Consider the following 57,671-nt stretch of genomic DNA (forward strand, 5'->3'; position numbering starts at 1 on the left):
ATTTTTATACATAGCAAAAATATAAGAATGAAAAAAGGGCGACAAGATAGAATCGCGGAGACGCTTACTTTCACGTTTTTTCTTTTTCAAACTGTACCTTTCCACAATAAAAGCACTACCTTTGTCAATTATGTATGTAATATACAATATAAAATGAACGACAATAAATTAAAAAACAAAACAGTCCCTTTCAACTACGCCCGCTGCTACAACGAGCAATGTCCGAAAGCTTGTAACTGCCTGCGTCGGGTGGCTGCACTTCTCACTACCGCTGACACGTCCTACATCAGCATCGTAAACCCAATGTGTATTCCGGCCACCGGCATTGACTGTCCTCACTTCCAAAACGCAGAAAAGATACATGTGGCATGGGGTATCAGCCACCTGCTGGACAACGTACCTTATAAGGACGGAACAAACATCAAGCAACAACTGATCGGGCATTTCGGAAAAACTCTTTACTATCGCTTTTATCGCGAAGAACGCTTCCTAAGCCCCGCAGATCAAAACTATATCCGCCAACTTTTTCACCGGAAAGGTATCACCGAAGAACCGGTCTTGGACAGTTACACGGATGAGTATAATTGGTAAAGCTGCGTTCTAACTAGTTTCCAGCCTGCTGAAACTTTTTGTTTCAAGCGCTAGAAACCATTCGTTTCAAGGTATGAAACAAAAAATGGAACTAGTTGAAAACAAAAGAAACCCTGATGAAAAGGCAGGTGAAGCTTAGGCCTTCACCCGCTATCACCGATGAACAAAGCGATGCAGAAGATGTTGAAGAGGTGAGAGGAATTTGAAGAGAAAAAGATAAGATATTTATTTCAACCACCTTACCTTCATTAGAGTTAGAACGCACCTTTATTAATTACAGTTTCTTCAGGTATAATTTCTATTTCATCAGGAAACAGCCATTATATTATTCGCTTGTTTCTATCTTTTTGATGATTCGTGCCGGATTGCCGGCTACGATTGTCATCGCCGGAACATCTTTAGTTACCACGCTACCGGCTCCCACTATCGCTCCATAGCCAATCCTTACACCTGGAAGTATGGTCGAATTTATGCCAATCCACACCTTGTCTTCAATCACAATCGGACGTCCGTATGTGGCACTGCGGTTATCCGGATCCGGATCATGATTAATAGTTATCAAGTTGACTTTCGGCCCGATAAACACATCATTACCAATCGTAATACCACCTCGTCCGAAAAACGTGCAGCATTGCTGGATGAAACATCGCTTACCAATTTTGACAGGTTTACCATAATCAATGTAGAGTGGCGGCAGGACAGTGGTGGTTGCATCCAGTTCTTTGTCAAGAATACGTTCCATATATTCATGCACCTCTTCAGGCGTACGATACCCCGTGTTCATCTCGGTTGCAGTCTTTATGGTAGCGAAAATATCCGCAATCAGTTCATCATAACCCGGTTCATCAGGTGAGACCATCTCACCGCTCAAGTCTTTTGCAAAAATATCGTTCATCATTTAATTGTTTTAATTGTATATAGCTATTACTACTGTTTACTCATAATTTATTATTTCAGGTTCTTTCTGAAGAAGTCCTCCAATTTGTCGAAAGGAATCGTACGGTCGTAGAGATCAGTATGGTTCGCTCCAGGGATAATCATCAATTCTTTATTATCACCTGTCAACTTTTTGAAAGCATCCTCACTGAAATAACGCGAATGGGCATTTTCACCATGAATAAGAAGTACGGGGCGGGAAATCTCATGAATATAAGCTAATAGCGGCATATTGATAAAAGACAGCGTCATCGTAGGACTCCATGCACCATTGGAATTGATAGAGCGAACGTGGAAACCACGGTTAGTCTTGTAATAATCGAAATAATCCTTGACGAATTGTGGCTCTTCACCGGTGATGCTGTCAGGCAACCCAGGGACACCGGGAGTGATTGTACCACTCTGCGCGTCACGGGTACGGATAACATTCATCATCTCCCTTTTTTTGTTGCGGTCGTCGGCACTATCCTCTGCGTCGAAATAACCATTAGCATTCACACGGCTCATATCGTACATCGTCGAAGCCACTGTAGCCTTAATACGTGTATCCATAGCAGCAGCATTTAGTCCCATCCCACCGAAACCACAGATACCAATAATCCCGATGCGCTCTGCATCCACATCAGGCAATGCTGTGAGAAAATCGACTGCTGCGCTGAAATCTTCGGTATTGATGTCCGGTGAAGCTACATTACGAGGTTCACCGCCACTCTCACCGGTATATGAGGGGTCAAGAGTAAGGAACCCACGTTCCGCCATTGTCTGTGCATAAAGACCGGATGCCTGTTCCTTTACAGCTCCGAAAGGACCGCTCACAGCTATGGCAGCGAGTTTGCCTTCAACATTCTTGGGTTCGTAGAGGTCGGCAGCAAGTATGATGCCGTAACGGTTCTTAAACGTCACCTTGCGGTGGTTTACCTTGTCACTTTGCGGGAATTTCTTATCCCATTCTTGAGTAAGATTCAATGTTTCCATATTATCACTTGTTTCTTGATTTGTTTTACTATTTGTGCAACCTGCGCCCGCAAGCATGACGGTTCCTAACAAGGCTGCGATTGCCACGGATGTAAGATTCGTTGTTTTCATTCTGCTATTACTTAAATGGTTGTTGAATTATTCTTTCTTATTTTACAGCGCAAAGGTAAAGCAAAAGCCCCACAGCGGCATTGCTGTGAGGCTCAAATAGTATTGCTCAAAAGCTCAATATAAAACTATCCCGATTTACACAAATAAGAATTCTATGCAAATATGGCGGTCGGTGATATACCATATTGTTTCTTGAATGCGGTTGAAAAATGGGAAGGATTCTTAAACCCTACTTCTGCGTAGACGTCCACAACCTTTTTACCGCCTTCCTTCATCTTGTTGTAAGCCACCTCAAGACGCTTGCGAATAAGCCACTTTTCAGGTGTCAGGTCACTTATCTTCTTGAAGTCCCGCTTGAACGTGGCAAGGCTGCGCCCGGTATAATGAGCCATTTCCTCCATTGTGAACTCATACATGTAGTTCTCGCTCATAAATTCCAGAATATCTATTTTCCACGGCTCGTTGAAATCGAAAAGCGTCGGGGCAAACCGTTCATCTATATCCAACAAAGCGAGCAGACCTTCCTGTATCTTCAGATTCATAAAATCATCTTTCGGTTTTACTTCAGGATTGAAATAAGGTGTCATTGAAGCGAAAAGGCTTGCGAGTTCCACCGTTTGGGGCAGTTTTATCACATCCGAATCAAGTTTTGGAGTATTGACGGGTACTCTCCGCTGTCCCAATTTGCGATACATCTCACGTAAAAAACGACGTGTAAACATCAGGAAAATACCACAATACCGCTCACCGTTGTACGTTCTCTTATACATTGTTATATGATGATCGCGGGGGATAAAGACACATTCGCCTTTTCTGACATGAATTTGTTCTTTTCCATTATCGAGAATCATCTCACCTGAATACACATAGTTGATAGCATATTCACGAGAACGGTGTATACAACCGCCAAGGTCATCATAATAGAAGCTGTAAAATACATTGTTATAATTGAATATAAGCTTCATTGGTTCTACTTGTTCCGCATCGCCTTTAGTCATAACATTGAGTGTTTTTTTAATTTCCAATCGCAAATGTAACAAAAGAATTCTGTTTCTTAACGGCTCATTATCCTTTTATTTGTGTGAGTAGAAACATTAGTTACATGATAACTAATCGAAAACACTCAATATTTATCGGTCATCACAAAAACCAACTCCCCTCCCTTCATAATTTCCGAATGATGTATCCTGAAATTCTCAACGGGTTCGCCATTCCACGTTACCGACTTCACATACTTATTCTCATTCGACAATCCTTTTGCTTGCATCGTGAACGTTTTATCATTCGGTAATGAAATAGTAACTTCTTCCACCTGTGGTGCTCCCAATATATATTCTCCCCCAATCGGATTCACCGGATAGAACCCCATTGCAGAGAAGATATACCATGCTGACATTTGTCCACAATCATCATTTCCACACAATCCATCCGGTTTGGGGAGGTAAAAACGGTCAAAGATTTCACGAATGAGCTGTTGGGTTTTATAAGGTTGTCCGGCATAGTTATACAAATAAGCTACATGATGACTGGGTTCATTGCCATGTGCATATTGTCCGATAAGTCCGGTTACGTCTTGCGTGAACCCTGTATTTTCTGCGGATGATTCTAAAAAGAATAAAGAATCCAGTTTGTTAACGAACTTCTCTTTGCCTCCGAGTAAATCGATTAATCCCTCCACGTCATGTTGCACGTGCCAAGTATATTGCCAGGCATTTCCTTCTGTATAATCTCCGCCGGAAGTAGCAGCATGAGACAATAAGAATGTATTAAAAGGTGTACGCCATTTTCCTTTCGAATCCTTTCCCCGCATCATAGTCGTAGAGGGATCCAACAGATTCTTGTAGTAGGAAGCCCGGCGGGAGAAATAAGCATAATCTTTCTCTTTTCCTAAAGATTTCGCCATGCGGGCTACACAATAATCATCATAGGCGGACTCTAATGTACGGGAAACCGACTCTTTGGGGATGATGTCGAAAGGATAATATCCATAACGATCATAAACCTCCCAGTCCGAATGTTGATGGCTTACGGTAGAACTTCCACGGATAGCGGCATACGCCTCTTCCACGTCAAATCCCCGGAAACCTTTCAGATAGGCGTCCACGATGACAGGGATAGCATGATTGCCTATCATGCAATGTGCCTCTTTTCCCCACAATGCCCAGATAGGAAGATACCCCATCGTGCGATAGTGTTCGAGCATACTCTGTATCATTCCGTCCACCCGCTCCGGGGAGAGAATGGTGTACAAGGGATGAGCTGCACGATAGGTGTCCCAAAGGGAAAGCGTGGAATAATAAGAGCCCGTCTTTGACGGTATACACTTTATCGTCAGCACCCCGATAACGTCCGTCCGTGTCCGCCATGTCGTTGGGCTGGATAAACAGGTGATAAAGCGAAGTATAAAAATTCTTTTTCTGTTCGTCGCTACCCGTCACCTTTACCCGATCAAACAAGTTGTTCCATTGTCGGCGGGCCTCCATACGAATCTTATCGAAGTCCCATCCCGGATTCTCTTTCGCTAACGCCGCTTTCGCGCCTTCCAAGCAAACGGAAGAGAGCGCTATTTTCACTTGCAGCGTATCACCTTCAGCAAGGTCGAAATCAAGAATAAGTCGTTTCGCCTTCTCCCCTCCTGCCGACGGAAGCACTTCACGTACAACATACGGTTTGTCAAAAGAGAGCACATAATAGTATTGTCGCTTTACCCAATTTTCTACCACTTGATGACCTGTGATGGTATGATTATCGGGCATATCCATTTCAGCAGACAAGACATGCGTCTTCAGCCGTTCTTTATCCCAAACGATCCCGTTCTGGAGGTCTACCAGTAAACGGGCAGGAGCAGCAGAATGATAAACGTAACGATGGAAAGCGGTACGCTGCGTGGAGGTCAATTCCACGTCCACAGCAGCATCCGTCAGTCGGACGGAATAGTATCCGGGAGACGCCTTTTCGGATTTTTTATCAAACTTGCTTCTATAGACTCCGTCTTTCACTTCCCCACTGAAAGGCAATAGAAGAACGTCTCCCAAATCGGGACACCCCGTCCCACTCAAATGTGTCTGGGCGAAACCGATAAGGGAATCATCCGCAAAGTTATATCCGCTACAATACTTCCATTCGTCATTGCCCGTTTCGGAGCTTGCTTGAATGAAACCGAAAGGTACACAGGCTCCGGGAAAGGTATGTCCGTTGTCGGAGGTACCAACGAATGGATCAGCATATCGAATATAATCATCATCCATGTCCGTCCGGAAGAACAATGTTCCATAGCCGGGGCCATCACACCATTTGGAAGCGCCCTCTGCTGACATCTTGGAGAGAACCCGGCGAGTATACGGCATATCCAATCCCTTGCGGGTGACGTAATGATTGTATACGATCTCATAGATTGGCCGAAACACTCCCCGTAATTTGTCCGAGATAGTTTGCCAGTTGCAATATCGGCCCGAAATATCAGTCCACGTAATAAAGGGAACGGATTCTCCCAAGTTATATTTCGCTGTATATTCGTAACCGGTCAACAAACGGTTGTCAAGAGCGGCGTACATCTTCTCATCCCCCTGATTGTAAGCGGTTTCGCAGGCTTCCGCCAAATTACCTAAGCCGAACATCACGTGGTCTTGATCGCGACCGCTCTCCTGACACTGTCCGTTCTCGCCGATATAATTCTTAATCGTTCCGTTGTCGTGCCCGTTGTAATAGAAGTGAACTGCCTGATTGTAGAGAGCCTCATCTTCGAGGAAAATGCCGAAAGCCATGTATGCTTTGGTAGCAGCAGCCCCCCAGTTGCCGTTTGTATATGGTTTCGCCTTGAAGAAAGTGTCTAATACAGGAATGAATACCGTTCGCAACATCTTCTCCCAACCGGCAATCTCCGCCGGAGTGACTTTGGAATAAGTATGTTTAATTAGTTCTGCCGCGTTCGCCAACATACTGCCTTGTAGAGAGGCGCATAGTGGGTCGTCATTGTCGTTCTGACCTATCAGTTTCAGCGTGGTGCTGTAAGCATTCAATATCTCTATCGACTTGCGGGCGTGGGCTTCATCTCCGGTAAGGGTCCACATCAAGGCGTTGAGATAAGCTGCCTTATGATCGTCTTCACTAGGGCGTTTGGTATGTTTGTTCACTCCCAAGCGGGCTATCACCTCAAAAGGGCCTTGCATCTGATAAGTGGACGAAGCACAAGAATCAGCTTCGAGCAATCGGTAAGAACTGTAAGCCGGCTCTATCCGGTGATCTACGTAATATTTCATCCTCTCCAGGCTCTCTTTCGTATGGAGAATACCCGGATGCATGAACTTGTTCGCTTCGGACAAAGATTGTCCGGCACGTATCTTCTTCCATCTCATGAGTGCTTCAATGTAATAATAATCAGCATAGATAATAGAGGCATCTATCTCATCGTCGGCTGGATAGTGTCCGGTAGAGTGCAGCAGAAGAGCAGGATTCTTATCACGGCTTTGATACTTCTTCGTAGAAAGGTTGCGGAGCATCTTCTCCGCCAATTTATAATATTTATCTGCCCGCTCCTTATCGTCTTCCAGCGTCGACAGTTCCAATAAAGCTGAAGCAACAACTGCCGCTACCGAAGCATCTCTGGGAGCGGTTGGGATATCGGGAGCATCGAAGTCCCAATAAGGGATCAAGTCGGCAGGCAGGCGACGGATGTAGAGGTCTGCCACTTTTTCGGCAAAGCGAAGATATTCTTTGTCACGTGTTTCACGATAGACCATCGTATATCCGTAGATAGCCCATGCCTGTCCGCGCGCCCACATCGAAGCATCGCTATATCCTTGATGGGTGATTCCTTTGATGAGTTTTCCGGAAATGGTATCGTAGATAGCTACATGGTAACAAGAACCGTCTGTACGGAAATGGTTAGCTTTCGTCACACGAGCATGAGACAAAGCGATATCATAGAGCCTCTTCCCTCCTCCATTCTTGGCAGCCCAGAAAAGAAGTTCCAGATTCATCATGTTGTCGATAATCGTGTTATGAGGCCAATTGCTTTCTTTCACTTTCCAAGGCCATGATAAGATAGTACCTACACGGGGATTGTAAAGTTTTGCCAGTTCGTCCGCACTTTTCAACAGGATATCTTTGTAATAGTCATCTTTCGTTAGACGATAAGCATGACCGTAGCTACAAAACATTTGAAATCCCATATCGTGACTGGTAACTTTGCCCGACAGAGACTCCAGCAATTTTGTAAAATGAATAGCTTTTTCCTTTATCTCCGGCTCATGACTGTATTCGTAATCATACCACAGGACTCCCGGAAAAAATCCGCTTGTCCAGTCGTGGGGACTCACCATATCCCACGATGACTTACCGGCTTCAATAGCTCTCGGAAGTTTCGAAGAAGTTCCTATCGCTTTCAATGTTTTATGTATTTGCCGGTTACAGTAAGCCAGTTCTTTTTCTTGGGCACCGGCTATACAGATAACGCATAAACTTATCCACAAAGAGAGTATTCTTTTCTTTATCATTTACCTATATTTTAATGATGTATATAATAACAAGAGGGTGTATCAAAAGTCTACAGTAACTCAAGACACACCCTCCCTTTATCCTCTTTTTACCTATTTTTTTACCTTATAATTGGAAGGTGATTAGTTTTCTTTCAAATATTTAATCAGTTCTGCCTCGTTTCTAAAGGATTTCGTCCATTTAATAGTATAAGGTGTCACAGTACCCGAATAAACCATATCTGCAAGTTTTATTTTAACAGTCATATCAAATGATTTATCAGTAGGTATTGGATTTCCGGTGAAGGTACCTTTAGTCAGATCCCAATAATAAACGGTACCATAATCTTTTTCAATAATTGAATGTGAGTTAAGTCCGTATTGATTACTTTTATCATTCACAAAAGACCCATAACCATTAGTAGGAGAATCGAATGTTATCGCTTTCTTCTCCGGCAATCCTTCTATTACAATTGCAATAACCGGATAATTACCTACATGCAATGTCAAATCGTTCTGTATATCTCCTCTGTATTTTTCACCAGATTTAGCCGGCGTCACAACCAAATTATCTCCATCATTTTTTTCTGTTGCACCACTCGTTATTACCGACCATTCGCTTCCTTTCGCATCAATAGCTCCTTCACTCGGCGGCATACCCGATTCTGTACGGAACAGTAGTGTCCCATATCCCGGATGGTCACACCACATTGCATCCCCTTCCGGAGAGATTCTGGATATCACCTGTTGCGTATACGGCATTTCCAGACCTTTGCGAGTTACGTAATGATTGTAAGCAATCTCAAATACCGGTCGGAATTTTCCTCTATCGTCATCAGAGATATTATTCCATCTCACTCCTGTCACATCCGTGAAAGGCTCAAAAGGCACATCGTATCCAAGATTATACTTAGCTGTATACTCATACCCTTTCATTAGTCTGTTTTCCGATGCGCTCCAAAGCGTCTCGTTGCCCTGATTATAAGCAATTTCGCAGGCTTCTGCCAGATGGCCTATTCCCAGCATCGTGTGATTTTGGTCACGTCCACTTTCCTGACACTGTCCGCTCTCCATAATATAGTTCGTCAAACTTCCGTTGTCGTGCCCCTCATAGAAAAACGTCACCGCTTCGTTATAGAAACTTTCGTCATCCAAAAAGATACCGAATGCCATAAAAGCCTTGATAGCAGCGGTTCCCCAGTTGCCGTTTGCATAAGGAGATTTGGCAAAGAAGTTTCTCAATACCGGAATAAATACGTTACGAAACATATTCTCCCAGGACTTGACATCCGTATCTGATACCGAAGGATAAGTATGTCTCATCAGTTCAGCGGCATTAGCAAGAAGAAATCCCTGCAAAGCAGCGCACAGGGGAGCGTCATTATCACTCATGTCAATCTCACGCAATGTGCCGGCATAAGCGTTCAATATCTCAATCGACTTTTGAGCGTGCGCCGGATTCTGGGTAATACACCACATAATAGCGTTCAGATAAGCAGCTTCGTGATCTTCTTCGCTCGGAGTCTTGGTCGCCGAAGTGTTCTGTCCGAAACGTGAAATAACCGTGAAAGGGCCTTGAATCTCATAAGTAGACGAAGGCAAAGGACTCTGTTGCAACAGTCTGTAACAATCTATTGCAGGAGAAACATTCCCATTCACAAAGTTCTGCATCCGGGTAATGGAAGCTGTCGTGTGTAGAATACCGGGATGAACGAACTCCATAGAAGGTCCCACTTCCGTATAGTTGGGATTCGGATTGGGCGGCGGAGGCGTATTATCTTCCTGACACGAAACAAACGTAAACAACAAGCATAATATCGGTAGTATATATTTCATTTTCATATGAATATCATTTTAAAGGTTCAACATTCGATTACCAACCCGGATTATTACCCAATTCGTGACCGTTGGACAAAGAGTTCAGCCACTGCAAAGGAATCGGACGCAATTTAAACTTACTCTCAAACGACTCTTGCGTCAAGGTAGTCTTGATTGTCCCACCATAGATGTTGGAAACATCCCAGTTGTACTTCAACACACGTTCAGCCAGTTTGCCGGTGCGTTGCAAGTCGTTCCAGCGTGATCCTTCACCAAGGAGTTCCTTTGCTCTTTCGTCCAAAATATTATCTATCGTGACATTGGAATAACGAGAAAGCCCACCCTGCGGAGAATGTTTTTCAGCACGGGAAACAACGTAGTTAATATATTTTTCGGCATTAGCCTGATCGTTGTTATTCATCACTGCCGCTTCCGCTGCAATCAGACAAGTTTCCGCCAAACGGAAGAGATAGATATCACGCGTCCCCGAACCGGATTCGTCTTCCCTATACTCCGCGTTTCCATCTTTGAATTTCCAGATAGGAAGACAGGTACGAGAAGTTGAATTCGTCGTCTGATAAGCGTGTTTGTAGTAATCATCATTCGCCCAATTTGTCTCCTCTCCCATCGGATAGTTGAACACTTTGTATCTTACTCCATTCTTGTCCGTTTCAGCCCAATACTTATATTCAGGATCGGTAGGTACCGGGAAATAGATAATCTTATCGCCTTTGGCGAACACTCCATCTACAGGAGTAGTACACTGGAACCAGTTCTTGCCTGCATCCTTTCCGTCTGTGGAAGTACTCGCATTACCATTCAAAGGACTCATAAAGGTCACAGAAGGACGTCTGTCTTTCTGCCAGTCATACATCATATAAGCAAATTTAGTAGGAATCGCCTCCACATGCATACTCGCATTACCATAATAACTGTCTTTGCCCAATCCCAGCCATCCGCCAATAGCATAAGGCATCATATACCATTGATTCCAGATATTGGTGTTGTAGTTAGCTCCGTCAGCAAAACCAATAGGGAAAATAATTTCATCGTTTATCTCATTCGACTGACGATGAACCATCGCATAGCCATCCAACAGCTTATGTCCGGAATTAAGATACACATCTTCCGCATCCTTGAATGCGTTTTCAAAATCCTTCGGATCGGCATACTCTTCATAACCACGTGTCAGATAAGCCAACGCCCGGATATGCTTCGCAGCAGCTTTGGACATGCGTCCGTAGTTGGAACCCGTTTGACGCCAGGGAAGAACACTAATGGCTTCTTCCAAATCTGTAAAAATCTGCTGGTAGAAAGCGGCGCCATTCGAATACTCGACAGTATAGCTCGGCTCTTTAGACTCGTTGATTTTCAACGGTCCCTGTCCCCAATTCCTCACAATCTCAAACAAATACCAGGCTCTCAACGCTTTGGCTTCAGCCACAAGCTGCGTCAACGCACTGGGTTCTATTCCATCAGGGTCGTCTGTCTTCAAAATGACACTCTTCGAACGATCGATAGCAGCATTTACATTGTTCAACGCATTGAAATAAGAACTCCACATCGCATAAATCGTACCGTTATTTGACTGATAAGTAGTGGTATACTGATTCATTGCCGCTACTTCCGTCGGATAATTCTGTGTGAAGACATCCGTACCTTGTTGTGTAAATATCTGATAAGTAGTCGTATTATAGATATTTTTCAAGTTTGAGTAGCAACCTACAATCAGACTCTCATATCCACCCTTTGTCTGATAGTATTTGTCCGCTGACTGGCTGGAATGGTTCACTTCGTCCAGAAAATCAGAACAAGCAGTCATTCCAAAAGTAAATAACAGAAGCGTATACTTCAAATATCTTTTGTTTATCATAGATCTGTTTTTTTAAAATGAAATATTAACACCAAGTAAAGCATTCATAGTCATACCGTCCGTATCTCCAATGTTAGTAAGATCAGGCTGTTCGGGATCAAGACCTCTGAACTTCGTAAGAATGAAAGGATTCTGTACAGTCACATAGATGCGGGCGTTATCCAGTCCCCATTTTGACATCAGTCTCTTGTTTAAAGTATATCCCAACGTGATATAGGAAACTTTCAGGAAGTCTGTTCTTTCATAGGCGATATTACCTCTGGAACCCATTTGTGAGGGACGTCCCATGGTATTCGAAGGATTCTCCGGCGTCCAATAATTAGTCCGCAGATTGTTGAAGTTCTGGCTATTCCATTCTAATGCGAAGTTCTCAAAGAAACGGTCGTACTGTGTGGCTCCCGCCTGGAAATACATGTGGAATGAAAAGTCGAAATCATAGATCTTGAACATATTTGTCATACCTCCTGTCCAGTCCGGTGTTCTCTTGCCGTCGATGATATAGTCATCGTCCGTCAGCTTGCCGTCATTGTTATAGTCTTTAATCTTGAAGTTACCCGGTACACAACCATATTTTGCAGCCTCTTCTTCTTCTCCCAACTGCCATACGCCAATTGTATTTTGAGTCCAGTTCGTATCTACCGGCTTACCGATGAAACGCTTGTCAGAATAGCGTCCTCTCATGCCTTGCAGATGAATGGAATAATTGCTAAGATCTTCTTCGTCAGCCAGACTTACGATTTCGTTTTTGTTGTAAGCCAGGTTGATGGTCGTATTCCAGGCAAAGTTCTTGGTCATGATATTCGCGGTATTCAACTGCAACTCAAATCCGCTGTTTCTTACGGAACCTACATTCGAAGTAACCGACGAATAACCCAAATGAACAGGAATATTACGTTTCATCAACAGGTCATTGGTAGTACGATTGTAGTACTCAATGTTACCCGAAATCCGTTGGTTTAAGAAACCGAAATCAAGACCTACGTTATATTCTGAAGTACGCTCCCAAGTCAGCATCGGATTGGCAATGTTGGCAGGAAGATTTCCTACGGAAGTAGACGTTCCGAACGGATAATATACAGACCCCGAAATGGTACCTTCGGATGCATAAGGAGACACAGAGTTGGTATTTCCCGCCTGACCATAGCTGAAACGCAGTTTCAGGTTGGACAACCAATCCAGATTCTTGGCAAAGTCTTCTTCAGTGATTCTCCACGCAATAGCTGCGGAAGGGAAAAGCGCCCATTTATTTCCTTCGGACAAACGTGAAGAACCATCATAGCGCAAGCTGGCTGTAAGCAAATATCTATCCATCAGCCCATAGTTGATTCTACCTACATAAGACATCATCGTCCACTGGCTGAAATTGGAGCTCAAACTCTCGATAGCTCCCCCATTCAGGTTATACCAAAGTGAATTAAAAGACAAGTCCTTGCTTGCACCATACAATCTGTCGTACTGATACTTTTGAGCGGAGAACACTCCGGTCGCAGTAATAGAATGAACGGACTTCTTCCAAGTATAGTTCACAATATTATCCCAAATCCAACTCAATGAATTATCTTTCGTCGCATTCGCCTTAGCACCTTTGGCAGTTCCCTGCTGTGCTTTTGTCCACACTCCGATATAATCCCCCATGGAAGTCTGTGTAAAATAGGGAGAAAATGAAGAAGTAAGCTCCAAATTCTCAATAGGTGTTATTTTAAGATAAATATTGCTTTGCAGGTTGAGGCTCTTCACTTGTGAGCGTTGGTTTTGAGAAGTAACCAACGGATTGAAAAGATTATTGCCGGAATATTTCCATATCTCCTCACCTGTCACCAAGCTATTCGGATGTTGAGTAGGACGCATACGGAACACATCACGCAACAAGTCCCAGTTACCTTTTTCACGAATACTGTGAACCGCATACATACTTCCTCCGAAAGAAATATGCTTATTAATAGTGATGTCTATTACCGAACGCAAGTTGTAGCGTGTATATTCTTGCGGCTGAATCATACCATCTTCGAAATAATAGCCGCCAGAGAAACCGTATTTCACAGCTTCCGTGCCACCAATTGCCGACAAGCTATGGTTTGTCATAAAGGCAGGACTGGATACAGCGTCCAACCAATCGAAATATTTACCTTCTTTCACCGCCTGCAATTCGGACGGGTCGGTAAAAATTTGTTCGTCTCTCTTATAAATATAGTTGGGAGCTCCGCCACGGGTAGCCTCTCTCGCCAGCTGCACATATTCGTCACCGGACATCATATCGGGCAAGTTTGTATAAGATCTCACACCAACATAACCGTTATAGGAAATTTTCGGCTTACCAGTCTGTCCTCTTTTGGTCATTACGATGATTACACCGTTTGCGCCACTGGAACCATAAATAGCCGTTGCCGAAGCATCCTTCAGGACGTCAATCTTTTCAATATCGTCCGGATTGACAAAATCCAGATTACCACCGGGAACCCCGTCAATGACAATCAAAGGAGACGAAGAGGCGGTGATAGAGTTGATACCACGAATCTTTATATCGTAGCCTCCACCCGGTTTGTTATTCGAACGTGTGATGGTCACACCGGACAACTCTCCTTGCAACGCACCTGCGGAGTTCGTTTTCCCACCTCTAAGCAGAGTTGTATTGGAGACAGAAGCAACAGAACCAGTCAGGTCGGACTTTTTTACAGAGCCGTAACCTACCACCACTACTTCGTTCAATGACTTCGCATCTTCACGCAATACAACATTCAGAAAGTTTTGAGCGGATATTTTTATTTTTTGTGTCGTGTAACCAAGATAAGAGATTTCAACTTCATCCCCTGCTGCTACTTCCAAAGAGAAATTACCGTTCATATCCGTTATCACTCCCTTTTTTGTTCGGGGAACGATCACATTAGCCCCCACCACAGGAAGGTCTGCTTCATCTTTTACGATACCTGTTATCTTCTTTTCCGAACCGCTTGCGCGTCCGTCTTTGTTTGTAGAAGAGACGTTGGGCTTTTTAGCCAAAATGATATGACGTCCTTTAATGGTATATGACAAGTTGGTCTTACTTGCAACCGCATCCAGGACATCTTTCAAGGAACTGTTCGTTTGATTAATTGTGATTCGTTGTTGCTTGTTGATTTCGTCCGAATCATAGAAAAACAAATAGTTGGTCTGCTTTTCTACCATTCGTAACACAGTCTCGAGTTTTTCATTTTTTACTGATATCGATATTTTCTTTTCCTGCGCATACACGTTACCAACTATGCCCTGCAGAATAAATAACAACAAAACAGCAAAGGTTATTTTTGTATTTTTTATGCTTCTTTTTAGGGCAAACCCATAGACAATAGGCTGTTTATTCATACATTTGTAAGTTTTAAGATTAAATACTATTCCGTTCGAAGGAAGTTTAATTTAGGAGATGCGTGCATCTCTCGGAGAGAAGAGGATTCGCCAAAATCTTCTTCTCTTTTTTTAAGGCTAACTACTGTTCATAATAATGTTTTATTAGATTATACGGCTCAATTAATTATCACTTGCCGATTATTAATACTATATCGAATCGGGATTGAAATATTAATTATATCCAAAATGTCTTTGATGTTTTGGCCCCGATAGAAAGTCCCGGTAAACCGGCGTTCTTTCAACTTATCAGACTGTATCCGGAAACTGACACCGTATATATTTCCCAATCGGGCTAATATACCTTCAAGATTCTCTTCGTGGAAATAGTAATAACCGGAAATCCATGAGGTGTAAAGGGCAGCATCTACTTGAGCCACTTTATAAGTACCTTTGTTTTTGTGATATATATATTGTTGATTCGGAGTTAAAACGGTTGAAGAACTGATCCTCTCACTAACCAAACGAATGGAACCTTCCAATAATGTGGTGGTTACCACGGAATCAGACGGATAAGCGTCAACATTAAATTTCGTCCCTAAAGCTTCTATTTCCTGCCCGTTCACAACTACGATAAAAGGCTTGTCTTTCTGCTTGGCTACATTAAAGAAGGCTTCTCCTTCCAGATAAACAACACGCTTTTCTTTTCCATATTGCGGATCATAGCGGAAGTTAGTCTGACTACCCATGCTGATTTCTGTGCCGTCTGGCAAAACAACTTTATCGGCTACGATCCCATCGCCACCAACATATCGGGCAACAGGTACGGAAGAAGCATCACCCAACCACCAAAAGAGAACGGAAGTAAAAGCAACAGCTATCACCGCCACCGCTGCATAAGCCTGAACTTTCCGGAAGAGAGTGTATGTTTTCCTCGAAGCCTGTTTCTGTTTCTTTTCCAGTAGCCGCTGCCAGCTCTTATCCATATCGATATCACTTCCTTTAGACAAGCAAGCATCATAGACCATCTTTGCCTCAAAAAAGATCTTTTTATTTTCAGGCGTTTCATTCACCCAATCATAAAACTGATTGATCTCTTTCTCATTCAATGAGCCTTTCAAAAATCCTATTATTAAATCTGAAGTCATGCTTTCCATATATAAATAGATACTATTTTCCTGTTTTTATATATGTAACGAGCAATCAGCAGGAATTACTCACCGACTTCTTTATTTTTTTGAATTTTATTTTCCGGGACTGCGAAGAATGGCAACAAATCAGCACTAAACGAACATGAATAGATAAACGAAAGCAGTCTGAAGCTCTTTCCGTAAGAAAAGTAAGGTTCTGTATAATTGGTTTTCCACTGTCCGGGTAGATAAGTTTAACCTCTCGGCAATTTCCGCCGCTTTAAGCCCTTCCATATAAGATAAGAGGAAGATTTCACGTCTCTTTTCGGGCAGTTCATTTATTTTTGCCATCACATGTGCCATTAAGTCTTTCCTCATAAACAATTCATCAGCACCGTCATAAAAACTCAACTCATCTAATTTGAGCTGAATAGCACGCTTGTCGGCAAACTCCTGTTCCAAACTAATACGACGCAAATGATCTATACAAGCATTTCGGACAGCAACAAACAATATATTTTTAACCTCTGATTCTGATAACAGAAATACTTGTTTGTCCCATATTCTAAGAAATACATCATGGACAATATCTTCCGCAAAGAAAGGAGAAATAAACTTCACCGCAAAACGCAACAACATAGGTGCATATTGCATATACAGTTTCTGATAATTATTTATATCATTCACATGTTCATCTTTCATTTTAGTATTCTACAAGGCCAAAGTCTATTAATAATCCATTATCAGAGAAAATAGGATTCATCTTATTGTTGGCGACAAAAATAGATATATTCTTGTTATAAACAAAAAAAGATGAGAATCGTTTTTCTTTTCCCCTGACTATATATTCATAGAATATGCAATAAACTCAAAACGTTGCAAATTTCCGTCCTCATTTGCCCTGTTTACATAAATAAAAACTATCTTTGCGTTTCAGAATCCCGAAAGACGAAAAGAAATGGAGCAAATAGACAACCTAAAAGAGCTTATCAATCAGGGGGATGTGGACACAGCGATTAAGCAATTGGACCAGCTTCTCCAGGACAGTTCTGTCGAAAAAGAGAAAGATACTCTTTACTATTTACGGGGAAATGCCTACCGAAAGAAAGGAGATTGGAAGCAGGCACTGGACAACTACCAGTATGCCATCGAGATCAATCCGGACAGTCCTGCCGTTCAGGCCAGGAAGATGGCAATAGATATCCTCAACTTCTACCACAAGGATATGTTCAATCAATAAAAGAGATGTATAATCAATAACCGTACTCAAAGATAACGTAATAAAATAAAGATTATGGCAAAAATCAAAGGAGCAATCGTAGTCGACACGGAGCGTTGCAAAGGATGCAACCTGTGTGTAGTGGCGTGTCCGCTCGATGTAATCGCCCTCAATAAAGAGGTAAACATGAAAGGCTATAACTATGCCTGGCAAGTGAAGGAAGATACCTGTAACGGATGCAGCTCGTGTGCAACGGTTTGTCCGGACGGATGTATTTCAGTGTATAAAGTAAAAGTAGAATAAAAGAAAAGAATATGGCAGAAGAAGTTGTATTAATGAAAGGAAACGAAGCCATCGCCCACGCAGCTATCCGTTGCGGTGCCGACGGTTACTTCGGTTATCCTATTACTCCCCAATCGGAAGTGTTGGAAACGCTTGCCGAACTGAAACCGTGGGAAACAACCGGCATGGTAGTACTCCAGGCGGAAAGTGAAGTGGCAGCTATCAATATGGTATATGGAGGTGCAGGTAGCGGAAAGAAGGTAATGACCTCATCTTCAAGTCCGGGTGTGAGCTTGAAACAAGAAGGAATCTCTTATTTGGCCGGTGCCGAACTTCCTTGTCTGATTGTGAATGTAATGCGTGGCGGTCCCGGACTGGGAACTATCCAACCTAGTCAGGCTGACTACTTCCAGACAGTAAAAGGTGGTGGTCATGGAGACTACAAACTGATTGCCCTCGCTCCGGCATCCGTACAGGAAATGGCGGATTTCGTAGCATTAGGATTCGAACTGGCTTTCAAATACCGTAATCCGGCTATTATCCTTGCCGACGGTGTGATCGGTCAGATGATGGAAAAGGTTGTTCTTCCTGCACAAAAGCCACGCCGCACGGAAGCAGAAATAATTGAACAATGTCCATGGGCTGCTACCGGAAAAGCAAAAGACCGCAAACCGAATATTATCACTTCCCTTGAATTGAAACCGGAAGCCATGGAAATCAACAACCTCCGTTTTCAAGCTAAATATCGTGAAATTGAAGAAAATGAAGTACGCTTCGAAGAGATCAACTGCGAAGATGCAGAGTATTTGATTATCGCATTCGGTTCAATGGCACGTATTGGCCAGAAAGCAATGGAACTAGCCCGTGAAAAAGGAATTAAAGTAGGTATCCTTCGCCCGATTACACTGTGGCCGTTCCCAACCAAAGCAATTGCTGCATACACTGATAAAGTAAAAGGTATGCTCGTTACGGAACTAAATGCCGGACAGATGATTGAAGATGTCCGTCTCGCTGTTAACGGTAAAGTAAAGGTAGAACATTTCGGACGTCTAGGTGGCATCGTTCCCGATCCGGATGAGATTGTAACTGCCTTGAAAGAAAAAATAATCAAATAACGAAACAATGAATCCCGATAAAATAAGAAACGTACTGAACATCCTATTTATGATATTGGCTGTTGCAGCCATCATCACCTACTTTGTAGCAAAAGATGATTTCAAAATGTTTATCTACGTATGCGGCGCGGCAATCTTTGTCAAGCTGATGGAGTTTTTTATACGGTTCACCAACAGATAAGGAGATGAAGTTATGACTAAAGAAGAAATAATCAAACCCGAGAATCTGGTTTACAAAAAACCGACTCTGATGAACGATAACGCCATGCACTACTGCCCGGGTTGCAGTCACGGTGTGGTACACAAACTCATTGCCGAAGTCATTGAGGAAATGGGTATGGAAGATAAAACTGTAGGAATCTCTCCGGTGGGATGTGCAGTGTTTGCTTACAACTATCTCGATATTGACTGGCAGGAAGCAGCACACGGACGTGCTCCTGCTGTGGCAACTGCTGTGAAACGCCTGTGGCCGGACCGCCTTGTTTTCACTTATCAGGGCGACGGTGACTTGGCTTGCATCGGTACAGCCGAAACAATCCACGCTTTGAACCGTGGTGAAAATATCACGATCATCTTTATCAATAATGCAATCTATGGTATGACAGGCGGCCAGATGGCTCCGACTACACTGGTAGGCATGAAGAGTTCGACTTGTCCTTACGGACGTGACGTTGAACTTCACGGCTATCCATTGAAGATTACTGAAATCGCAGCCCAACTGGAAGGAACTGCTTACGTAACCCGTCAGTCCGTACAATCCGTACCGGCTATCCGTAAGGCTAAGAAGGCAATCCGCAAGGCTTTTGAGAACTCCATGAACGGTAAAGGTTCCAACCTGGTAGAAATCGTTTCCACTTGTAGTTCAGGCTGGAAGATGACTCCGGAGAAGGCGAACAAATGGATGGAAGAACACATGTTCCCATTCTATCCGCTGGGTGATTTAAAAGATAAAGAATAACGCTAAAAGTCAACAGAACAATGAAAGAAGAAATAATTATAGCAGGATTCGGTGGACAAGGCGTATTGTCTATGGGTAAGATTCTGGCATATTCCGGTTTGATGGAAGGCAAAGAAGTGACTTGGATGCCCGCTTATGGTCCCGAACAACGAGGTGGAACAGCCAACGTTACAGTTATTGTAAGCGATGACAAAATATCCTCACCGATTCTTAGTAAATACGACGCTGCCATCATTCTGAATCAGCCTTCACTCGAAAAGTTTGAAAGCAAAGTGAAACCCGGCGGTATCCTGATTTATGACGGTTACGGAATTATCAACCCTCCTACCCGTAAGGATATTAAGGTATATCGTATCGACGCAATGGATGCAGCCAACGAGATGAACAATGCCAAAGCATTCAACATGATCGTACTTGGCGGATTATTGAAGCTTCGCCCCATCGTAACGTTGGAGAATGTTATCAAAGGATTGAAGAAAACCCTGCCGGAACGCCACCATCACTTGATTCCTATGAACGAGGAAGCTATCAAGAAAGGGATGGAGTTAATCCGTGAGGTTTAATAAATTAAAAATTGAGAATTGAGAATTAAGAAATAATTGCTCGCCAAGTAAAGGATGCAACATATTTTTCAATTCTCAATTCTCAATTCTCAATTAAAGTAAGTATCTTTGCCTCCAATTATGAGACGAATCTTACTATTATATATATTACTTTCCGTTATAGGTTTGACGACTGTTCACGCACAGTTCGATAATGGTCGCCAGAGAGTAGACGAAAACGGATACGACCAATACGGAAATCAGGTAGACCCTGCCATGATTCCGGACAGATTGGATAGTGCAAATGTCGAAGTACAGGGATTGCCTCCAAAGTTGTATATGTGGCGTATCAAGAACCAGTTGGGCGACCGGACTATCATCCCGGCAGATACAGCCTTTCATCATTTCCAGAATTCAAACCTGACTGAAGGACTTACCGGACATTATAATTATCTGGCCAATATGGGTTCTCCCCGTATGTCACGCATCTTCTTTGACCGCCGTGACCCGGAGCCGACTATTTTCATGGAGCCTTTCTCCAGTTTCTTCATTCGTCCTACGGAATTTAATTTCACTAACAGTAACGTACCTTATACGAATCTGACGTATCACAAAGCCGGTAATAAAGTGAATGGGGAAGAGCGTTTCAAATCTTACTTCTCTGTCAATGTAAACAAGAAACTGGCTTTCGGATTTAATGTAGACTACCTATACGGACGAGGATATTACAATAATCAGAATACGGCGTACTTTAATGCAGCAGTTTTCGGTAGCTATATCGGCGACAAATATCAGATGCAGGCTATATACAGCAATAATTACCTGAAAACAAATGAAAACGGAGGTATTGAGGACGACCGCTATATCACTGCACCGGAAGAAATGGCGCAAGGTCAAAGAGAATATGAATCAACCAATATTCCTACCGTACTAAGTGCAACGACCAACCGCAACCATGACTTTTATGTCTTCCTGACCCAACGATATAATCTCGGATTCAGTCGTGACATACCACAGGCTGAAAATGACACCACTCCCGTCAAACAGGAGTTTGTCCCCGTTACCAGTTTTATACACACCATCCAAGTGGAACGGGCACGGCATAGCTTTAATTCTAATGACGACATGCGTGAAAAAAATTATTATCAGAATACTTACTTTGATACGGATAATCCTAATGTCAGAGACAGTACCACCTACGTCGGAATCAAAAACACCATAGGTATTGCGTTACTTGAGGGATTCAATAAATATGCCAAAGCCGGATTGACTGCATTTGCTTCCTATAAAATCAGCAAGTATACACTGATGAATATGGAAGGAAATCCGTTGCCTGATAAATACAACGAAAATGAAATATTTGTTGGAGGCGAATTATCCAAACGTGAAGGGAATGTGCTTCATTACCACGCTATCGGTGAAGTGGGATTGGCAGGAAAAGCAATCGGACAATTCAATGTAAAAGGAGATATTGACCTGAACTTCCCGTTGTGGAAAGACACCGTCAGTCTTATAGCCCGTGGTGAAGTCAGCAATAAACTTGCTCCTTTCTATATGCGCCATTATCATTCCAAGCATTTCATGTGGGATGACGATATGGACAAGGAATTCCGTACCCGTATTGAGGGGGAATTGAGCATTGCACGTTGGAGGACACGCCTGAAAGCAGGAGTTGAAAATATCAAGAACTATACTTACTTCAACCAGGAAGCAAAACCGGAACAGAATGGTGGAAGCATACAGGTATTATCTGCAAGTCTTAATCAGGATTTCAAGTTAGGCATCTTCCATCTGGACAATGAGGTGACCTGGCAGAAATCCAGTGACCAGACTGTACTTCCTTTACCTGATCTCTCGCTATATCATAACTTCTATATGCAGTTCAAACTGGCGAAGAAAGTACTTAGTGTGCAATTAGGTGCCGACGTACGTTATTTCAGCAAATACAATGCACCTGCCTATATGCCGGCCATTCAGAATTTCCACCTGCAACCGACAGACGATCAGGTACAGATAGGAGGTTATCCGATTGTGAATGTATATGCAAACTTACATTTAAAGCGTACACGTTTCTATGTAATGATGTATCACGTGAACCAGGGCATGAGCAGTCCGAATTACTTTCTGTCTCCTCACTACCCCATCAACCCACGTGTGCTAAAATTCGGTCTTTCATGGAATTTCTATGATTAACAAAAACTATACGACTTATGGTATCACGCCCCAAATTGAGACTGTTCAGATATTTAGTGCCAGTGATTGTTGTATTGGCATTTATCTTCTCTTTCCGTCAATGCGGCAAGCAGGAAAAACCTGCGGGACATCCGCGTGATTATGCTGCCATTGCCAAAGAGGGTATCATACGTGTAGCTACCGAATATAATTCCATCAGTTTTTATGTAGACGGTGATACCGTTTCCGGTTTTCATTACGAACTGATACAGGCATTCGCCCGGGACAAAGGACTCAAAACCGAAATAACACCTATTATGAGTTTCGAAGAGCGGTTGGAAGGATTAAACGAGGGACGTTATGACGTGATTGCTTATGGCATATTAGCCACCAGCAAGTTAAAAGACTCTCTGCTTCTCACCTCTCCCATTTTCCTCAACAAGCAAGTGCTGGTGCAACGCAAAGAGATTGGAGAGAATGATTCACTCTATATCCGTACCCAACTGGATTTAGCCCAACGAACACTTCATGTCGTAAAAGGCTCCCCCTCTATTTTGCGTATTCAGAATCTAGGCAATGAGATCGGAGATACTATCTACATCAAGGAGATTGATAAATACGGTTCCGAACAATTGATATCAATGGTAGCGCATGGAGACATCGACTATGCCGTTTGCGACGAAAGCATCGCACTGGCAGCAGCAGATTCGTTGCCGCAAATAGATATTAATACAGCTATCAGCTTCACGCAGTTCTACTCATGGGCAGTCAGTAAACAATCCCCCGCCTTACTCGATAGTTTGAATACATGGCTGGATAAATTCCAAAAGGAAAAGGAATACCAAAAGATTTATAAGAAATACTATGATAAAGAATAACCTTATTTCTATTACACTAAAACTTCTATTCCATACACGTTCATTTTCTTTTATTGCTTTCTTGATTTTCCTGTCTATCTGCTTTCCACGGGCTTATGCCACAGAAAGCGGAATATTCAATTTCTCGAATATCAATCTCAAGAATGGCTTGTCGCAACTATCAGTCCTTGCCATTGCACAAGACTCCAAAGGTTATATCTGGTTTGCAACCCGCAATGGATTAAACAAATACGACGGAGAGAAATTTACTATATATAAGCATGATAACGATGATCCTCATTCATTGTCGGACAATCATATCACTTGCCTGTTGCCGGACGATGCAAACGAGGGATTGTGGGTAGGTACTAATAACGGGCTTAACTATATCAATCTCAAAACCAATCAGATTACCAAATATCAGACGGACGATTATCCAAACATGCCAGGAAACAACATTGCCGTTCTTCAATTTGACCAGTCCGGTAATCTATGGGTTGGTACCCGAACAGGGTTATGTATATGGCAACCTCGTTCCGGGGAATTCAAGAAGAAATATTCCGACCATGTCCCGGAGAATGAAGCAATCATGCAGCTTTATATTGATGCAGAAAAACGGCTTTATATTGGTACTCATCGTCACGGATTATTTATCTGTACACCTGAAATGGAGTTGATTCAGCAACTCAATAAAAGCACACAGCCTGCCCTGTCGGACGATGCAATCAGTTGTATTTTCGAAGACTCCCAACATCAGGTATGGATAGGAACAGAAACCAGGGGACTGAATAAATGGAACCCGAAGACCAAAGACTTATCTATCTACAATCAGAAAAACAGCGGACTGACAAATGACTATATCCGTTGCATCACCGAGCAGGACCAGAAATTGATTATCGGGACGTTCGACGGACTTAGTATTCTGGATTTAAGAAACGATGATATATCCAAGTACAACCGGTTCGATGCTAATCAGAACAGTCTAAGTCATTTTTCCGTCCGCAGTATCTACATCGACCGGGAGAAAACGCTCTGGGTAGGTACTTATTCCGGTGGTGTGAACTACTATAACCCGCTCAATAACCGGTTCATCTTCTACCATCCGGTAGAAAATAACAACCAGAAGTTATATAATATCTTTGGTACAATGGTGTATGATTCCACTTCATTGTGGATTGCAACAGAGGGAGGAGGACTGATGCAGTTCAATCCTATCACCAAGGAATATACCAACTTCCTGATTGAGCAGACATCCAAAGGATTGTTCAACAAGAACATCATCAAATCCCTTTTACTGGACGGAGACTATATCTGGTGTGGCACAAGTACCGGAGGAGTCTATAAATTCCATATTCCTTCCAAAAAATTCACATTAGTATATTCATTCGGCCGGGAAAAAAACTTTGCCATCTATACTTTTTATAAAGATGCAGAGAATAATCTATGGATAGGGACGACAGCCGACAAAGGACTGGTTAAACTGTCTCCGGACGGAAAAATCACCAATCAGTTCCCGTATGGCAAAGAGAAAAAGGAATTCGTCAACTTCACCAGCCTACGGAGCTTCCTGGCACTGAATGCTCACACCTTTCTGATAGGAACCCGCTCGTTCGGACTTTACGAATATGATATGCAAAAGGGAACGGTGCTCCGTTGCAACATGTCAGAGACAAATCCCAATCAGAAACTCGAAAATAACTACATCACTTCCATGGTGCGCAAAGCGAACGGAGAAATCTGGTTCAGCACTTTCGGAGGAGGAATATACCTGTATAAACAAGGAACAGGTGTCGTCAAACATATTGGCAAGAAAGAGGGACTACCCAATAATGAGGTATATGCCATGGTGGAGCACAACAACAACTTATGGATTAGTGTCGATAAGGAAATAGCCGAACTGAATACCAAGACCGGGCAGGTACGCAGTTATGACTGTTTTGTCGGTTCCGAAACGTTGGAGTTTACACCGCAGGGAGTCATTAGTCTGCCCCACGGTGAGGTCTACTTTAGTGGAAGCAATGGTTTCCTTTCTTTTACTCCCGGCTCTCTTCTAAAGAATAATACCATGCCACCGGTAGTACTTACCCAACTGACCGTAAACAATAAGGTAATCACACCGAATGATGATACTCATCTGCTGGATAGTGCCCCGGACGATACGCAAACGTTGGTTCTTGCCTACAATCAGAATAATTTTTCCATTGCGTACAGTGCCTTGAACTATATTCTGCACGAACAGAACCAATATGCCTATAAACTCTCCGGTCACGACGAAGACTGGAATTACGTAGGTAGTCGTAAAGAAGCATTCTATACCAACATGGCTCCAGGAAAATATACATTCCAAGTCATAGCATCCAACAATGACGGCGTATGGAATGAAACCGGAAAGAAAATGGAAATCATCATTCGTTCTCCGTGGTGGGGAACGCCGCTGGCCTATATCCTTTATGTCCTATCCGCATTGGGAATCATGTTTACTATCGGCTATTATATGTACAGTAAGCATAAACTGGAACTAGACCTGCGCATGAAGCAAATGGAGAAACAACGCATGGAAGAATTCCATCAGACAAAGCTACACCTGTTCACCAACTTCTCGCATGAGCTACGTACTCCGCTGACACTTATTATCAGCCCACTGGAAGAGTTGATGAAACGGGCAGAAGTTCCGCAGTTTATCAGAACACAACTGGGCATGATTCTGAAAAATGCCCGCCGATTATTACTTCTCGTCAATCAATTGATGGATTTACAGAAGAACCAGAGTGGTAATCTCACTCTCCAACTGTCTCAAAGCGACCTGAATGCTTTCCTGCTCGAAATATTCTACACATTCAGGCAGATTGCCGAAAGCAAACAGATTCGTTTCGAATATCAGGCTCCTCAAGGCGAGGTGACAGCCTGCTTCGATCAGGGCTTACTCGAAAAAGCCGTTTTCAATTTATTGTCGAATGCTTTTAAATTCACAGTACCGGGAGATACAATCACACTGCGTTTATTGCTGATTACAGATATAGACACTCTCCGCCAAGAACATAGCGAGTGGCTATCGGAACATTCTCCGCTTATCACCTCCCATCAGGGAAGTTATTTAGTGATTCAAGTAGCAGATACGGGAAAAGGAATTCCAGAAGATGAACGCACCCAAATCTTCACTCCCTTCTACCAGGTCGGTCACACGACAGGTAGCGAGAATATGAATGGCACAGGTATCGGATTAAGCCTGACTCAATCTGTCGTTCATCTGCATCACGGAGAAATTGGAGTCACAGCCAATACTCCCAAAGGAAGCGTATTCACTATCCTATTACCGAACCACACCATGACAGAAGAAGAGGTGGCGAATACTGCCGTTCTCTCGGGAAAAAACAATGAACAAGTAGAAAAGGGTATGTCCGGAACCATTGATTCCGAAAACACCATTTCCGGAACCACTCCATCCCTACCCGGCAAAACGGTTCTATTGGTAGAAGACAATGAAGAGATACGAAGTTATGTAAAAGGACACCTGGAACAATATTACAACGTATTGGAAGCCGACAACGGTTCGGATGCTTTTGAAATTGTCCTGAAAGAATTTCCCGACCTGGTAGTGACGGACATTATGATGCCCGGTATCGACGGACTGGAACTTTGCGCACTTATCAAGAACAATCTGCAGACGGGACACATTCCCGTTATTCTACTCACTGCCCGCACGATGGTGATGCACGTCAAAGAGGGATTCTTGTCGGGAGCAGACGATTATGTGGTTAAACCATTTAATATTGATGTTCTGCTGGTACGTATCTACAATCTTCTGGCACAGCGGGAAAAGCTAAAATCCGTATATAGCAAAAACTTCTCCCTGCAATCCATGGGAATTGAAGTGGAAACGACCTCCGCCGATGAGAAATTCATGCAGAAACTATTTAAAATCATTGAAAAGTATCTCACCGACCCCGATTTGAAAGTAGACAAAATCTGTGAAGAGATGGGATTCAGCCGGAGCAATCTTTACCGGAAACTGAAAGCTATCACCGACCTGCCGTTGAATGACCTTATCCGTCATAAACGTTTGGAGATAGCTACACAAATGCTGAAGCAAACAGAAATGAACATTACCGAAATTGCAACGGCCACGGGATTCAGTACTCTCGCCTACTTCACGAAATGTTTCAAATCAGCTTACGGTGTTTCTCCATCGGAATATCAAAAGTCACATTCAGGCCATACAGATGTTGACACCATCCGGGAATAGCCGATTTACAAAATCGTCCCAAACAATAAAAAATGTCCCAACAAGGCTTACAGTGCGGATTTTTTTATTTGTTTGGGATGAAAATGCAAACATCTGGCATCATTAGACAAACCGATTCTACTCTGTTTCCATACATTTGCAATGTTGTTCTACTTAATATAATCATATGGAAACAAAGATTAAAAACTACTTGTTAGTCTTCGGACTTGGAATTATCACACTTACCAGTTGTAATCACTCTAAAGAGCAAGATATCGTTGCTTCTAACTTCGCATTTGCCGAACAGCAATTAAAATACGCACTGACTCAAATAGACGAGGCACGTGCCAATGAATCACAAGAGAGTAGAGAAAAGAGAGAAAGTAAGGGCTGGGGGGAATTAACCAATCCCCGCAGTATCAAACCGGACGGTTCACTGGAACTGGTTGTTTCTAAAGACTGGACCAGTGGATTCTTCCCCGGTGAGCTTTGGTATCTATATGAGTACACGCACAATCCATATTGGAAAGAGCAGGCGCAGAAACATACAGAAATTCTGGAACGCGAAAAAAATAACGGAAAGACACACGACATGGGCTTCAAGATGTATTGCAGCTATGGAAACGGTTATCGTCTGACCGGAGATTCCACTTATAAAGATATTCTGTTGCAATCCGCACGCACCCTGATTACCCGTTACAAACCGGTAATCGGCTGTATCCGTTCCTGGGACCACCATGCAGACAAATGGCAATTCCCCGTTATCATCGATAATATGCTGAATCTTGAACTTCTGTTCTGGGCATTCCGCGAAACGAACGACTCCACCTATTATAATATAGCAGTCAACCATGCACTCACTACCATGAAGAATCACTTCCGTGAAGACAACAGCTGCTATCATGTAGTAGAATACGATACCATTAACGGAACGGTACGCAGCAAAATGACGCATCAAGGATATTCCGACGAATCAGCATGGGCACGCGGACAAGCATGGGCCTTATACGGATACACCATGTGCTATCGTGAAACCGGCAGACCCGAATTCCTGCAACAGGCGGAGAAAGTGGAGAAATACATCTTCAACAATCCGACCCTGCCGGCAGACCTGATTCCTTATTGGGACTTTAACGCACCCGGAATACCCAACGAACCCCGTGACGCATCCGCTGCATCCTGTATGGCATCCGCCCTTTATGAACTAAGCACATACGTTCCCGAAAAGAAAGAACAATACAAGCAGGAAGCCGATAAGATTCTCCAGAATCTGACGCATAGCTATCGTGCGCAACTAAACGGAGATAAAGGATTCTTGCTGCTGCACAGCACAGGTTCCAAACCACACGACAGCGAAATAGATGTCCCGCTTTCATACGCCGACTATTATTTCCTGGAAGCCTTGCTCCGCAAAGCTAAATTGGAAAAGGAAGAAAGTCTTTTCTAAATCTTCCGACAACTCTCACGATAACATCACTTTACTATTTATCTTTATTAGTACATTACTAATTATGAAAAGATTATCTTCCATATTCATCCTGTTCAATCTGCTGATACTCCCGTTGAATGCCACGATTCCGACTCAACAAAGAATCCGGCTGACAGACTCATGGGAATATCTGAAAGGTGACCTGGGAAGCATTTGGGAAGCAGTACGTCCCGCCGCTCCCGGTTCTTCCGAAGCAGTGCCTATCTGGCAACAGGTTACCCTACCCCACTGTTTCAATGCAGAAGATGCAGTAGACCCGGATATCAATTATTATCAGGGCGCAGGATGGTATCGCACGCAGCTTTCTATCAAGAATCCATATCTCAATGGACGCGTCATACTGGAGTTTGAGGGAGTAGGACAAAAAACAGAAGTGTATGTCTATACGTATAAAGTAGCCAGTCACACAGGAGGCTACGACGGTTGGAGTGTCGATATCACCGAAGCCGTTCAACAAGCCCTTGCCAACCCGGATTGCGCTAAACGCTTCAATGGCAGAATTCCATTGTCCGTTCGTTGCGATAATACCAGAGATACGGAGATGATTCCGTCCGACCTGTCAGATTTCAACTTATACGGCGGCCTTTATCGCTACGTGAATCTGATTTACCAGCCCGAAGTGTCTTTCAGCAATATACAGATAAATACCCCTGTAGAGAAAGATATGAAAAACGCTTCTCTAAAGATACAAGGAACATTCCATAACCCGAATGATATTCGCCAGGCAAGCATTCACCTTTTATTAAAGGCGCCTAATGGAGAAAAGGTATGGGAACAGACAACGACGGTTCTTCCGTTGGGAACAAATCCCCTGTTCGAGACAACGATTAAGAATCCGATTCTGTGGAGTCCCGACCAGCCTCAACTCTATACCTGCGAACTGACATTGACTACTCCTCAAAGTAAACAGACTATTACAGAATTCATCGGATTCCGTCACTTTGAATTCATTGAAAACGGACCTTTCCAGTTGAACGGAGAACGTCTGCTGTTAAGAGGAACCCATCGGCATGAAGACCATGCCGGAGTAGGCGCCGCTATGACAGAAGAACAAATGGAAGCGGAAATGAAACTGATTAAAGAGATGGGAGTCAACTTTATCCGTTTGGGACATTACCAACAATCGGACATCATCCTCCGTTTATGCGATCAGTTAGGCATTTTGGTATGGGAAGAAATACCCTGGTGCAGAGGTGGACTGGGAGGAGAGAAATATCAGGCACAAGCGCGCCGGATGCTGACCAACATGATTACCCAGCATCGCAATCATCCCTCCGTCATCCTTTGGGGATTGGGAAATGAAAATGACTGGCCCAATGATTTTTCAACATTCGAGCAATCGGCCATCCGCGCTTTCATGAAAGAGTTGAATGACTTGTCACACCAACTCGATCCGTCACGTATGACTTCCATCCGCAGATGTGATTTCTGCAATGATATTGTAGATGTCTATTCTCCCTCCATTTGGGCAGGCTGGTATCGCGGACAATTTACAGACTACAAGAGTATTTCGGAGAAAGAGATGAAACGGGTGAAACATTTCCTGCATGTAGAATGGGGAGGTGACTCACATGCCGGACGTCATTCCGAATATCCTTTCAACCCGCTACAAGCAATTATGGGTGGAAACAGTGCCGACGAACGGGCAGGCGACTTCGCCCTGCAAGGCGGAGATCCCCGTGCTTCCAGAGATGGAGACTGGTCGGAAACGTACATCGTAAAACTATTCGACTGGCACCTGAAAGAGCAAGAAACAATGCCTTGGCTGACAGGAACCGCCTTTTGGGTATTCAAAGATTTCTCCACCCCTCTCCGCCCCGATAATCCGGTGCCATACGTCAATCAGAAAGGAGTGGTAGAACGGGATCTTACTAAAAAAGAAGCCTACTACGTCTTCCAGTCTTACTGGACTAAACAGCCTATGATTCATATTTACGGTCATAACTGGCGGACCCGATGGGGCAAAGTGAACGAAGAAAAAGAGATTCTGGTATATTCCAACTGTGCAGCAGTAGAGCTGTTCGTGAACGGCGTCAGTCAGGGAGTCAAGCAACGCAACAGCCAGGATTTTCCGGCAGCGGGACTTCACTGGAACTGCATACTGAAAGCAGGAGAAAATAACATAAAAGCGGTTGCAGTGAAAGGACTCGGTAAAGGTAACATGAAAGCAGCCATTACGGATGAAATAAGTTTCAACTACCAGACAGAAGAATGGAGCAATCCGAAACAGCTGAAGTTGAAGACATACCCCGATAAAGGTTCTATCGTATGGGTGGAAGCCCAGCTGACAGACAACAAAGGGATCCCCTGCCTGGACGCGGCAAATGTAATCTCATTTGAAGCTGCGGGAGACGGAAAACTGATTCAGAACTTAGGAACATCCACCGGCTCCCGGAGAGTACAGGCTTATAATGGCAGAGCTGCAATTCGCATTGACTTGAACGGCACATGCCAGGTAGCTGTAAAATCACCGGGCATTCAAACTGCTTTCATCGAAGTGAAAGCCGAATAGAAGTGAAAGCTGAATAAGAAAGGAGAAAAGCACCATGAGAAAGACAATAATTTCAATAGGTTTCATTATATTCTTTGGCACTGCTACGGCAGTTGCCGGAGAAGACACAGCCGAACAGATTCGTCACCTTTTAGAAAAAGAAACGATACAACGGGCAGATGCCGCACTTCATGAGGAACCGGTCACTGTGACCGCTACCCGTGCGACAAGAAGTGCCGGAGGTATTCATGACTTCTATTCGGAGGGTGATTACTGGTGGCCGAATCCGGAAGCTCCCGACGGTCCTTATATCCGCCGGGACGGAGAAACCAATCCGGAGAATTTCACAGCACATCGGCAGGCCATGATTCGCATGAGCCAACTGGTAGGCGACCTTACTTCCGCCTGGATACTTACGGGTAAACAAGTATATTCCGATGCAGCCATGCAACATATCCGGGCATGGTTTGTCAACCCGGACACACAGATGAATCCCAATCTGCTGTATGCACAGGCCATCAAGGGAGTAGTAACAGGACGAGGGATAGGAATCATCGATACGATTCACCTGATCGAAGTGGTGCAGTCGCTCCGGCTTATGGAAGCGAAAAGGATGATTGACAAGGAAGAACTGGGGACTATCAAACAATGGTTCTCCGATTATCTGACTTGGATGTCCACGCACCGTTACGGAATCAAAGAAATGGAAGCGAAAAACAATCATGGCACCTGCTGGGTCATGCAAGCCGCTGCCTTTGCCTTGTTCACGGACAACCGGGAAATGATTCGTTTTTGCACGGAACGTTATAAAACAGTACTTTTACCCAATCAAATGGCTGCAGACGGCAGTTTCCCTTTAGAACTGGAACGCACCAAGCCCTACGGTTATTCTCTTTTCAACCTTGACGCAATGGCCACTATCTGCCAACTGCTCACTACTGGAGAAGAAGATATATGGAATTACACTACACCGGACGGCAAAAACATCGATAAGGGTATCGCCTGGCTTTATCCATACGTAAAAGACAAAAGTAGCTGGAAGAGACAACCCGACATTATGTTTTGGGAAGAATGGCCAGTGGCGCAACCGTTCCTGTTATTCGGCACATTACATCATTTCAATAAAGAATTTTTCAACACATGGATGCAACTGGAACATTTCCCCACCAACGAAGAGGTGGTACGTAATCTTCCCATCCGTCACCCGTTATTATGGATTCAATAAACTATAAAATCAATAGAATATGAAAAACTTATTAGTATGCACATTATTGTTCGCCTCTGCTTTCACACTGAACGCACAGGTAGCCAACACCCGCATCTATGCTGCGGAAAAATTAGCCAAAGTAAAAGAAAAAGCCGATTCACCTCTATATGCCCCTGCCGTCAAAACTCTTTTAAGAGATGCCGACAAGGCTTTGAAGATGACTCCGCCGTCCGTAATGGACAAAACAATGACAGCAGATAGCGGAGACAAACACGATTATATGAGCATGGGCCCTTACTGGTGGCCGGATCCATCCAAGCCTGACGGTTTGCCCTATATCCGTAAAGACGGACAAAGAAATCCGGAATTGGATAAGCTCGACCGCAACAAACTGGGAGATATGTCGAAAGCAGTCACCACACTGGGACTTGCCTATTACTTCTCCGGTGATGAGAAATATGCGCAAAAAGCCGTAGACTTCCTGAATGTCTGGTTCCTGGATGCCAAGACAAAGATGAATCCGAACCTCACTTACGGACAAACCATCCCCGGAAAGAATAAAGGCATGGGACGTGGTGCAGGTATGATCGATATTTACTCGTTCACGGAAATGATTGATGCCATGACATTAATGGAGAACTCGAAAGCATTTACTCCCAAAGTAAAGAAAGGGATGAAAGAATGGTTCACGCAACTAGTGGAATGGATGCAGACCAGTCCCGTAGCTGCCGAAGAACAGAGAGCAAAGAACAATCACGGTCTGGCTTATGACGTGCAACTGACAGCTTATGCTCTATATACAGGCAATCAAGACCTTGCCATGAAAACCATTCAGGAGTTTCCCGAAAAGCGTTTGTTCACACAGATAGAACCGGATGGCAAACAACCATTGGAACTTGCACGCACTACTGCCCTGGGATATACGATCTTCAATCTGGGACACATGCTCGATATGTGTTCAATCGCCTCCACGCTGGGACAGGATATTTACAACGCTACCAGCCAGGACGGACGTTCCATCACGGCAGCACTGAAATTTCTGATTCCATATATCGGCAAACCACAGAGCGAATGGCCTTACCAACAAATCAAGGAATGGGACAAGAAACAGGAAGAAGCCTGCTGGATTCTTCGCCGTGCATCGTTCTTTGATCCGAAAGCCGGATATGAAGCCATCGGCGCTCAATTCCGCGAGACACCCGCTAACAAAAGAATTCATTTAATCTATAGTTTAGAATAAGAAACACTTAAAATACTAATCAGATGAGGAACAAATTTATTCATTACTCTTTGGTAATGGCATGGATGCTGTTATTCTGTGTTCCGTGCGTTACCGTCACTTATGCACAGTCGTTTACCGTCACCGGAACAGTGACCGACAGTCAGGGTGGAATCCCCGGAGCGAATGTGAAAGTAAAAGGTGGTACCGCAGGTACAATCACCAACATGGACGGTCAGTTTACGTTGAGTGTCCCCTCTTCCAAGTCTATCCTGGTGGTTTCATACATCGGATACACCCCACAGGAAGTTGCCATCAACGGTAAAAACAAATTGGATATTCACCTGCTGGAAGATACAAAGACACTAGATGAAGTGGTAGTCGTAGGTTATGGTGTGCAGAAAAAGTCTCACCTGACGGGATCTGTGTCCAAGATGGATATCAACAACCTGACAGATATTCCCGTGACCCAGGTAGACCAGTTATTACAAGGTAAAATTGCCGGTGTCAATATACAGAACTCTACTTCCGAAGCGGGAGCCGCCCCGCAAATCCGTGTGCGTGGTATGGGTTCTATCAGTGCCGACAGTTCTCCGCTGATCGTCATCGACGGTTATCCCACACCGGACGGTCTTTCCACACTCGATATGGCGGATATTTCTTCCATCGAAGTATTGAAAGATGCCGCTTCGGCAGCCATCTACGGTTCACGTGCAGCCAATGGCGTTATCCTGGTTACTACCAAGACAGGAAAAGCCAGTAAACCGAAATACAGCGTGAAAGCTTCCACCGGTTTGAAATGGGCTTATAAGTTACATCCCATCATGAGTTCACAAGATTATTGCAGCATGATCGGATACGAATCGGTATTGAAAAATAAAACAATGTCACAGACAGAGGAGGCTTTCGGTCTCATTGATAACTACACCGACTGGCAGAAAGAAGGATTGAACAGCAGTCCGCAGATTCACCAGGTGCAGCTCTCCGTATCAGGTGGCAAGAATGACATCACTTATTATATTTCGGGCAACTATGCACAGGAAGACGGTATCATGCTCAACAGCAACTATACCCGCCTGAACCTGCGTTCACGCATCAATGCAAAACTATCCAAACGGGTAGACTTCAGTTTGAATCTGGCACCGTCGTACACCAAGACAGAAACTCCTGCCACCAACTTCATGGATTTCTATCGTACGCCCTCTTTCATGCCTGTACGCCATACTGCTGCCACTTCTGCGCTGACCGGCAAACCTATCGGTTCGTATGCACGAGGCAGTGACTTCAGCAATGTTACCTATACCCGTGAGGACGGAACAACTTTCACCCCGTCCAGCAGTCCTTTCGGTTCGAGCAATAACAATCCGCGTTCACTGATGGATACGGAAGAACGTTTCCGCGAGGACTACAACCTGCAGGCGAATGCCTCTTTCAATGTCCAACTGATGAAAGGACTGGTATTCACCACTTCCAACGGTTTCTTTATCAAGTATCGCCAGAACAATCAATATCGTGATTATGCTGCCAAGAAAGATGAAGAATCAGCTATGGGTACTTATACCAACCGTCTGTATATCGACTTATTGAGCGAGAACACGTTAAACTATACCGGAAAGACAGGGAAGCATGACTACTCCGTACTGGCCGGCTATACAGCGCAGACTACTTCTGAAAGAACTGCCGGTATCGTCGGACTGGGCTTCCCCACCGACTATATCCATACGCTGAACGCTGCAACTTCTTTCGACCTCGACGGAACTTATACCCAGAAATACCGTACGGCAATGATGTCCCTATTGGCACGTGCCACATACAGTTATGATGAGAAATACCTGCTTTCTGCCAGCATCCGTACAGATGGAAGTTCTCTGTTTGCCGACGGTCATCAATGGGGTTACTTCCCCTCGGTATCTGTGGGATGGCGTGCTTCGGAAGAATCTTTCCTGAAACAATTCGGTTGGCTGAACCTGCTGAAAGTCCGTGCCAGTTTCGGTGTGACAGGTAATAACAGCATTCCTGCCAATTCATACTATGACCTGCTCTATCCCAACAATTACGCATTGGGAGAGGGAAATGGCAATCTGATCTCCGGACTCGCCAAGACCAGCGAAACCAAAGGTAACAACCGCATCACTTGGGAACAGACTTACGAATACAATGCCGGATTCGACTTGAGCATCCTGAACAACCGTATCAACCTGACAGTGGACGGATACTACTCCATCACCAAACAGTTATTATTCAAACAGCCGGTTCTTTCTTTCACCGGATTCAATAATTACTGGAATAATATCGGACGTATCCGCAACAGTGGTATTGAGGTGGAACTGAATACCCATAATATCCGCACCAAGAATTTTGAATGGGAAAGCTCATTCAATATCTCTTCCAACTTCAACAAGTTACTGGAACTTTCGGGAGAAGAACGACTGATCTCTACGGGTGAACGTAACGAAACATATCTGGCACAGGTAGGCAAGAGAGCCATTTCTTTCTTCGGCTACAAGACAGACGGTATTTACAAAAGTCAGGAAGAAGTGGACGCTGTTCCCCACTTGGCCAGTGCCGTACCAGGCAGTCTCCGGATTGTAGATATCAACGACGACGGAGTGATTAATGACAAAGACCGTACAGAAATCGGCAACCCATTCCCGACAGCAACATGGGGATTCACCAATACACTGACCTGGAAAGGCTTCGACCTCTACGTTATGATTCAGGGAGTTCACAAACTGGATGTATTCAACGGTGACGGTTACTTTACCGAAACCAAGAAGTTCAACCGCAACTACGTGAAAAACCGCTGGATCAGTGCAGACTATCCGGGCGACGGAAAAACTCCCTCTTTCGCAGCAAATGGCGGTGTCGCCTGGGAATTTACGGATTACCTGATTGAAGACGGCTCGTATGTAGCATTGCGCAATGTGACTTTAGGCTATAAGTTCAATAAGAAGCAGTTGAAGAAGATCGGTATCAGTTCACTCCGTCTTTATGCTTCAGGACAGAACCTGTTCTATATCTGGTCCAAGGACTACCGTGGTATTAATCCGGAAGCACGTAAAACGAGTGGTTCTTACAGTTCTCCTCTTATCAACGGTTACCAGTCAGGTGGGTTCCCCCTGCAATCGACAGTCACTTTCGGATTCGAACTTAATTTCTAACTCCTTAAAGACAAATAACAATGAAACTAAAACATACATTCATCGGTATTCTCTCAACCTGTGCGTTGGGACTCGCCTCCTGCGACCTGAACATCACGCCGGACTCTTACATAGCCGATATCAACTTCTACCAAAATGAAGCGGAAGTGAACACAGCCGTCATCGGTTGTTACGGAGGCATACACGCTCCACTGAATATAGAATGGGCGTTGACGGAACTTCGCTCGGACAACACTCGCATGAACGGCACCCGTTCCAGCAACGACGCATTCATGCAACTGTTGGCACTGGACCTTGGAACAATGGACGCCAGCAACCCGAATATCCGCACCTACTGGGAAGCTACCTATCAGAATATCAATAACTGCAACTCAATACTGAAACCCGAAGCGCTGGCCGTAGTGGAGAACGAAAAGAAACGTGCACAATTTGAGGGTGAAGCTCTCTTTATCCGTGCCTATCATTATTTCAATCTGGTACGTCTCTTCGGCCCAACCTTTCTGGTGACAGAAGAGATCAGTATCGCAGAATCACTAAAGAAAGACCGCAGTTCGGTGCAGGCCACTTATGCGCAAATCATCGACGACCTAAAACGTTCCGTTACGGATTTACAGGACATCACATACAGCTCTAATGATCTGGGACGTGCCACAGTACTGGCAGCCAAATCTCTACTGGCTAAAGTGTATCTTACCCTCGGACGGTATGAAGATGCCAAACCGTTATTAAGCGATGTAGTGACTGCCAAAGGCGAGACACTGAATGTCAAATATGCCGACGTGTTTGATACAACCAAAGAGATGAACGATGATATTATCTTCACTGTACGCTATAAAAGCGGTAGTCTGGGAATCGGTTCTCCGTTTGCCAATACATTTGCACCGCAAAACAGTGGCGCGAACGTAATCACGGGTAGCGGTGACGGTAAGAATTATCCTACGAAAGAAATATCCGCCGCATACAGCAAAGAGGATTTGAGAAAGGACGTCAGCATGGCAGACAGTTATTATGATAAGAGTAAAGACGTGGAAGCACAAGTGGCTTATGTAAAGAAATTCCTTTCGGAAGTATCCATACGATACGATGCTGAAAATGACTGGCCTGTCATTCGTTATGCAGATGTACTACTGATGTATGCGGAAGTATTGAACGAAGTAGACGGTCCCTCTGCCGGGTTGAAATACCTGAATCTGGTACGTGAACGTGCCGGACTAAGCAAAATCGAGAGTGATGCAGTGACTACCCGTAACGTATTCCGCACCTATCTTGAGAAAGAACGTCGTCTGGAACTGGCTTTCGAAAATCAACGCTGGTTCGACCTCTTGCGTTGGGGTAAGGCCATAGAAGTAATCAACAAGCATATTCAGGAAACCGAATGGGATTTCTATGCAGGCTACACCCAACAGATCAACAAGTTAAAGGATTATCAGTTGATACTTCCGATTCCACAAAGCGTAATCGACAATAATCCGGGCGTCATCACACAGAACCCTAACTATTAATACTAAACGACACTGAATCATGAAAAATAAATTCTATAGCCTATTCATCTTCTTCGTTCTCACTGCACTGGCAGGCTGCAACGAAAAAGAATCGACTGATGTCATCGAGCAGGGTGATCCTCAAATTATAGAGTTCACCCCGACAAGCGGTAAGTTCGGACAGGAAATCACTATCAAAGGAGAATTCCTGCGCGATATACAAAAGGCAACGATTGGTGGCGTAGAAGCTACGATACGCTATAAGCTCTCTCAACAGGAGATTGTTATTGTAGTTCCCGCCAATGCCGGAAACGGGAAAATCGTTCTTAGTACGAAAGAAAAAAAGACGGAAAGTGAGCAGTCATTTACGATTGTATATCCGGTTCCCCAAGTGAAGAATGTTCCTGCCGGAGCGCACGTGGGAGATCAGATTGAAATACAGGGTGAGAATCTGGACATCGTGTCCAAAGTTTGTTTCGGTGATAAAGAGGCTTCTATCTCCTATCAGTCCGAAAGAGAAATTGTAGCAACCATTCCTTTCGTCATCACGGATGCCGCTCCTATCTCCCTCTATTATCTTGACTCTACAGGAGAGCAGTTCACTCAACCGGAGGGTCCTGCTTTTGAGATCATCAAAGATATTCCGACCATTGACGCAATGGCAGAACGGGTGACCGAGGGAAGTCTGATTACCCTCAACGGAACTTTCCTGAATTTGATTGAAAGCATCCATTTCGGGGATGAAGTGAAAGTGACTAACTTCGTTGAGAAGACTGCCAACAGCATTGTATTCCGTGTTCCGGAATTGCCGGAGAGTGCTACTGTGGATGTTCTGGCCAAATATTATGAGGGAACAGGCAGTCTGACACTACGGAATGACTGTTATGTATTTATTCCGAGAGTATTCAGCTATCCGAATCTGAAGATGGGCGCACACCGCAATGAAGATTTCGGTAATATGATTAACGGAACTACCGGACAGGTTTCCACCACTTGTATCCTGAAAGATGTGGATTCCCGTGCCCTGATTGATTTTGCAGCGGTACACAACAGTAATAATGACTTTGCATTGAACGGTCCGCAGAACGTAAAGGCTAATTTGAGAAACTACTGGTGTAACGGTACTCCATTGCCTCCATTGAAAAGTTCTTCTACCGAAGCCGAAGTCAACGAAAACTTTGGTGAGTTTACTTCTACTGTCACCAAACTTCTTGTACTTCAGGAAAGCAAAGGATATGGCGAACTGATTAGAAACATTAAAGAAGGAAACATCGAAGAAATATCTCCTACCGATGAGATTACCAAAGCATTATTCAATATTGATATGGATGCGGAAGGTTCCAACTCGGTACGCAGCCGTCAGAAAACGGAAGCAGAGGATAAAGAAGCATCGAATATATACAAGGCAGGCAGTGTCGTTGTGTTCAAGAATCTGAAGAAGAATAAATTCGGTATCATGATTATCCGTTCTGTCAATGTAGATTTTGACGCTGTTAAGGCGACGAATGATGCCAATGCAACGATTACTTTCGACCTGTATTATCAACGTTACTAAAAAAGACGAAAGACAATGAAAAGACAATATAAATTTACCGCATTATCGGCAGTCCTATTCTGTCTGATAGGTTTGTTGTACGGATGTACCCGTGACAATGAAATTATAATTCCGGAAACGTCTGTCAATCCACTGGCTACGGATTATTCCGTAGCAATCGGTGACGAGGTTACCTTTACCGGGCAGAATATGCATCTGATCTCTAAAGTGGCTTTTGACAATCAGGTGGTCAACATCACCACCGAGCCATCCAACCGTTCACAAACCACGCTGATAGTGGCGGTGCCCGATAATTTTGAAGTGACACAGCATATCTCTGTCGTTGCCACTTACAATTCGGTACACAAACTGACTTTGAGTGATGCATTCGAAGTGGTAGTGCCGGGTGTCACCACTGATGTAAGTTCTGCTACTATCGGAGATAGGATCACACTTACAGGAAAGAATATGCACCTGATTACTAAGGTAAACTTCGGAGATCAAGTGGTATCTTTCGATCCCAATCCGGACCGTTCGCATACTTCACTTATGGTAACCGTACCCTCAACTTTCGATGTAACTAAAAAAGTCCAGTTGAGCGTTACGTATACCACCAATACCGTGAATGTATCTAATGATTTTGAAGTAATCGTGCCACCGATTATTCCTACTGTCACCACTGTTCTGGAAGGAGAAGTGGGCACAGGAGCCATTATTACGCTGGCCGGAACCAACCTGAATATTATCAAGAAACTAATGGTAAACGGTCAATCTTACGAGTTTACAGCTACTGCTACCAGCCTTTCTTTCAATGCTCCCGAAGACATTACCGAAAATTTAGTAATCGACAACGTAGTATTAGTGTATGACAACGTGTTGGGAGATAATCAGGAACTAGCCGTATCGGGAAGCGTAACTGTGAAACCGACACCTACCCTGCCATACGTCCTTTGGGAGGATATCGAACTGGGAAGTCATGGAACGGAGAATGCTTTCTTTGATGTTACGAATGGACGGACGATGACTCCATGCGATGTAGTCGAACATAAAGAATGGGTTACTTTCGCAATGGATAATACTAGCGGTGCACCCACAGCGCGTCTGTTGAACCCGGCCAATATCGGAACCAATCTTCTGAACAGTCAGTTTTGCAATGGTACAGCTTTGAATCTGAATGATTATGCCATCTGGAAAGAATCCACACAGACAACTCCGTTCAAGAAAGTCACAGATGACGCACTGATTACCAAAGTGACAAACGGTGAAATCACCAATATCCGGGATGACATCGGAGATGTGAAAGCGTCTGATATCAAAACAAATACTCCGACTGTTGCAGCAGGAGAAGTGTATTACTTCTATCATAAGGAGAAATTCGGATTGATTTGGGTGAAACAGCTGAATATTCAAACAGACAGAAAACTGAACACCATCATTATGAATGTATATTACGAGAAATAGACAATACAATAAAACGAGTACCCAAAAAGTTATATTATCCCATGAATCTACGAGCGAACTACTCCAAGAGAATCCGTTTGTCACTGGCTTTCAGCATTGTTGCAATGACTGTTTGCGCCCAGAGCATCTGGAATGCGGAACATCTGGAACAAGTGAAAAAGTCTCTCAATCAACCCGCATACAGCGCCACTTATCAGAACTTACTAAAGCAGGCAGACAAGGCTTTGAACGCCCACTATCTTTCTGTTATGATGAAAGATAAAACGCCACCAAGCGGAGACAAACACGACTACTTGAGCCAGGCACGCTATTTCTGGCCGGACCCGACCAAGCCGGACGGTAAACCTTATATCAGCCGCGATGGTGTATCCAATCCGGAACTGAATAAACTGGACCGTAACCGCTTGGGAGAGATGGCAAATAATGTCACGACACTCGCACTTGCGTGGTATTTCAGTGGCAAAGAACAGTATGCACTGAAAGCAACCAAACAGATTCGTGTCTGGTTTCTGGATAAGAAAACCTGCATGAACCCACATCTGAAATATGCGCAGGTTGCGCCCGGACATAATAATGATCTTGGCCGTTGCTATGGTGTGATAGATACTTATTCGTTAGTGGAAATGCTGGATGCCGTTCAGCTTCTTGAAAAATCCCGTTCGTTCACCTCGAAAGATTCAGAGCAGCTAAAAAAATGGTTCGGGCAATTACTGGACTGGATTCTGACTAGTGAACAAGGAAAAGAAGAAGCCAGCCGCCCCAACAATCATAGTACTGCTTATGATGCACAAGCCATTGCATTTGCACTCTATACAGGCAATCATAAAGTAGCCGAACGGATACTTCGGGAAGTTCCCAAGAAGCGGGTATTCAAACAGATTGAACCGGACGGCAAACAGCCCGAAGAATTACGCCGGACATTGGCTTTCGGATATTCAGAATTTAATCTGCAACATCTGATAGATATTGCGACTATGGGAGAAAAAGCCCATGTACCTGTTCTTTCTGTCAGTTCTGCTGACGGACGAAGCATTTACAAAGCTGCCGATTTTCTGAAGCCATATCTCGGCAAAGGAGTCAAAGAATGGCCTTACAAGCAAATCAGCGAATGGAACGGTAAACAACAGGAATTATGTAAAGACCTGTATCGACTGTATCTGCTAGATTCCACTCGTACCGATTATTTAAAGGCATATCAGCAGTTCCGGAAAAGCAATCCGAAAGATCTTTTTAATCTTCTTTTCCTGAAAGAGGAAAGTAAATAAACTCTCAAAGACTTGACTTTCGCTTCCGAATGTCGTATCTTTACAGAGTTAATGATAAAGTAGTTTCAATTAAACTGCACGTAAAGGAGGGAATTGTGATTCCCTCCTTTCTTTTTATATATCAAAGAAAAAATCATATTCATAGAGAGGAAAGTTCCCCCACCCCGGCTTTCCTTTCAGTTTTGCCCGGTGTTCATTCTCCTTTAACCCGGTGCATAGCGATCTTCACCTTGCTTCTTACCGGAATTAGAGTGTGCGTTGCCATCTTTTAGAGGCTCTGTTCTCTCCTAACAGACCGTCTGTTCAGGTAAAACAGAGCCTCTATTGAAATAAAACGTAATGTCTGTTTTCCCACTGTCTCTGCCAAGTTAATAATCAATAAAGTTGCTCTTGACAAAAAATAGCTTTATCTTTGGGGTTTGTTAAAGCAGACACAATAGGTATATATTATGAGTGAAAAGATTATCAAATGGGGCTTCATTGGTTGTGGAGAAGTAACCAAGACCAAAAGCGGTCCCGCTTTCCAGAAAGTAGAACATTCGGAAGTCGTAGCCGTGATGAGTCGTGACGGTGCGAAAGCGAAAGCGTATGCCAAAGAGAGAGGAATCAAAAAATGGTATGACGATGCACAAGAACTGATCGATGATCCGGAAGTAAATGCCATCTACATTGCCACTCCTCCTTCCTCACATGCTACGTATGCCATTATGTCCATGAAAGCAGGCAAACCTGCCTATATTGAGAAACCAATGGCTGTGACGTACGAAGAATGTACGCGCATCAACCGCATATCCAATGAAACGGGAGTTCCCTGTTTCGTTGCTTACTATCGCCGTTATCTCCCCTATTTCCAGAAAGTAAAGGAACTGGTAGAGAACGGTACTATCGGTAATATTATCAATGTGCAAATTCGTTTTGCCCAGCCGCCACGCGATCTGGATTACAATCGTGACAACCTTCCCTGGCGTGTGCAGGCTGACATTGCCGGAGGTGGCTACTTCTACGACCTTGCTCCGCATCAAATTGATTTGTTGCAGGATATGTTCGGTTGTATCCTCGAAGCAAGCGGTTATAAGAGCAATCGAGGTGGACTTTATCCTGCTGAAGATACATTAAGCGCCTGTTTCCAATTTGATAGCGGATTGGTTGGTAGCGGTTCCTGGTGTTTCGTAGCCCATGACTCTGCCCGCGAAGACCGTATTGAAATTATCGGTGACAAGGGAATGATTTGTTTCTCTGTCTTTACTTATGAGCCTATCGGCTTACATACCGAAAAAGGACGGGAAGAAATCTGTATCGGTAACCCGGAACATGTGCAACAACCTCTTATTCAGGCAGTGGTCGATCACTTGTTAGGTAAGTCCGTTTGCTCCTGCGACGGAGAAAGTGCAACGCTCACTAACTGGGTAATGGACAAGATATTAGGTAAACTATAACCCGAAAAAAAGCAAAAAAAGTATCATTTTCTTGCGAAGTTTACTGATACTGTTAAAAATTAATAGGAATATTCCATTGTATATTGTTAGTTTTTTCTATCTTTGTAAAAAGAAGCAAAGGGAAAATGAAACTAACAATATATTTTTTGTGCCATGACTAGAGAAGACTTAATGCGGAAAGCAATCGAGCTCTCCAAAGAAAATGTTGAAAATGGTGGAGGTCCTTTCGGTGCTGTGATTGCCACGAAAGAGGGGGAAATAGTTGCAACAGGAGTAAATCGTGTTACGGCATCTTGTGACCCCACTGCTCATGCCGAAGTGAGTGCGATACGTGCCGCAGCTGCCAAACTCGGTACTTTTAATCTTAGCGGATACGAAATCTATACTTCCTGCGAACCTTGTCCCATGTGTCTCGGTGCGATTTACTGGGCGCGATTGGATAAAATGTACTATGGAAACAATAAGACCGATGCCAAGAATATTGGCTTCGACGACTCTTTTATCTATGACGAACTGGAACTGAAGCCTGAAGACAGAAAGCTTCCTTCCGAAATCTTATTGCATAATGAAGCCCTTACTGCCTTCAAAGCCTGGGCGGCCAAAGAAGACAGAGTAGAATATTAAAAAACCTCTCACTATTATTAACCTATTAATTACCCCTCAAATGAAAAGAAAAAGCCTTTTATTTGTTATGGCATCAGTATGCCTGTTCAGTTGTCAACAGCAAGAAGAACTGCAAGATCCCAGTAAAGAAGTGATCGACTTTTCTACTTCTATTGACCAAAGTATCAACAATGCTCTTACTCGTAACAGCAGTAGTTTGACACTTCCGTTAAAGAACAATTTCGCTGCCGGAGATGTCATCTCAATGTCCGTTGCCGAGCAGGATTATCATCCATTTGCCATAGGTATGGATAGCCAGACCTGGAACGAGGCAGGCACCGATTCGGAAACGGTTACTTTCTATGCTCATTATCCTGAATTGACCGACGAAGCAGCTACTACCAGATCATTGAGCAGCCGCTATCGTGAAATCAAGGGTGGCTTAGAATATTTGTTCGGTACAGCCCAAGCCAACAAAGGTTCTAAGAATGTTGCTCTTGCATTCAAGAGAATGACAACGCCCGTCGTTCTGCTCGACGAGAACAACCAGCCGTACGAAGGTAGAGCAATCGTTAAACTGTTCTTGAAGAACAAAGGTGTACAGGACTTGTTCAGCGGCAAAATCGAAGCTGACCCCAATGCAAAACCGGAATACATTGATATTCGGAAAGTATCTGAAGGTATCTTGACTAACTTGATTCCACAGATCATCAAAGCCGGCGAGAAAATAGGAACGGTTATCCTGGAGGACGGTAAAGAAGAACCTATCATCGCAGAGGAGGACATTACCATAGAAGCCGGAACTCCTGTTGCGGTAAAAATGTACGCAAGACGCGGAATCATTGACGAACGAACTCCACTATTCAGATAAGACTAAAGAATAAAAAGTGATACTAATAAAAATCCCCGGAACCGCTGTAGACACTCAGCATTCCAGGGATTTTTTACACACAAAAGTTATTATTGAAATTGAAAACTGTCTCTTTATTAGATTAGAAGCGCATACCTACGGTAAACAACACTTGACTGCGTGTATTCGTAACTTTCGTTGCTTCTGGTGAACCAATGATTGTACTACCATCTTCATCTGTAAATCCATTCACAAACGGATAGAAGTTTTCTTTATATGTAGAGTATTTATAAGCTAAATCAGCATAAAACATTGATCCGCGATAACCAATACCCAATGTATAATTACTCATTGATTTAGAATTGGCAAAGTCTGTATCTGTCTGAATAGAGTTAATAGCCAAATCTTTGAAAGCATCTTGATGGAAAGCCGCAGTACTATAATTATATCCTGCCCTAAAAGCAAACTGTGGAATCACTTTATACTCCAAACCAAGACGAACAGTACTAACCCCTTTCAACATAGATGTCGTACTATTTTCAAATTCATAAGCAGAAGAATTACCTTCGGTATCTTTAAATTTCATGGAAGAATAATCTTGATACTCATACTCTGCTCCCAAAGCCAAACTCTTACCCACCGTATATCCTAAACTTACATTATAAGTCCAAGGAGTTTGAAAATCGAAAGGAAGAATCATATCCCCTTTTCCCGGAAGATTATCCCATGATCTCACGTCATATCCTTTTATTTCTCCAGTTACAACATCCATCACATCCGATATAACTTGTGCACTCGTTTTATAATCCAAACTATAGAATATTGGCGTATGTATAGCTAATCCAACTCGAAAAGGCGAATATTCAAAAGGACGAATAATAGCCCCCAACTTCACGTCAAAGCCAGACCCCTTTATTCTATTCCAACTCTGCAAACTATATCCTTCATCGTTTCCATAATCCTCATCATAAAAAGTATACTTATTATAATCTACAGAATAAGCACCCAGCGTCAACCCTAAATATACCCGATCATTAAAATTAAACGATACATTAAAATCATATTGGTCAATTCCTCCGCGTTCTTCCGAACGAAAATTTGCATATCCATTATCTAACATTCCTTCAAAATGTCCAGGAGAGATATAAAGAGGATTACCATTTATATCCTTATACTGTACCTCCTTCCCTTGTTCATCCTTATAGGTATAAGGAATATTGTTTACCCCTCCTGTTTTGTCATGTATTGTAATATCTCTAATCAGCCCAGCATCAGCTCCAAGAATAGAAAGCCACCCAATACCATTATCCGTATAAGGCGAATCTCCCCATTTTTCAATGCCAGCTGCTTGAGATGCCATTAGATAGGTTTGGGAGTAAAGCCCCAAATTACCTTCCATGCGCATGTTGTTATTAAATGATTTCGCTTTATGATAGTTAAAACCGAAATTCACAAAACGCAGCGGAGTTTCATTACCAATCTTCGAAGAAAACACAAACCCGATGTTATTAAAATCTCCTTTAGTTAAATCGGAATTAAACTTTTTCCCCAAATACTGACTTTCATTCCCATAAAGAGAAAACCCAAATGAAGTCATTACATCACTACTACGATAAAGACCAATACCTGCCGGATTAGTCCCCATTGTAGATATGTCTCCTCCAAGAGCCCCATAGCTCCACCCATACCCACAAATCGAGCAGTTCCATTTAAATCTTTTCCTGTTAATTTGGCACCATCATATATCGTTTGTGCCATTCCCCAAGGCGCTATCATCAACATCCCTAGAGCAATTAAAACACTTATCTTTTTCATTCTTGTAAAACCGTTTAATTAATACTTATCTTCTGGCACTGCCACTACGAGAGGAGCCTCCACCTGATGATGACCTAGAAGAACCACCACTCGAATAACTGCCCCGAGAACTACTACCACCTGACGAAGCTGGAGAATAACTACGTGAAGAAGAACGAGAAGTACCATAGGAAGAAGAACGGGTATTACTATTATTCGCTGGAGAATAACTACGCGGTGCTTCTGAACTACCACGACTATAAGTTGATCTTGCACTACTGCTCCTAGTAGTGGTTCCGGACGAACGCGAATAACCAGAAGAACCAGTCGAACGGGAAGATGAAGAACTTCCGCTACTTCTAGTACTACTTGGACGAGAATAAGTAGCACTGCTACGACTACTTGAGCCACTGCGTTCACCTGAAGTCCGTGTACCCACTACACGCCTGGAAGTAGTTCCCCTGCTATAAGTAGAACCAGAAGAACGAACAGAACTACCTTCTGAACGAACTGCAGAGCCTCCCCGAACAGAAGAACCACTGGAACGAACGGCACTCGAACCATAACGACGAACAGTGGAAGGATTCCTGTAACTGCTTTGTCCGGAAGAACGACGGTTTGTATAGGTAGGACCTGTCCAATGACCGCTTCCACCTCCGCCCCAGCCCCAGCTAGGACCACCGTGCCAGTGGTGATGATGTCCCCAATAGCCACCGCCATACCAGCCACCCCAGTGGCCGCCATACCAGCCGCCCCAATAACCCGGAGAATATCCCCAAGCGTAGTAAGGACGATTCCATCCCCAGCCATAGTTCCATCCCCAGCCGTAAGAGCCATAACGCCAATCCCACCAGAGTGGATTACTGAATGTCGGGAACGCATAAGCATACATACCGTCGGTATATACATTCCAGTCCCATGAATTCGGACCGTAAACTACATCCCAATACAACGGGCTGCTGATGCTGATAGCAAAACGAGGATTGCGGAAACGGATGATACGTTCAGCGTATTCATAGTCGTCTTCCGTACCATTGAATTCGCCTGTCACCCATTCTCCGTCCAAATCCGGATTAGATTTTTCTTTTATATATAAGGTATCATTATCCATTACGAATTCATTATCACGTGCATCGTAACGGCGGTTATATTCATCCACATCCCGTGTTCTTCCCTTACGGTCCTGAACCACTACTGTAGTACCCGGTGAAGTATAGATGTTGGTCACCTGTTTCTTCGTTTCCTTCTTAACCGGAGTTTCTTTCTTCTCCTGTTTGTCTTTTGAAGGAATGAAGTAAAGGTCGTCATCAACGCTTTGTGCCATCAAGCCTATCGGGAGGCACAAGGCAAATAGCAAGAAATAAACAATCTTTTTCATATCATCTCGGTTTATGTAATTACTTAAACTTATTCATGTTACAAAGATAAGGAAGAGATTTTTCGTCCGAGGGAGATTTTCCCCAAAGGATAATAGGGAAATCCCTATTTCTAACTATCTTTGTCCATTATTCACCAGAATTAAAAACAACTATGAAGTATTTTGAGTTCACATTCCGCACCCACCCTTGCACAGAAATCGTCACTGACGTACTGGCTGCCGTACTGGGTGAAGTCGGGTTTGAAAGTTTTGTTGAGTGTGAAGGCGGACTGACCGCATATATCCAACAGACAATCTGTGATGAAAACGCCATCAAGATTGCCATCACCGAGTTCCCCCTACCCGATACGGATATTACTTATACATACACCGAAGCGGAAGATAAGGACTGGAATGAAGAATGGGAAAAGAATTTCTTTCAACCCATCATTATCGGAAACCGATGTGTGATTCACAGCACTTTCCACCAAGATATTCCCAAAGCGGAATATGACATTGTCATCAATCCTCAAATGGCCTTCGGAACAGGACACCACGAGACTACCAGCCTCATCATTGAAGAATTGTTGGACAGCGAATTGAAAGATAAATCTCTGCTCGATATGGGCTGCGGAACTTCAATTCTTGCCATCCTCGCACGTATGCGGGGCGCACGCCCCTGTACAGCCATCGACATTGATGAATGGTGTGTACGAAACTCCATCGAAAATATCGAATTGAACCACGTAGACGATATTGCCGTTTCACAAGGAGATGCCTCGTCGCTTACAGGAAAAGGACCTTTCGACGTTATCATCGCCAACATCAACCGGAATATATTACTGAATGATATGAAGCAATATGTTGCCTCCATGCATACGGATTCCGAACTCTATATGAGTGGATTTTACGTAGACGATATTACCGCCATCCGCGAAGAAGCGGAAAAGAACGGATTGACTTTCGTTCATTATAAAGAGAAGAATCGCTGGGCAGAGGTGAAGTTTGTTTATAAAGGATAAGAGTCCTGATGGATGTAGAAAAAATAGTGACGGTATATGCTTGGGATAGTGACGCTATCCCAAGCATATACCGTCACTATTTGTATCGGATAGCGTCACTATCTTATAAGGAGAAACAAAGTTGTTACGCGAACTCTTTCTTTAGCTGTTGACACCATGCTTTTATTTTCTTTTCCGCCTGCTCGGACTGATTATCCAAATCGACAACTAAACCGCACCACTGCTCACCACGCAAAGCTTTGGAACGTTCGAAAGTATAACCTTCGGAAGAAGTAAAACCAACTAAAGTAGCCTCATCTTCTTCAAATACCTCCGCCAACAGACCGATTCCATCTGCAAAATTCTCCGGATAGCGTATCTGATCTCCCAGACCGAAAATAGCAACCTTCTTACCTTTTAATTTCATTGTCCGGAGTTCCGGCAACAGTTCGTCCCAATAAGTAGGAAGTTCTCCATCAAACCAAGTGGAAGCACCCACAATGAAGCAGTCATAAGCAGCAAAGTCATTTTGCCAAGCCTGTTCAATAGGCACTGTCTCTATCTTTTCCTTACCGAATTCTTTCTGTATTTTCTCTGCCACCCAACTCGTTCTTTCGGCTTTGGTAGCATAAAATAAACCTATCTTTTTCATAATCCACACTATTTAATATTCCAATAATCTCCGGGCAGCCTCGTATATCTTGGCCTCATCCGGCAAAATTTCCTTTTCCAAAATCGGATTAAAACCGACAGGAGTAAAAGTAGAACCGACACGCTGCACCGGTCCATCGAGATAGCGGAACATCTCTCCACTAATCATAGCAGCAAGCTCCGCACCAAAACCGGAGAATACTTTATCTTCATGAACCACCAATGCCTTGCTCGTTTTCTTGACCGATTCGAATATCGCCTCTTTATCCAACGGAATCAAGGAGCGAATATCAATGACTTCCACTTTCCAGCCACCTTCTTTTTCCAATCGTTCTGCTGCGTGCAGACAGAAATGGGTGGTATTGCCATAGGTAATAATGCTTAAATCTGATCCCTCACGACGAATACGTGCTTTTCCGAAAGGTACTTCAAAATCTTCCGGCACTACTGCCGCTGCTTCTACCGAATTATACAATGCTTTCGGTTCAAGGAACAGCGTGAAGCCTTTGGATCGCATACTGGTACGAAGTAATCCGGCAGCATCATCCGCAAAAGACGGGCAGACAATACGTGCCCCCGGTAAAGTGGTCAAAGCTCCCTCCAGGTTTTGAGAATGATACAAGCCTCCACCGATATAGCCACCGGAAGCCAGACGCAGAGTTATATTCGGAGCGAATTTCCCATTGCTACGCCAGTACTCATGTGTACACTCCACATATTGTTCTACGGCAGGCCAGAAATAATCGGCAAACTCCGCTCCCTCAATCACCACATGAATTTTAGGATCAAAGCGACTCATTCCATTGGCGGTGCCTACAATATAATCTTCCGCAATCGGTGCACTGAATACACGGGCTTCGCCGAATTCCTGCTGCATACCTTTGGTTACATTAAACACGCCTCCTTTTTCCCTGTTTGCCACATCCTGTCCCCAAATAAAGGTATCGGGATTATAGCGGAATTCAGCTTTCAATGTTTCATTAATGGCATTGACCAGAAAAGTCTTCTCCCCTTCCGCCTCATGTGTACCATCTTTATATTTCTGTGGCTGATAAGGTTCGGGCATTACAAAATCATAAATGCTTTTAGGATCGGGATCGGGAGCAGCCAAAGCCTTCCGGTTGGCAGCAGACAATTCTTTCTTTGCATCAGCTTCTATTTGTTGCAGTTCTTCCTCGGTCAGACGTTTATAACGCAGCAGCATCCGGCGGAACTTCATCAAGGGATCAGCATCTTTCACATATTCCAATTCATTCTCATCCCGATACAAGGTGTGTTTATCTGAATTGGAGTGCGAACCGATCCGGACACAATTCGCCTGCACAATAACCGGATTACGGGTACTGATAGCATATTCCCGCGCTTCGGTCATAGCATTCATCGAATCGAATACATCCTTTCCGTTACAATAGATAATCTTCAGGTTCTTGAAGCCCGAGAAGTTTTCGGCTACTTTACGGTTGGCAGTCTGTTCCGATTTGGGTACGGAAATACCATACCCATTATCTTGTATTACAAAAATCACCGGAAGACGTTCGAGGCTGGCACCATTGATAGCTTCGTAAACGAATCCTTCGGAAGTAGCCGACTCTCCGTGAGAAGTGATAGCTACGCCTTTATGTCCATAATATACCATTGCTCTGGCCACACCTGCTGCGTGAAGGTCGTGTGTACCAGTAGCAGAGGAGATGTTTTCAATGTGCCATTCCGGTTTGGCGAAATGGTTCGACATGTGACGTCCTCCGCTACCCGGGTCCGTTGCTTTGGAAATACCGTTCAGGATAACTTCTTCAGCGGTCATTCCGGCGGAAAGCACGGTTAACATATCCCGGTAGTATGGGAACAGGAAATCTTCACCGAGGGTGAATACCTGACCGACAGCAAGTTGAATACCATCATGCCCTGCATAGGGAGCATGATAAGACCAACCCAAAGATTGCAACAGGTAAGACGGTGCCTTTTTCGTCCAAGGCACGCCCCAATGTCATCAGATGATACCACTTTTTCAGGGTTTCTACATCTGTAGTTTTTATATCATATTTCTTTTTCATGAGTAATGAAGTTCTTAATGAATGAAACAATCAGTTATCAGCCTTTCCAATTTTCGAGATAGTCGGCTATAAAATGCAGGAAGTTACCTCCCAACATTCCATCTACTACCCGATGATCGTAGGACAAAGACAAGTACATTTTATGCCGGATTGCAATCGTATCACCCTCCGGAGTTTCTACAACAGCAGGTTTCTTCTCAATATATCCTACTCCCAGGATAGCTACTTGCGGCTGATTAATGATTGGCGTACCGAACAGGCTCTTGAATGTACCAAAATTGGTTATCGTAAATGTACCCCCATCAATATCTTCCGGCATTAATTTGTTATCCCTTGCTTTCAAGGCCAGAGAATCGATGGCAACAGCCAACCCGTTCAGATTCAGATGATCGGCATCATGCACCACAGGAACAATCAGATTTCCATCATTCAAAGAGACGGCAATACCGACATTAATATGCTTTTTGAAAAGAATATTGTATCCATCTACCGATACATTCACCTGTGGATAGGCAGCCAATGCTTTTGCCACGGCTTCCGTTATCACAGGCATATAAGTCAGTCTCACTCCTTCGCGACGGAAGAAAGCGTCTTTATTCTTTTCACGCCAACGTACCAATTTGGTAACGTCTACTTCTACTACATTGGTCACGTGAGGAGATACTTTCTTAGACATAACCATGTGGTCGGCAATAATCCGGCGGACACGATCCATCTCTTTTACTTCGACTCCAGGCATTGCTACAGGAGCAACCTTCGGACTTGCCTGTTCAGAAGAAACAGCAACTGATGTTTTGCTTGCGGCCGGGGCAGCAACAACAGATGCCGGCTTCGGTTCAACACTACCTCCTCTTTTCTTCTTTTCAATATAATCTTTTATATCTTTCTTACTCAATCGCCCTTCATAACCAGTTCCTTGTATAGCATCCAGCTCTTCTTTCGGAATTTTAGCTTCCCGCGCCAACTGAATCACAACAGGAGAGTACCAACGTTCTTCCTCTGCAACAACAGGTTTCGATGCAGTATTCGCTGATTCGTTTTTAGCAGTTTCCGCTGATGATGGTGATGTTTCAGAAACATTTGCAGCAACCTGACCAGCATCGGCTTCCTCTCTTACAACTCCTTCGCTTACCGGCTCCGTTCCTGAAGATTCTTCTCCATCCAAATCAATTATAGCGACTACTGTTCCTACAGCAACCGTATCGCCCTCCTTATATAAAATCTCCACCACTTTTCCCGCTACGGGAGAAGGGATCTCCGCACTTACTTTGGCAGTATTCACTTCAAAAAGCACATCGTCTTCCTGAATCATATCACCTACCTTTACAGACCAAGAGACGATTGTCCCTTCGGTTATACTCTCGCCCAACTTAGGCATTTTTATTTCGAATTTTGACATAGACAGTAAATTTATTATTCAACCTTGATATATTACAACAACGGGCTGAAATAGAAAGTTTTAAGTTAAGTAAATTTTAACCGGATGCTGACAAAGCCAGCCCGGACATCAACGACTATATATCCACTCTTTCTGAATATATTTCCCTTCCCGGAGCTGATTAACAGCCTCTATTTCCTTCCCGGTAAAAGCACTGACAGATTGGGACTTACTGAAATACTGAAAAGCCTTCTCTTTAAAATCAGTTACAGTTCCCTCCGGTAAATAACTCCGAATATTGGTTACCTCACTCCGAACGGAAGGAACGGCATATACTGACGATAAAGTTTCATCATCAACCATCGGTTCCGGATTCAAAGCTTTATGCAATGCTGTCAGATCCGTATCATACAATAAAGTGCAATGATACAACACCCGATTCTTATGTACGCATTGCGCACTCCCTGATATTTTCAATCCATTCAGATAAATCCCCAGTCGTTCGCCTCCTTTTGCCATCAGGCCTATAGAGTTCAGGAAATCCAATGTCCGTTGCAAGTACGTAACAAATTCCGGCAATCGGGGAGCCGTTTCTATAAAAGTCAGATTGATATTGCCCAAATCATGGTACACCGCTCCCCCACCCGAAAAACGACGGGCAATATGTACTTGTTCCTGTTCCGCCCATTTCTTATCGACTTCCGACCGCAACCGCTGATGCTTACCTATTACCACAGAAGGAGTATCCTGCCAAAGCATGAAAATATTTTCATTTCCCTGCTTCAACAGATACTCTTCTGCTGCCAAGTGAAAGTAAATATCAGTAAACGGACTATAGATACATCGAATCATAGATCAAGCGGAATAAGAGTTAAAACATAATTTCGTGATAAATCTCTCCAACCGTAGGATGTGGAAACACAGTCTTCTGGAATTCCTCCACCGTGTACCCTCTCTGAATAGCAATACCTGCTATCACAATAAGTTCTGATGCCGGATTTCCCAACATGTGACAACCGATAATCTTCCCATCTTCATCCTGAATCAGCTTACAGAGTCCGTTTCCCTGTTCATTCTCCGCAACGAACCGTCCGGAATAAGCCATCGGTAATTTTGAAACACGGTAAGGAACTCCTGATTTTACCAGTTCTTCTTCCGTCTTTCCCACTCCCGCCACTTCAGGGTTGGTATAAACGACTCCCGGAACACAATCGTAATTCATCCGGTCTTCCACTCCTAAAATATGATTGATGGCGACTTCCGCTTCACGGATAGCAGTATGCGCCAATAAAGAGTAGCCTGTAATATCACCACACGCATATACACGAGGATGTGAAGTCAACAGATGTTCGTCTACTTTCACTCCATTCCGATGCAGTTCTATATTCAGCTTGTCCAGTCCTACCTTGGATAGATTTGCCTTACGTCCTACACTAAGCAAGATCTTCTCCGCTTCAATAGTAGACGTCTTGCCTTCTTTTTCTATCACAACTCCATGAGGATTTACTTCCACCACTTTCGTATTCAAATAGAAAGTGACTCCCCGTTTGGCATATTCGGCACGAAGCATACCACTGGTTTCCTTATCCATCGCTCCCAGAATCTCCGGCATCATTTCTACCACATGTACTTTCACGCCCATACTGTTGAAGAAAGAAGCAAACTCCATCCCGATCACTCCGCCACCAATAATGACCAGTGTCTTAGGGAGTTCCTTTATCTCCAAGGCCTCCTTGGAAGTCCAATAGCTGATTTCTGACAGCCCCGGTATGGGAGGAATCACTGTATCAGAGCCGGTACATACCAGCAAATATTTCACGGAATAGGTTTCTCCGTCACAAGTGATTTGTATTTTCCCCTCTTTCTCTCCTTCTATCAGAGCTTCCTTTTCTATAATAGTCACTCCGTAAGAACTCACAGTCATCTTCACACCGCCCGTCAACATTTTTACTGTTTTATCTTTACGGCTCATAATCTTGGATAAATCGAACGAAGGAGATTCGGCAGAAACGCCGTATTTGGAAGCACTCTTGATGCTATCCAGTATTTTAGCAGAATATAACAAAGTTTTAGTAGGAATACACCCCTCATTGAGACATACTCCCCCCATTGCCTTTTTCTCAAAAAGAACGGCCTTTAATCCGTTGGCCCCTGCCCGTTCGGCAGCTGTGTACCCGGCCGGACCACCACCAATAATAGCTATATCAAAGTTCATAATCGTTTTTTTTAGTAATAATACGATTATAACAAATATGAGAAGAGATAAGTTGTAGGGAAAAGAAATACCCGTTACTTAATTGTCAGCTTTTTAAGTTCCTCTAACGAGCCATTGAACACATTCAAATCTACGTCTTCTTTAATGCCGGGGACACTTCCTACATCCGTATGTTGCCAAAAGTGCCATTTTCCCTGATACCGCACAGAGTCCACATAATAATGGGCAATCCAGTAAGGGTATGCATTGAAGATAGAGTCGTCCAGATAACGGGTTTTAAATTTATAAGAGGTATAAAGAATAGGCTTCACTCCATAATGAGATTCCACCCGGTCGAGCCAGCGTTTGATGCCTTGCTGTAATTCCTTTTTTTCCTTCCGCCCGGTCACTTCTACATCAAGTACGGGAGGTAAATCACCGGAAACAAGTTTTACCGTGCGAATAAAGAAGTCCGCCTGTTTCAAAGCATCCGTGCTTGGAATATAAAAATGATAAGCGCCACGGATAAATCCATGATTACGGGCATTGGCAAAATTTGCCTCAAATGTGGTATCGTTATGATCTCCTCCTTCTGTTGCCTTCATAAAGACAAAATGCAAAGGAGTAGCCGTCTCTTTATTCTGCAACAGCTTCTTCCAGTCAATCTTTCCCTGATAGTGAGAAATGTCAATACCATGAATATCATATCCGTCAGGGATGCAGACACCATATTCCTTTAAGCCATGGCAAGGTTTCCATCGATAAGCATAAGGGCGGATAAAGAAATAATAGAAAGCGACGGAGAAACAACCGACAATTATCACTGCCAGAATATTACGAAGCCAGGTAGGCATCACAGTTCGATGCTTCACCTGTTCCTTTTTTGAGGTACGGGAAGTCTTGGAAGAAGAAGTCGTTCCCTTTCTTTTGGTAGTGGAAACAGTTCTTTTCTTCTGTACGGCAGACATCGGGTTGTTGCGTTGCGGCATTTACTTTAAACGATCAATGTTTTTAGAGATAGGCACGGATTACACGGAATACAGGGTTATAAGAAATAACTAAAAACCGTATTAATCCGCGTAATCCGTGCCTGAAAGAACCCTTCATTGCAGCTGTTGTATTAACAACTACTTTGAAGTGTATTTATTTAGCTTGTTCCAGTTGCAAAGTCTTAGTTGCCTGGTCGCAAACTTCTGTAGGACCGAAGTATTGGATCGGACCCGGATATACATAATCCGTTTCGATAGCCCAACGTTCGCGTTGTGAAGCAAATGCTTTGAAAGGAGCACCATCCAGTTTTACCAATGCTTTCTGGATAACCGGCTTCATTTCACCGTGACGACGTTCCATGTTCATCATCATAGTAATAGGCACACCACCAGCAATCCATTCAGCAGCAGGAGCTGTTGTGTTACGTACAGAAGACATATAACCAGTCTTACCGTTAGCAATCAA

Annotated in this window: 39 protein-coding genes and 4 pseudogenes (1 of these 43 cut by a window edge); 23 read left to right on the top strand and 20 right to left on the bottom strand. The window is 43.7% G+C overall.

The window, feature by feature from the left end; translation table 11 throughout:
• Positions 1–153: 153 nt before the first annotated feature.
• Positions 154–591, top strand: coding sequence for a DUF6078 family protein (locus tag HMPREF9010_RS0124305; protein ID WP_032852629.1), 438 nt, complete (start codon positions 154–156; stop codon positions 589–591).
• Between the two features lie 325 nt (positions 592–916).
• On the opposite strand, the gene HMPREF9010_RS15705 is transcribed toward HMPREF9010_RS0124305, so the two are convergent.
• The 11 genes and pseudogenes from HMPREF9010_RS15705 to HMPREF9010_RS15665 all read right to left on the bottom strand — a co-directional run bounded on the left by HMPREF9010_RS15705 (position 917) and on the right by HMPREF9010_RS15665 (position 16,928).
• A complete protein-coding gene (locus tag HMPREF9010_RS15705; protein WP_032852630.1) occupies positions 917–1,486 on the bottom strand; it encodes a DapH/DapD/GlmU-related protein in 570 nt (189 codons plus the stop codon).
• A 53-nt stretch (positions 1,487–1,539) separates the two neighbouring features.
• A complete protein-coding gene (locus HMPREF9010_RS15700) occupies positions 1,540–2,613 on the bottom strand; it encodes an alpha/beta hydrolase (protein WP_008648271.1) in 1,074 nt (357 codons plus the stop codon).
• A gap of 152 nt (positions 2,614–2,765) precedes the next feature.
• Positions 2,766–3,611: a helix-turn-helix domain-containing protein gene (locus HMPREF9010_RS15695; RefSeq protein WP_032852522.1), complete on the bottom strand. Its 846-nt coding sequence runs from the start codon at positions 3,609–3,611 to the stop codon at positions 2,766–2,768.
• 125 nt (positions 3,612–3,736) lie between these two features.
• Positions 3,737–4,951, bottom strand: a complete 1,215-nt coding sequence (locus HMPREF9010_RS26525) for a GH92 family glycosyl hydrolase (protein WP_232284330.1) — start codon at positions 4,949–4,951, stop codon at positions 3,737–3,739.
• A gap of 37 nt (positions 4,952–4,988) precedes the next feature.
• A pseudogene (locus HMPREF9010_RS26530) lies at positions 4,989–6,914 on the bottom strand (alginate lyase family protein); the annotation flags it as partial.
• An 18-nt stretch (positions 6,915–6,932) separates the two neighbouring features.
• A pseudogene (locus HMPREF9010_RS26535) lies at positions 6,933–8,105 on the bottom strand (glycoside hydrolase family 88 protein); the annotation flags it as partial.
• Positions 8,106–8,231: 126 nt separating this feature from the next.
• Positions 8,232–9,929: a DUF4979 domain-containing protein gene (locus tag HMPREF9010_RS15685; RefSeq protein ID WP_032852523.1), complete on the bottom strand. Its 1,698-nt coding sequence runs from the start codon at positions 9,927–9,929 to the stop codon at positions 8,232–8,234.
• Positions 9,930–9,960: 31 nt separating this feature from the next.
• Positions 9,961–11,778, bottom strand: coding sequence for a RagB/SusD family nutrient uptake outer membrane protein (locus HMPREF9010_RS15680; protein ID WP_008648276.1), 1,818 nt, complete (start codon positions 11,776–11,778; stop codon positions 9,961–9,963).
• A 12-nt stretch (positions 11,779–11,790) separates the two neighbouring features.
• Complete coding sequence (locus tag HMPREF9010_RS15675; RefSeq protein WP_008648278.1) at positions 11,791–15,117, bottom strand: TonB-dependent receptor; 3,327 nt, start codon at positions 15,115–15,117, stop codon at positions 11,791–11,793.
• Positions 15,118–15,275: 158 nt separating this feature from the next.
• Positions 15,276–16,253 carry a FecR family protein gene (locus HMPREF9010_RS15670; RefSeq protein ID WP_008648280.1) on the bottom strand — a complete coding sequence of 326 codons (978 nt, stop codon included), beginning with the start codon at positions 16,251–16,253 and terminating at the stop codon, positions 15,276–15,278.
• Positions 16,254–16,379: 126 nt separating this feature from the next.
• Positions 16,380–16,928, bottom strand: a complete 549-nt coding sequence (locus HMPREF9010_RS15665) for an RNA polymerase sigma-70 factor (RefSeq protein WP_008648282.1) — start codon at positions 16,926–16,928, stop codon at positions 16,380–16,382.
• Positions 16,929–17,184: 256 nt separating this feature from the next.
• Here HMPREF9010_RS15665 and HMPREF9010_RS15660 point away from each other — a divergent pair, with 256 nt between their 5' ends.
• From HMPREF9010_RS15660 to HMPREF9010_RS15565, 21 genes are all read left to right on the top strand, one after another.
• A complete protein-coding gene (locus HMPREF9010_RS15660; protein WP_004307591.1) occupies positions 17,185–17,466 on the top strand; it encodes a tetratricopeptide repeat protein in 282 nt (93 codons plus the stop codon).
• Between the two features lie 54 nt (positions 17,467–17,520).
• A complete protein-coding gene (locus tag HMPREF9010_RS15655; protein WP_004297419.1) occupies positions 17,521–17,748 on the top strand; it encodes a ferredoxin family protein in 228 nt (75 codons plus the stop codon).
• 11 nt (positions 17,749–17,759) lie between these two features.
• Entirely contained in the window at positions 17,760–18,842 is a 1,083-nt protein-coding gene (locus HMPREF9010_RS15650; protein WP_008648284.1) for a 3-methyl-2-oxobutanoate dehydrogenase subunit VorB, read from the top strand.
• Positions 18,843–18,849: 7 nt separating this feature from the next.
• Entirely contained in the window at positions 18,850–19,023 is a 174-nt protein-coding gene (locus tag HMPREF9010_RS25885) for a hypothetical protein (RefSeq protein WP_004297417.1), read from the top strand.
• Positions 19,024–19,035: 12 nt separating this feature from the next.
• The gene (locus HMPREF9010_RS15645; protein WP_004297416.1) at positions 19,036–19,800 is read left to right on the top strand and encodes a thiamine pyrophosphate-dependent enzyme; all 765 of its coding nucleotides are present in this window, start codon (positions 19,036–19,038) and stop codon (positions 19,798–19,800) included.
• Between the two features lie 20 nt (positions 19,801–19,820).
• Complete coding sequence (locus HMPREF9010_RS15640) at positions 19,821–20,363, top strand: 2-oxoacid:acceptor oxidoreductase family protein (protein WP_004297415.1); 543 nt, start codon at positions 19,821–19,823, stop codon at positions 20,361–20,363.
• Between the two features lie 120 nt (positions 20,364–20,483).
• Entirely contained in the window at positions 20,484–22,535 is a 2,052-nt protein-coding gene (locus tag HMPREF9010_RS15635) for a putative porin (RefSeq protein WP_008648286.1), read from the top strand.
• Positions 22,536–22,552: 17 nt separating this feature from the next.
• The gene (locus HMPREF9010_RS15630) at positions 22,553–23,392 is read left to right on the top strand and encodes a transporter substrate-binding domain-containing protein (RefSeq protein WP_008648288.1); all 840 of its coding nucleotides are present in this window, start codon (positions 22,553–22,555) and stop codon (positions 23,390–23,392) included.
• On the top strand, positions 23,379–27,614 hold the full coding sequence (locus HMPREF9010_RS15625; protein WP_008648289.1) for a two-component regulator propeller domain-containing protein: 4,236 nt from the start codon (positions 23,379–23,381) through the stop codon (positions 27,612–27,614). Before HMPREF9010_RS15630 ends, HMPREF9010_RS15625 begins: the two co-directional genes overlap by 14 nt.
• A 166-nt stretch (positions 27,615–27,780) precedes the next feature.
• Positions 27,781–29,040, top strand: a complete 1,260-nt coding sequence (locus HMPREF9010_RS15620) for a glycoside hydrolase family 88 protein (RefSeq protein WP_004297411.1) — start codon at positions 27,781–27,783, stop codon at positions 29,038–29,040.
• Positions 29,041–29,104: 64 nt separating this feature from the next.
• Positions 29,105–31,594 (top strand): glycoside hydrolase family 2 TIM barrel-domain containing protein, encoded by a 2,490-nt coding sequence (locus tag HMPREF9010_RS15615; RefSeq protein WP_008648290.1) that lies wholly within the window; start codon positions 29,105–29,107, stop codon positions 31,592–31,594.
• A 34-nt stretch (positions 31,595–31,628) separates the two neighbouring features.
• On the top strand, positions 31,629–32,798 hold the full coding sequence (locus HMPREF9010_RS15610; RefSeq protein WP_008648291.1) for an alginate lyase family protein: 1,170 nt from the start codon (positions 31,629–31,631) through the stop codon (positions 32,796–32,798).
• A gap of 19 nt (positions 32,799–32,817) precedes the next feature.
• Positions 32,818–34,020, top strand: a complete 1,203-nt coding sequence (locus HMPREF9010_RS15605) for an alginate lyase family protein (protein WP_008648292.1) — start codon at positions 32,818–32,820, stop codon at positions 34,018–34,020.
• 23 nt (positions 34,021–34,043) lie between these two features.
• Positions 34,044–37,160 (top strand): SusC/RagA family TonB-linked outer membrane protein, encoded by a 3,117-nt coding sequence (locus HMPREF9010_RS15600; protein ID WP_032852524.1) that lies wholly within the window; start codon positions 34,044–34,046, stop codon positions 37,158–37,160.
• A gap of 20 nt (positions 37,161–37,180) precedes the next feature.
• Entirely contained in the window at positions 37,181–38,662 is a 1,482-nt protein-coding gene (locus HMPREF9010_RS15595) for a RagB/SusD family nutrient uptake outer membrane protein (protein ID WP_008648294.1), read from the top strand.
• A gap of 19 nt (positions 38,663–38,681) precedes the next feature.
• Entirely contained in the window at positions 38,682–40,196 is a 1,515-nt protein-coding gene (locus HMPREF9010_RS15590) for an IPT/TIG domain-containing protein (RefSeq protein WP_008648295.1), read from the top strand.
• 15 nt (positions 40,197–40,211) lie between these two features.
• Positions 40,212–41,636, top strand: a complete 1,425-nt coding sequence (locus tag HMPREF9010_RS15585) for a hypothetical protein (protein ID WP_008648296.1) — start codon at positions 40,212–40,214, stop codon at positions 41,634–41,636.
• A gap of 41 nt (positions 41,637–41,677) precedes the next feature.
• Positions 41,678–42,901 (top strand): alginate lyase family protein, encoded by a 1,224-nt coding sequence (locus HMPREF9010_RS15580; protein WP_008648297.1) that lies wholly within the window; start codon positions 41,678–41,680, stop codon positions 42,899–42,901.
• A 449-nt stretch (positions 42,902–43,350) separates the two neighbouring features.
• On the top strand, positions 43,351–44,337 hold the full coding sequence (locus HMPREF9010_RS15575) for a Gfo/Idh/MocA family protein (protein ID WP_004297399.1): 987 nt from the start codon (positions 43,351–43,353) through the stop codon (positions 44,335–44,337).
• Positions 44,338–44,490: 153 nt separating this feature from the next.
• The gene (locus tag HMPREF9010_RS15570) at positions 44,491–44,961 is read left to right on the top strand and encodes a nucleoside deaminase (protein ID WP_004297398.1); all 471 of its coding nucleotides are present in this window, start codon (positions 44,491–44,493) and stop codon (positions 44,959–44,961) included.
• A gap of 40 nt (positions 44,962–45,001) precedes the next feature.
• Positions 45,002–45,811, top strand: a complete 810-nt coding sequence (locus HMPREF9010_RS15565; RefSeq protein ID WP_004307597.1) for a fimbrillin family protein — start codon at positions 45,002–45,004, stop codon at positions 45,809–45,811.
• Positions 45,812–45,932: 121 nt separating this feature from the next.
• Here the strand turns inward: HMPREF9010_RS15565 and HMPREF9010_RS15560 are convergent.
• Positions 45,933–47,605 (bottom strand): annotated as a pseudogene (locus HMPREF9010_RS15560) (OmpP1/FadL family transporter).
• Between the two features lie 25 nt (positions 47,606–47,630).
• Positions 47,631–48,962, bottom strand: coding sequence for a hypothetical protein (locus HMPREF9010_RS15555; RefSeq protein WP_004307599.1), 1,332 nt, complete (start codon positions 48,960–48,962; stop codon positions 47,631–47,633).
• A 152-nt stretch (positions 48,963–49,114) separates the two neighbouring features.
• On the opposite strand from HMPREF9010_RS15555, the gene prmA reads away from it, so the two are divergent.
• Positions 49,115–49,963 carry a 50S ribosomal protein L11 methyltransferase gene (gene prmA / locus HMPREF9010_RS15550; protein WP_004307600.1) on the top strand — a complete coding sequence of 283 codons (849 nt, stop codon included), beginning with the start codon at positions 49,115–49,117 and terminating at the stop codon, positions 49,961–49,963.
• Between the two features lie 124 nt (positions 49,964–50,087).
• On the opposite strand, the gene HMPREF9010_RS15545 is transcribed toward prmA, so the two are convergent.
• The 7 genes and pseudogenes from HMPREF9010_RS15545 to HMPREF9010_RS15515 form a co-directional block, all read right to left on the bottom strand.
• Complete coding sequence (locus HMPREF9010_RS15545; RefSeq protein WP_004307602.1) at positions 50,088–50,594, bottom strand: flavodoxin; 507 nt, start codon at positions 50,592–50,594, stop codon at positions 50,088–50,090.
• A gap of 12 nt (positions 50,595–50,606) precedes the next feature.
• Positions 50,607–52,644, bottom strand: a pseudogene (locus HMPREF9010_RS15540) (thiamine pyrophosphate-dependent enzyme).
• Positions 52,645–52,681: 37 nt separating this feature from the next.
• Positions 52,682–54,043 (bottom strand): dihydrolipoamide acetyltransferase family protein, encoded by a 1,362-nt coding sequence (locus HMPREF9010_RS15535; protein ID WP_008648302.1) that lies wholly within the window; start codon positions 54,041–54,043, stop codon positions 52,682–52,684.
• 108 nt (positions 54,044–54,151) lie between these two features.
• On the bottom strand, positions 54,152–54,874 hold the full coding sequence (locus tag HMPREF9010_RS15530; RefSeq protein ID WP_004309005.1) for a biotin/lipoate A/B protein ligase family protein: 723 nt from the start codon (positions 54,872–54,874) through the stop codon (positions 54,152–54,154).
• A 19-nt stretch (positions 54,875–54,893) separates the two neighbouring features.
• Positions 54,894–56,237 (bottom strand): dihydrolipoyl dehydrogenase, encoded by a 1,344-nt coding sequence (gene lpdA, locus HMPREF9010_RS15525; RefSeq protein ID WP_008648304.1) that lies wholly within the window; start codon positions 56,235–56,237, stop codon positions 54,894–54,896.
• Between the two features lie 74 nt (positions 56,238–56,311).
• On the bottom strand, positions 56,312–57,205 hold the full coding sequence (locus HMPREF9010_RS15520) for a glycoside hydrolase family 25 protein (RefSeq protein WP_004309007.1): 894 nt from the start codon (positions 57,203–57,205) through the stop codon (positions 56,312–56,314).
• Positions 57,206–57,359: 154 nt separating this feature from the next.
• Positions 57,360–57,671, bottom strand: the 3' portion of a protein-coding gene (locus HMPREF9010_RS15515) for a diphosphate--fructose-6-phosphate 1-phosphotransferase (protein WP_008648305.1). Its footprint extends 1,335 nt past the window's final position; only the last 312 of its 1,647 coding nucleotides appear in the window; its start codon lies beyond the right edge, outside the window; the stop codon is at positions 57,360–57,362.

It is taken from the genome of Bacteroides sp. 3_1_23 (assembly GCF_000162555.1).
GTDB classification, from domain to species: Bacteria; Bacteroidota; Bacteroidia; order Bacteroidales; family Bacteroidaceae; genus Bacteroides; species Bacteroides ovatus.

Excerpts from the sequence above, each read along its gene's own strand:
- HMPREF9010_RS15610 (WP_008648291.1), top strand. The coding sequence starts at position 31,629 with ATGAGAAAGACAATAATTTCAATAGGTTTCATTATATTCTTTGGCACT.
- HMPREF9010_RS25885 (WP_004297417.1), top strand. The coding sequence starts at position 18,850 with ATGAATCCCGATAAAATAAGAAACGTACTGAACATCCTATTTATGATA.
- HMPREF9010_RS15605 (WP_008648292.1), top strand. The coding sequence starts at position 32,818 with ATGAAAAACTTATTAGTATGCACATTATTGTTCGCCTCTGCTTTCACA.
- HMPREF9010_RS15680 (WP_008648276.1), bottom strand. The coding sequence starts at position 11,778 with ATGATAAACAAAAGATATTTGAAGTATACGCTTCTGTTATTTACTTTT.
- HMPREF9010_RS15590 (WP_008648295.1), top strand. The coding sequence starts at position 38,682 with ATGAAAAATAAATTCTATAGCCTATTCATCTTCTTCGTTCTCACTGCA.
- HMPREF9010_RS15530 (WP_004309005.1), bottom strand. The coding sequence starts at position 54,874 with ATGATTCGATGTATCTATAGTCCGTTTACTGATATTTACTTTCACTTG.
- HMPREF9010_RS15585 (WP_008648296.1), top strand. The coding sequence starts at position 40,212 with ATGAAAAGACAATATAAATTTACCGCATTATCGGCAGTCCTATTCTGT.
- HMPREF9010_RS15655 (WP_004297419.1), top strand. The coding sequence starts at position 17,521 with ATGGCAAAAATCAAAGGAGCAATCGTAGTCGACACGGAGCGTTGCAAA.
- HMPREF9010_RS15700 (WP_008648271.1), bottom strand. The coding sequence starts at position 2,613 with ATGAAAACAACGAATCTTACATCCGTGGCAATCGCAGCCTTGTTAGGA.
- HMPREF9010_RS15535 (WP_008648302.1), bottom strand. The coding sequence starts at position 54,043 with ATGTCAAAATTCGAAATAAAAATGCCTAAGTTGGGCGAGAGTATAACC.
- HMPREF9010_RS15650 (WP_008648284.1), top strand. The coding sequence starts at position 17,760 with ATGGCAGAAGAAGTTGTATTAATGAAAGGAAACGAAGCCATCGCCCAC.
- HMPREF9010_RS15645 (WP_004297416.1), top strand. The coding sequence starts at position 19,036 with ATGACTAAAGAAGAAATAATCAAACCCGAGAATCTGGTTTACAAAAAA.
- HMPREF9010_RS15520 (WP_004309007.1), bottom strand. The coding sequence starts at position 57,205 with ATGCCGCAACGCAACAACCCGATGTCTGCCGTACAGAAGAAAAGAACT.
- HMPREF9010_RS15670 (WP_008648280.1), bottom strand. The coding sequence starts at position 16,253 with ATGGAAAGCATGACTTCAGATTTAATAATAGGATTTTTGAAAGGCTCA.
- HMPREF9010_RS0124305 (WP_032852629.1), top strand. The coding sequence starts at position 154 with ATGAACGACAATAAATTAAAAAACAAAACAGTCCCTTTCAACTACGCC.
- HMPREF9010_RS15565 (WP_004307597.1), top strand. The coding sequence starts at position 45,002 with ATGAAAAGAAAAAGCCTTTTATTTGTTATGGCATCAGTATGCCTGTTC.
- HMPREF9010_RS15545 (WP_004307602.1), bottom strand. The coding sequence starts at position 50,594 with ATGAAAAAGATAGGTTTATTTTATGCTACCAAAGCCGAAAGAACGAGT.
- prmA (WP_004307600.1), top strand. The coding sequence starts at position 49,115 with ATGAAGTATTTTGAGTTCACATTCCGCACCCACCCTTGCACAGAAATC.
- HMPREF9010_RS15595 (WP_008648294.1), top strand. The coding sequence starts at position 37,181 with ATGAAACTAAAACATACATTCATCGGTATTCTCTCAACCTGTGCGTTG.
- HMPREF9010_RS15615 (WP_008648290.1), top strand. The coding sequence starts at position 29,105 with ATGAAAAGATTATCTTCCATATTCATCCTGTTCAATCTGCTGATACTC.
- HMPREF9010_RS15635 (WP_008648286.1), top strand. The coding sequence starts at position 20,484 with ATGAGACGAATCTTACTATTATATATATTACTTTCCGTTATAGGTTTG.
- HMPREF9010_RS15705 (WP_032852630.1), bottom strand. The coding sequence starts at position 1,486 with ATGAACGATATTTTTGCAAAAGACTTGAGCGGTGAGATGGTCTCACCT.
- HMPREF9010_RS15685 (WP_032852523.1), bottom strand. The coding sequence starts at position 9,929 with ATGAAAATGAAATATATACTACCGATATTATGCTTGTTGTTTACGTTT.
- HMPREF9010_RS15675 (WP_008648278.1), bottom strand. The coding sequence starts at position 15,117 with ATGAATAAACAGCCTATTGTCTATGGGTTTGCCCTAAAAAGAAGCATA.
- HMPREF9010_RS15625 (WP_008648289.1), top strand. The coding sequence starts at position 23,379 with ATGATAAAGAATAACCTTATTTCTATTACACTAAAACTTCTATTCCAT.
- HMPREF9010_RS15695 (WP_032852522.1), bottom strand. The coding sequence starts at position 3,611 with ATGACTAAAGGCGATGCGGAACAAGTAGAACCAATGAAGCTTATATTC.
- HMPREF9010_RS15570 (WP_004297398.1), top strand. The coding sequence starts at position 44,491 with ATGACTAGAGAAGACTTAATGCGGAAAGCAATCGAGCTCTCCAAAGAA.
- HMPREF9010_RS15630 (WP_008648288.1), top strand. The coding sequence starts at position 22,553 with ATGGTATCACGCCCCAAATTGAGACTGTTCAGATATTTAGTGCCAGTG.
- HMPREF9010_RS15665 (WP_008648282.1), bottom strand. The coding sequence starts at position 16,928 with ATGAAAGATGAACATGTGAATGATATAAATAATTATCAGAAACTGTAT.
- HMPREF9010_RS15660 (WP_004307591.1), top strand. The coding sequence starts at position 17,185 with ATGGAGCAAATAGACAACCTAAAAGAGCTTATCAATCAGGGGGATGTG.
- HMPREF9010_RS15555 (WP_004307599.1), bottom strand. The coding sequence starts at position 48,962 with ATGAAAAAGATTGTTTATTTCTTGCTATTTGCCTTGTGCCTCCCGATA.
- lpdA (WP_008648304.1), bottom strand. The coding sequence starts at position 56,237 with ATGAACTTTGATATAGCTATTATTGGTGGTGGTCCGGCCGGGTACACA.
- HMPREF9010_RS15620 (WP_004297411.1), top strand. The coding sequence starts at position 27,781 with ATGGAAACAAAGATTAAAAACTACTTGTTAGTCTTCGGACTTGGAATT.
- HMPREF9010_RS15575 (WP_004297399.1), top strand. The coding sequence starts at position 43,351 with ATGAGTGAAAAGATTATCAAATGGGGCTTCATTGGTTGTGGAGAAGTA.
- HMPREF9010_RS15640 (WP_004297415.1), top strand. The coding sequence starts at position 19,821 with ATGAAAGAAGAAATAATTATAGCAGGATTCGGTGGACAAGGCGTATTG.
- HMPREF9010_RS15600 (WP_032852524.1), top strand. The coding sequence starts at position 34,044 with ATGAGGAACAAATTTATTCATTACTCTTTGGTAATGGCATGGATGCTG.
- HMPREF9010_RS15580 (WP_008648297.1), top strand. The coding sequence starts at position 41,678 with ATGAATCTACGAGCGAACTACTCCAAGAGAATCCGTTTGTCACTGGCT.